This is a genomic window from Trichococcus sp. (genome assembly GCF_049684335.1).
Classification (GTDB): Bacteria; Bacillota; Bacilli; order Lactobacillales; family Aerococcaceae; genus Trichococcus.
On the sequence record NZ_JBAVFV010000015.1, the window covers coordinates 1 to 56337 of the forward strand.

At 47.5% G+C, this 56337-nt stretch carries 51 protein-coding genes, 1 riboswitch and 1 other annotated feature; of the genes, 37 read left to right on the forward strand and 14 right to left on the reverse strand.

Features of this window, described 5'->3' with window-relative positions:
* The first annotated feature begins 302 nt into the window (after positions 1-302).
* Positions 303-755, forward strand: coding sequence for a MarR family winged helix-turn-helix transcriptional regulator (locus WBM30_RS03855; RefSeq protein ID WP_424899467.1), 453 nt, complete (start codon positions 303-305; stop codon positions 753-755).
* Positions 756-780: 25 nt separating this feature from the next.
* Positions 781-1299 carry a GNAT family N-acetyltransferase gene (locus WBM30_RS03860; RefSeq protein WP_424899468.1) on the forward strand — a complete coding sequence of 173 codons (519 nt, stop codon included), beginning with the start codon at positions 781-783 and terminating at the stop codon, positions 1297-1299.
* Positions 1300-1494: 195 nt separating this feature from the next.
* Here the strand turns inward: WBM30_RS03860 and WBM30_RS03865 are convergent, their stop codons facing one another.
* Positions 1495-2391: a MurR/RpiR family transcriptional regulator gene (locus WBM30_RS03865; protein WP_424899469.1), complete on the reverse strand. Its 897-nt coding sequence runs from the start codon at positions 2389-2391 to the stop codon at positions 1495-1497.
* Between the two features lie 229 nt (positions 2392-2620).
* Between WBM30_RS03865 and WBM30_RS03870 the strand changes: the two genes are divergently transcribed.
* From WBM30_RS03870 to mgsA, 3 genes are all read left to right on the forward strand, one after another.
* Positions 2621-2860, forward strand: a complete 240-nt coding sequence (locus WBM30_RS03870) for a SemiSWEET transporter (RefSeq protein ID WP_086986978.1) — start codon at positions 2621-2623, stop codon at positions 2858-2860.
* Between the two features lie 14 nt (positions 2861-2874).
* On the forward strand, positions 2875-4311 hold the full coding sequence (locus tag WBM30_RS03875) for a 6-phospho-beta-glucosidase (RefSeq protein ID WP_424899470.1): 1437 nt from the start codon (positions 2875-2877) through the stop codon (positions 4309-4311).
* Positions 4312-4666: 355 nt separating this feature from the next.
* On the forward strand, positions 4667-5086 hold the full coding sequence (gene mgsA / locus WBM30_RS03880; RefSeq protein ID WP_086628999.1) for a methylglyoxal synthase: 420 nt from the start codon (positions 4667-4669) through the stop codon (positions 5084-5086).
* 80 nt (positions 5087-5166) lie between these two features.
* Here mgsA and WBM30_RS03885 read toward each other — a convergent pair whose 3' ends face one another.
* The 6 genes from WBM30_RS03885 to WBM30_RS03910 all read right to left on the reverse strand — a co-directional run bounded on the left by WBM30_RS03885 (position 5167) and on the right by WBM30_RS03910 (position 11004).
* Positions 5167-6354, reverse strand: coding sequence for an amidohydrolase (locus WBM30_RS03885; protein WP_424899471.1), 1188 nt, complete (start codon positions 6352-6354; stop codon positions 5167-5169).
* A gap of 83 nt (positions 6355-6437) precedes the next feature.
* Complete coding sequence (locus WBM30_RS03890; RefSeq protein WP_424899472.1) at positions 6438-7298, reverse strand: MetQ/NlpA family ABC transporter substrate-binding protein; 861 nt, start codon at positions 7296-7298, stop codon at positions 6438-6440.
* 124 nt (positions 7299-7422) lie between these two features.
* Positions 7423-8286 carry a MetQ/NlpA family ABC transporter substrate-binding protein gene (locus WBM30_RS03895; protein WP_424899473.1) on the reverse strand — a complete coding sequence of 288 codons (864 nt, stop codon included), beginning with the start codon at positions 8284-8286 and terminating at the stop codon, positions 7423-7425.
* Between the two features lie 80 nt (positions 8287-8366).
* Positions 8367-9221: a MetQ/NlpA family ABC transporter substrate-binding protein gene (locus WBM30_RS03900; protein ID WP_086986988.1), complete on the reverse strand. Its 855-nt coding sequence runs from the start codon at positions 9219-9221 to the stop codon at positions 8367-8369.
* Positions 9222-9250: 29 nt separating this feature from the next.
* Entirely contained in the window at positions 9251-9931 is a 681-nt protein-coding gene (locus WBM30_RS03905) for a methionine ABC transporter permease (RefSeq protein WP_424899474.1), read from the reverse strand.
* Positions 9928-11004, reverse strand: a complete 1077-nt coding sequence (locus WBM30_RS03910; protein ID WP_424899475.1) for a methionine ABC transporter ATP-binding protein — start codon at positions 11002-11004, stop codon at positions 9928-9930. Before WBM30_RS03910 ends, WBM30_RS03905 begins: the two co-directional genes overlap by 4 nt.
* 363 nt (positions 11005-11367) lie before the next feature.
* Positions 11368-11635 (reverse strand) — a binding site (T-box leader).
* A gap of 261 nt (positions 11636-11896) precedes the next feature.
* Between WBM30_RS03910 and WBM30_RS03915 the strand changes: the two genes are divergently transcribed.
* The gene (locus WBM30_RS03915; RefSeq protein ID WP_424899476.1) at positions 11897-13054 is read left to right on the forward strand and encodes an aminotransferase class I/II-fold pyridoxal phosphate-dependent enzyme; all 1158 of its coding nucleotides are present in this window, start codon (positions 11897-11899) and stop codon (positions 13052-13054) included.
* A gap of 67 nt (positions 13055-13121) precedes the next feature.
* Positions 13122-13316, forward strand: a complete 195-nt coding sequence (locus tag WBM30_RS03920; RefSeq protein WP_424899477.1) for a 2-hydroxymuconate tautomerase — start codon at positions 13122-13124, stop codon at positions 13314-13316.
* Between the two features lie 179 nt (positions 13317-13495).
* On the opposite strand, the gene WBM30_RS03925 is transcribed toward WBM30_RS03920, so the two are convergent.
* The 5 genes from WBM30_RS03925 to WBM30_RS03945 form a co-directional block, all read right to left on the reverse strand.
* Entirely contained in the window at positions 13496-13810 is a 315-nt protein-coding gene (locus WBM30_RS03925; RefSeq protein ID WP_424899478.1) for a hypothetical protein, read from the reverse strand.
* A gap of 131 nt (positions 13811-13941) precedes the next feature.
* The gene (locus WBM30_RS03930; RefSeq protein WP_424899479.1) at positions 13942-14820 is read right to left on the reverse strand and encodes a helix-turn-helix domain-containing protein; all 879 of its coding nucleotides are present in this window, start codon (positions 14818-14820) and stop codon (positions 13942-13944) included.
* A gap of 194 nt (positions 14821-15014) precedes the next feature.
* Positions 15015-15827, reverse strand: coding sequence for a sugar-phosphatase (yidA, locus tag WBM30_RS03935; RefSeq protein ID WP_424899480.1), 813 nt, complete (start codon positions 15825-15827; stop codon positions 15015-15017).
* A complete protein-coding gene (locus WBM30_RS03940) occupies positions 15824-17209 on the reverse strand; it encodes an HD domain-containing protein (protein ID WP_424899481.1) in 1386 nt (461 codons plus the stop codon). Before WBM30_RS03940 ends, yidA begins: the two co-directional genes overlap by 4 nt.
* Positions 17210-17237: 28 nt before the next feature.
* Positions 17238-18080, reverse strand: a complete 843-nt coding sequence (locus WBM30_RS03945; RefSeq protein ID WP_424899482.1) for a lipoate--protein ligase family protein — start codon at positions 18078-18080, stop codon at positions 17238-17240.
* Between the two features lie 214 nt (positions 18081-18294).
* On the opposite strand from WBM30_RS03945, the gene WBM30_RS03950 reads away from it, so the two are divergent.
* The 9 genes from WBM30_RS03950 (at position 18295) to WBM30_RS03990 (ending at position 27557) form a co-directional block, all read left to right on the forward strand.
* Positions 18295-18720 carry a DUF1934 domain-containing protein gene (locus WBM30_RS03950; RefSeq protein ID WP_424899483.1) on the forward strand — a complete coding sequence of 142 codons (426 nt, stop codon included), beginning with the start codon at positions 18295-18297 and terminating at the stop codon, positions 18718-18720.
* Positions 18721-18764: 44 nt separating this feature from the next.
* Complete coding sequence (rpoE, locus tag WBM30_RS03955; protein WP_086986998.1) at positions 18765-19373, forward strand: DNA-directed RNA polymerase subunit delta; 609 nt, start codon at positions 18765-18767, stop codon at positions 19371-19373.
* A 217-nt stretch (positions 19374-19590) separates the two neighbouring features.
* Positions 19591-21201 (forward strand): CTP synthase, encoded by a 1611-nt coding sequence (locus WBM30_RS03960; protein WP_424899484.1) that lies wholly within the window; start codon positions 19591-19593, stop codon positions 21199-21201.
* A gap of 143 nt (positions 21202-21344) precedes the next feature.
* The gene (gene fba, locus WBM30_RS03965; RefSeq protein ID WP_424899485.1) at positions 21345-22202 is read left to right on the forward strand and encodes a class II fructose-1,6-bisphosphate aldolase; all 858 of its coding nucleotides are present in this window, start codon (positions 21345-21347) and stop codon (positions 22200-22202) included.
* Positions 22203-22679: 477 nt separating this feature from the next.
* Entirely contained in the window at positions 22680-23951 is a 1272-nt protein-coding gene (locus WBM30_RS03970) for a UDP-N-acetylglucosamine 1-carboxyvinyltransferase (protein WP_424899486.1), read from the forward strand.
* A gap of 135 nt (positions 23952-24086) precedes the next feature.
* Positions 24087-25346 (forward strand): transcription termination factor Rho, encoded by a 1260-nt coding sequence (gene rho, locus WBM30_RS03975; protein ID WP_424899487.1) that lies wholly within the window; start codon positions 24087-24089, stop codon positions 25344-25346.
* Between the two features lie 95 nt (positions 25347-25441).
* Complete coding sequence (gene traF / locus WBM30_RS03980; protein ID WP_424899488.1) at positions 25442-25807, forward strand: conjugal transfer protein TraF; 366 nt, start codon at positions 25442-25444, stop codon at positions 25805-25807.
* Between the two features lie 189 nt (positions 25808-25996).
* Positions 25997-26260: a type B 50S ribosomal protein L31 gene (locus tag WBM30_RS03985; protein ID WP_086987004.1), complete on the forward strand. Its 264-nt coding sequence runs from the start codon at positions 25997-25999 to the stop codon at positions 26258-26260.
* Positions 26261-26432: 172 nt separating this feature from the next.
* Positions 26433-27557, forward strand: a complete 1125-nt coding sequence (locus WBM30_RS03990) for a DUF1801 domain-containing protein (protein WP_424899489.1) — start codon at positions 26433-26435, stop codon at positions 27555-27557.
* Positions 27558-27777: 220 nt separating this feature from the next.
* Here the strand turns inward: WBM30_RS03990 and WBM30_RS03995 are convergent, their stop codons facing one another.
* The gene (locus WBM30_RS03995) at positions 27778-28557 is read right to left on the reverse strand and encodes an SMI1/KNR4 family protein (RefSeq protein WP_424899490.1); all 780 of its coding nucleotides are present in this window, start codon (positions 28555-28557) and stop codon (positions 27778-27780) included.
* Positions 28558-28739: 182 nt separating this feature from the next.
* Between WBM30_RS03995 and WBM30_RS04000 the strand changes: the two genes are divergently transcribed.
* From WBM30_RS04000 to WBM30_RS04045, 10 genes are all read left to right on the forward strand, one after another.
* Entirely contained in the window at positions 28740-29297 is a 558-nt protein-coding gene (locus WBM30_RS04000) for a LemA family protein (protein ID WP_424899491.1), read from the forward strand.
* A gap of 36 nt (positions 29298-29333) precedes the next feature.
* Positions 29334-30242, forward strand: coding sequence for a zinc metalloprotease HtpX (gene htpX / locus WBM30_RS04005; RefSeq protein ID WP_424899492.1), 909 nt, complete (start codon positions 29334-29336; stop codon positions 30240-30242).
* A 228-nt stretch (positions 30243-30470) separates the two neighbouring features.
* Positions 30471-31220 (forward strand): hypothetical protein, encoded by a 750-nt coding sequence (locus WBM30_RS04010; protein WP_424899493.1) that lies wholly within the window; start codon positions 30471-30473, stop codon positions 31218-31220.
* Between the two features lie 175 nt (positions 31221-31395).
* Positions 31396-32481 carry a D-alanine--D-alanine ligase gene (locus WBM30_RS04015; RefSeq protein ID WP_424899494.1) on the forward strand — a complete coding sequence of 362 codons (1086 nt, stop codon included), beginning with the start codon at positions 31396-31398 and terminating at the stop codon, positions 32479-32481.
* A gap of 140 nt (positions 32482-32621) precedes the next feature.
* Positions 32622-33998, forward strand: coding sequence for a UDP-N-acetylmuramoyl-tripeptide--D-alanyl-D-alanine ligase (locus WBM30_RS04020; RefSeq protein WP_424899495.1), 1377 nt, complete (start codon positions 32622-32624; stop codon positions 33996-33998).
* Positions 33999-34403: 405 nt separating this feature from the next.
* Entirely contained in the window at positions 34404-35978 is a 1575-nt protein-coding gene (locus WBM30_RS04025; protein ID WP_106449936.1) for a DEAD/DEAH box helicase, read from the forward strand.
* 121 nt (positions 35979-36099) lie between these two features.
* Complete coding sequence (acpS, locus tag WBM30_RS04030; RefSeq protein WP_424899496.1) at positions 36100-36450, forward strand: holo-ACP synthase; 351 nt, start codon at positions 36100-36102, stop codon at positions 36448-36450.
* Between the two features lie 15 nt (positions 36451-36465).
* The gene (alr, locus tag WBM30_RS04035; protein ID WP_424899497.1) at positions 36466-37587 is read left to right on the forward strand and encodes an alanine racemase; all 1122 of its coding nucleotides are present in this window, start codon (positions 36466-36468) and stop codon (positions 37585-37587) included.
* A 297-nt stretch (positions 37588-37884) separates the two neighbouring features.
* A riboswitch (PreQ1 riboswitch) is annotated at positions 37885-37930 on the forward strand.
* Positions 37931-37936: 6 nt separating this feature from the next.
* Positions 37937-38425 carry a QueT transporter family protein gene (locus WBM30_RS04040; protein WP_234402536.1) on the forward strand — a complete coding sequence of 163 codons (489 nt, stop codon included), beginning with the start codon at positions 37937-37939 and terminating at the stop codon, positions 38423-38425.
* Between the two features lie 142 nt (positions 38426-38567).
* On the forward strand, positions 38568-39215 hold the full coding sequence (locus WBM30_RS04045) for an MBL fold metallo-hydrolase (protein ID WP_424899498.1): 648 nt from the start codon (positions 38568-38570) through the stop codon (positions 39213-39215).
* Between the two features lie 154 nt (positions 39216-39369).
* On the opposite strand, the gene cbpA is transcribed toward WBM30_RS04045, so the two are convergent.
* Positions 39370-40011, reverse strand: coding sequence for a cyclic di-AMP binding protein CbpA (gene cbpA, locus WBM30_RS04050; protein WP_086987015.1), 642 nt, complete (start codon positions 40009-40011; stop codon positions 39370-39372).
* A gap of 385 nt (positions 40012-40396) precedes the next feature.
* On the opposite strand from cbpA, the gene WBM30_RS04055 reads away from it, so the two are divergent.
* The 11 genes from WBM30_RS04055 (at position 40397) to WBM30_RS04105 (ending at position 55425) form a co-directional block, all read left to right on the forward strand.
* Positions 40397-41731, forward strand: coding sequence for a hemolysin family protein (locus WBM30_RS04055; RefSeq protein ID WP_424899499.1), 1335 nt, complete (start codon positions 40397-40399; stop codon positions 41729-41731).
* Positions 41732-41801: 70 nt separating this feature from the next.
* Positions 41802-42530, forward strand: a complete 729-nt coding sequence (locus WBM30_RS04060) for an O-methyltransferase (protein ID WP_424899500.1) — start codon at positions 41802-41804, stop codon at positions 42528-42530.
* A 253-nt stretch (positions 42531-42783) separates the two neighbouring features.
* A complete protein-coding gene (locus tag WBM30_RS04065; protein ID WP_424899501.1) occupies positions 42784-44160 on the forward strand; it encodes a L,D-transpeptidase family protein in 1377 nt (458 codons plus the stop codon).
* A 210-nt stretch (positions 44161-44370) separates the two neighbouring features.
* Positions 44371-45078, forward strand: coding sequence for a response regulator YycF (gene yycF, locus WBM30_RS04070; RefSeq protein ID WP_086987019.1), 708 nt, complete (start codon positions 44371-44373; stop codon positions 45076-45078).
* 6 nt (positions 45079-45084) lie between these two features.
* Positions 45085-46932, forward strand: coding sequence for a cell wall metabolism sensor histidine kinase WalK (walK, locus tag WBM30_RS04075; protein WP_424899502.1), 1848 nt, complete (start codon positions 45085-45087; stop codon positions 46930-46932).
* Entirely contained in the window at positions 46929-48245 is a 1317-nt protein-coding gene (locus WBM30_RS04080; RefSeq protein WP_424899503.1) for a YycH family regulatory protein, read from the forward strand. Before walK ends, WBM30_RS04080 begins: the two co-directional genes overlap by 4 nt.
* The gene (locus tag WBM30_RS04085) at positions 48235-49146 is read left to right on the forward strand and encodes a two-component system regulatory protein YycI (RefSeq protein WP_424899504.1); all 912 of its coding nucleotides are present in this window, start codon (positions 48235-48237) and stop codon (positions 49144-49146) included. Before WBM30_RS04080 ends, WBM30_RS04085 begins: the two co-directional genes overlap by 11 nt.
* Positions 49147-49291: 145 nt before the next feature.
* Entirely contained in the window at positions 49292-51157 is a 1866-nt protein-coding gene (locus tag WBM30_RS04090) for a DUF2207 domain-containing protein (protein WP_424899505.1), read from the forward strand.
* Positions 51158-51289: 132 nt separating this feature from the next.
* Positions 51290-52810, forward strand: a complete 1521-nt coding sequence (locus tag WBM30_RS04095; protein WP_424899506.1) for a pyruvate kinase — start codon at positions 51290-51292, stop codon at positions 52808-52810.
* A gap of 148 nt (positions 52811-52958) precedes the next feature.
* Positions 52959-53747, forward strand: coding sequence for an MBL fold metallo-hydrolase (locus WBM30_RS04100; RefSeq protein WP_424899508.1), 789 nt, complete (start codon positions 52959-52961; stop codon positions 53745-53747).
* A 187-nt stretch (positions 53748-53934) separates the two neighbouring features.
* On the forward strand, positions 53935-55425 hold the full coding sequence (locus WBM30_RS04105; protein WP_424899507.1) for a S1C family serine protease: 1491 nt from the start codon (positions 53935-53937) through the stop codon (positions 55423-55425).
* The last annotated feature ends 912 nt before the right edge of the window (positions 55426-56337 follow it).

Here is a 56337-nt window from a genome sequence, read left to right on the forward strand (position 1 = left end):
TTTTTTGTACGGGTTCGGCAAAACACCGTTAAGAGCTTGAATTTGTGTTACCTTCAACTAAATTATAAGGGGCAACTTATTTTCTGTCATGGATTTGTTCGCGCAGCGAACTTGGAGTTTTTTGTGTGCCAGTTTCATCCGAGGCACCTTGTTATCCGCTGGAACAGTGAGAGTTGTCGGATAAACTGGGAATATCCGACATTTGGAGCGCCACCTCTCTATTTATTTGAATGTTTTGTTGCAAATGCAATAAAAATCCGTTATGCTTTATCTAAATTTCCTGAAGAAGGTAGGTGATTGGTATGGCGGAAATTCTCCGCGAAATCGGCATGATCGGCAGGGCTTTGGACTCAATCGCGAACATCGAGTTCAAGGAGTTCGACCTGACGAGGGGGCAATACTTGTACCTCATCCGCATCTGCGAAAATCCTGGCATCATCCAGGAAAAACTGGCGGACATGATCAAAGTGGACCGCACGACGGCTTCGCGCGCCATCAAAAAACTGGAAGCGAACGGCTTCATCGAAAAGAAAGCCGACTCCGCAAACAGAAAAATCAAACACATCTTCCCGACGGAAAAAGGGAACGAAATCTTCCCGAACATCCGCAGAGAAAACGAGCATTCGGAACGGGTAGCGCTGCAGGGATTTTCGGAAGAGGAAGCGACGGTTCTCAGCGGACTGCTCCAAAGGGTCAGGAAGAATGTCGAAGGCGACTGGGAATACGTGAAAAAAGGCAACAAAAGAAACTATTGAAGTAAGGATAAGGAGTGCATCATACATGGCAATCAGACTGAAAAAATGTGGCAGCGAAGATTTAGCGGATCTTCAAGCAATCGGCATCGAAACGTTCACGGACACGTTCGCTGCCCACAACACGCCGGAAGACCTGCAGGCTTACCTGGACAAGGCCTACGATCCGGAAAAGCTGAGGGAGGAACTTTCGACTGCCGGTTCGACCTTCTACTTTCTGTATGACGGGGCGAAACTTGCGGGCTACATGAAGATCAATGTCGAGGAAGCCCTGACGGAAGATATGGCTGCCGATTCGTTGGAAGTGGAGCGGATCTACATCCACCCTGATTTCAAGCGCAGAGGTCTAGGGAAATATTTGATCGACAAAGCGATCGAAAGCGCGCGCGCTCAAGCCAAGGAACTGATCTGGCTGGGGGTTTGGGAACACAATGTGAACGCCATCGCATTTTATGAAAAGATGGGCTTCATTCATACCGGTTCGCATTCGTTTTTCATGGGCGACGATGAACAGACCGACTTCATCATGACTAAGAAGCTGGGCTGACCAGCATAAAAAAACCATCGCCGGGTTGAGGGCGATGGTTTTTTGTATGCTCGTTACATTGGAGGAGTAAAGAAGAGAAAAAGAGTAAAAAGATTGTTTAATTGGCTTGAACTTATAATAGTCCTCACCTGTGAAAAAAACATGAAGAAATTCTATCTTATATTTGCTGTTTTCATGGACATGACGGATATTTTATCATCTCGGACCTTGATCCTCTTCCTTGATGATATCCACCGTAGAGAACCTGCCAGAGGATTCGATCATCTTGGAAGTGCTGATCCGCAGCTGCAGGTTGGCATCGTAGTCGAGCGCGAAGATGCAGGAATAAAGCACGTCCAGCAAGTAAACAATGGCGCTGTCGGTGGAGAAGGTAGCGATTTTTGAATAGAGTTTCTCCCTTGTGCAGATCTTGAGTACGCAATCAGCAAGCCGGGCGGTCGTGTTGTCTCCGATGTTGGTGATGGCGATGACAGGGATATTGTTCGCTTTTAAATATTGGATTGTTTCGTTCAATATCGCAGTTTCTCCGGAATAGGAGACGATGATTGCGCAAGAGGAAGGATCGGCCAGGTGCGCCTTGAAGATCGTTTCGCCCTGCAGCAAGCAGATGTCCACCCGCTTTTTGATCCGCGACATATTGTGTTGGAATTCCTGCGTAATCAACAGGTTGTTGCTGACGGCAAAAAGACTAGTATAGGAAGACTTCCGGATAATCTGGATAGCCTTCTGCAGGTCGTCATGGGTAATCAGCGACAAGGTATCGTCGATGGATTCCTTCTCCAAGGCAGCAATTTTACTTGCAATTGACATGATGGTATCATTACCTTGAAAAGGCAGATTAGCGTTTATTTCACTGAAGTGTTTTTGCAAATATTCTTCTTCTTTCAAGAAGGCTTCCTTCAAATCGCTCCAACCGCTGAAGTTCATCTTATGGGCAATCCTTACCAATGTGGAAGGAGATGTATAAGTTGCTTCGGCAATCTCTTTGGTGGTCATTTCCTGGATGGCCGCTTTTTTTTTCAATATATAGGCTACTATCTTTTGTTCGCTGTTTGAGAAATCGAAATTCTCCAGCCGTTCTCTGATAAGCATCTGCACCCTCCGCTCGTGTTTCATCTGAACCTCAAGACTATCCTATCATATTTGCGAATGTTATTTGATAATCCAGAGCAAAAAAATAGGGAATTTGTAAACGTTGTTACGGAGTGTTTGTAAGTTGTTGTTTCTGTTCTGTTATCCATTATAATCGAGTTGTATAAGAATGTAGCCACCTCACTAATCATTTGAGACGCACATCCATATCGGTAGGGGGAGAATATTAATGATAGGGTTCATCGCAGCTGTTTTAACAACGTTATCCTTCGTTCCGCAGGCGTGGCAGATCATCAAAACAAAGGATACTTCTGGCATCTCGTTGGGTATGTATGCCATGTTTGTGGTCGGCGTATTTTTGTGGTTGATCCACGGATGGAACATCCAGGATTATGCCGTCATTTCAGCGAACGGCATCACCTTGGTACTGGCTTCAATTATCTTGGTTTATAAAATCAAATATAAATAAGAGGAGAGATCATTATGGCATTGGATAAAGAGTTTTTGTGGGGTGGCGCATTAGCGGCGCATCAGTTTGAAGGAGGGGTTCTGAACACTTCCAAAGGCTTGAGCGTGGCGGACGTCATGACAGCCGGAGCGCACGGCGTTCCCCGCGTCATCACGGATGGTGTGGTCGAAGGCAATTATTACCCGAATCACGTCGGCATCGACTTCTACGGACGCTACAAAGAGGATATCGCCTTGTTCGCCGAGATGGGCTTCAAGTGTTTCCGCACATCGATTGCTTGGACGCGCATTTTTCCGAATGGCGATGAAGCGGAACCGAATGAGGAAGGGCTGCAGTTCTACGATGATGTTTTCGACGAATTATTGAAATATGGCATCGAACCTGTCATCACGCTTTCCCACTTCGAGATGCCATACCACTTGGCCAAGGAATACGGTGGTTTCATGAACCGCAAGACAATCGATTTCTTCGTAAAATTTGCGGAAGTCTGCTTCAAGCGCTACAAAGACAAAGTGAAATATTGGATGACCTTCAATGAAATCAACAACCAAATGAACTACAAGAACGATATCTTTGGCTGGACAAACTCCGGCGCGCATTTCGGCGACTACCCGAATCCGGAAGAAGCGATGTACCAATGTGGGCACTATGAATTGCTTGCCAGCGCATTGGCTGTAAAAATCGGTAAAGAGATCAACCCGGACTTCCAGATCGGAAATATGATCGCAATGGTTCCGATTTATCCGTATTCGTCTCGACCTGCTGATATGGTATTGTCCAACCAAATGATGCATGACCGCTGGTTCTTCTGCGACGTGCAATGCCGCGGCCACTATCCTGCTTACGCTTCGAAGATGTTCGAAAGAAAAGGCTTCAACCTGGACATCACCGAAGCAGACAAAAAAGCCTTGGCGGAAGGCACTGTCGACTATATCGGCTTCTCTTACTACATGAGTAATTGTGTCGATTCGACCGTAAATAAAGATGTATCGAAAGCTCTCGACGGTTCCAGCGCACATTCCGTGAAGAACCCGTTCATCGAAGAGTCCGACTGGGGCTGGGCGATTGATCCGGAAGGCTTGCGTTACACATTGAACCTGTTCTATGAGCGCTATGAAAAACCGTTGTTCATCGTTGAAAACGGCTTCGGCGCAATCGACGTCATGGAAGAGGACGGCAGCTGCCACGATCCTTACCGCATCGACTACCTCAAGACTCATATTGAAGAAATGAAAAAAGCTGTCGAAGAAGACGGTGTCGATCTGATGGGCTACACACCATGGGGTTGCATCGACTGCGTATCCTTCACGACAGGCGAAATGAAGAAACGCTACGGCTTCATCTATGTCGACCGGGACAACGAAGGCAACGGCACACTGGAAAGAAGCAAAAAAGATTCCTTCGATTGGTACAAGAAGGTTATTGCTTCCAATGGAGAAGAATTGGCTTAAATTGCATGCATGAAAAAGCTCAGCGGGGATTGATATCCCGCTGAGCTTTTTTGAGTTCGGTAATTTGTGCGTCCTGAGCGCCCTGGACAGCCCCTTCATTTCCACAAAAAAACCACCGATCATAAGAACGGTGGCTTAAAGGAGTTGTTCTTTACTTTGGAGGAGTAAAGAAGAGTAAAAAGATTGTTTGTGATTGGCCTATCTGTATAATAGTCCTGAATTGTGAAGATAATATGAAGAAATCCGTATATATTTTGGCTATTTTAGTACAGAAAAGAAAAATATTGCGACCGTTTCAACCATAAAACACTTGAAATGATATACTATTCTTATAAAATGGTAAGGAGGAAATCGAATGAAAGTAGCATTAATTGCGCATGACCGAAAAAAGGATTTGATGATTCAATTATGTACCGCCTATAAAGCGATTCTGGAAGAACATGAATTGTTTGCGACCGGAACGACCGGCACCCGCATCATGGAAGCGACTGGATTGAGTGTGCACCGTTTCAAATCAGGTCCGCTTGGAGGGGATCAACAGATCGGCGCCATGATTTCGGAAAACAAGATGGATATGGTTATCTTCCTCAGAGATCCTTTGGCCGCTATGCCGCATGAACCGGATGTAACCGCTTTGATCCGATTGAGTGATGTTTATGAAATCCCTTTGGCCACCAATATTGGCACAGCCGAAGTGCTGCTCCGCGGACTGGATGCCGGCTTTGTTGATTGGCGCGAATTCTACAATGCAGAAGGCAGCATCGATTTCGGATAAACGTGCAAAATGCTTTCTGAAAAAATTTAAAACGCGTTGCTCAGATGGAATGACCCATCTGAGCGATGCGTTTTTGTGCATTAAAAAGGCTCTTTCAAGTAGGACAACGCGTATGAAATATGCAATTCCGTCGCGATGGCCAAGCCTTTTTCATCGATGTCGAATTTCTCGTGATGATGTCCGTAGGCGGTCTCTTCGCTGCTTTGGGTGCCAATGAAGCAATAGACACCAGGCGCGACCGCCAAGTAATCCGCAAAATCGTCAGCGCCCATGCTTTTTGGGCTATCGGTGATGACATTTTCTGGACCCACGATGTTCGATGCGACCCGGATAGCATGGTTGGCTGCTTGGATGTCATTGATCAATGGGGCTGCGGCATCGTAGTTGGAGAATTCGATGGTTGTGCGGTGCGCATCGGAAACATTCCGGGCGATCCTTTCAACAGCCTCCAGCACTTGCGCGCGGACTTCATGGCTGAAAGTGCGAACGGTACCTTCGATTTCGGCCTCGTTGGCGATGATGTTGTAGTTCGTTCCGGCACGCAGCACGCCGATGCCGACGACGACTTCATCTGTCGGCTTCACTTCCCGAGAGACAATCGTCTGCAGTTCCGTTACGATGGCGGCTGCGCTGACCAAGGCATCACGCCCCAGATCCGGACGCGAGACATGTCCGCTCTTTCCGAAAACTTTGATCTTGAAGATATCGCAGGATGCATTGGAAGGGCCCGGTGTCGCGACGATTTTGCCCACGTGCGTGCCGGATTGGAGATGGATGCCGAAGACATGATCGATGCCGTCGATATAGCCGGCGCGCACGAATTGGCGGGCACCGGCGCCGATTTCTTCTGCCGGCTGGAAGGCGAACTGGATCGTTCCGGAGAATTCATCCTGATGTTCCTTCAGGACTTTCAGCGCGCCCAATAGGGAAGCCGTATGGCCATCGTGCCCGCAGGCATGGTTGAAGCCGGGATTGACGGATGCGTAGGGTTTGCCGGTCTCATCCGGCAAAGGCAACGCATCGATATCGGCCCTCAAAAGAATCGTTTTTCCCGTGCCTTTTCCGCCGATCAAGGTGGCCAAGATGCCTGTATCTCCGACATTTATGTAAGGCACGCCGATTTCTTCGACTTCTTCCTTGATGCGTTGGATCGTTTCGAATTCCTTCAGGCTCGGCTCCGGATGACGGTGAAAATGGCGGCGTAGGGCGATGATGTAGTCGTAGATATCGTTAACTTCTTCGTGGATCTGTTGTTGGGTGATTGTCATGGATGATTCCTCCTTGGATTTGTATAGGAAAGGGGCTTTGGCCAAATGGCCCAAGCCCCTCGAAAAAATTCAGCTGTTCTATATTATTTTGCTTCGTCCCAAACCGGGAATTGCGAGCCTTTTGAAGATTCCTCGATGACTTTCGCCGTGCCTTCGGATTGGTAGTATTTTACGATCGTTTGGAAGACTTCGTTGTCGACATCTTTGGAAAGTGCCGCGATGACGTTGTAATAAGGTTTTGAGTCTTCGGTTACCGGCTCAAGGAAGACGGCATCTTCGCTCGGGATGAAGCCGGCGTCCACGGCCATGCCACTGTTGATGACGGAAGCTGTCACGTCCTGCAAAGCGCGGGCGGTCTGGTTGGATTCAAGCGTCTGGAACTGCAGGTTCAATCTGTTTTCGACGACATCTTCGGTTGTCGGAACCAAACCGGCTTCAGGATCAAGGGTGATCAATCCGGCTGTCTGCAACAGAATCAAAGCACGCCCCTCGTTGGAGACGTCGTTCGGGATGGCGATGGTGTCGCCGTCCTTCAGTTCGCTGATGTCCGTGATTTTTTCGGAATAAAGTCCTAAAGGAGCCATTACAGTATAGCCGATGGTCGTCAATTCCGTTCCATGATCTTTGTTGTAGTTGTCCATGAAGATCTCTGTCTGGAAAGAACTCAGATCGATTTCACCTTCGGCCAAAGCATTGTTAGGAGTCGTGTAGTCGGTGAATTTGACCATTTCGACTTCGATATTCTCTTTTTCTTTCAGCTCTTCGATGACGTAATCCCAAGGCTCGTTAACTTCGCCGACGACACCCAATGTGACTTTGACGGGCTCAGTCGCTTCGGCAGAGGTCACGTCGCTGGATGAGGAATCGGAGGCTGCGCTGCCGCAAGCGGCAAGGAAAAGGCTGGCTGAAAGGGTCAAGGTTGCTAGAAATGTCTTATTTTTCATTAGTAATGGGCTCCTTTGTATATAAAGATAGCATCAAGAGCGGCGCGAAAGAAACGCACAGGCTTGATGCTACTCGTAAATTTAGTATGTTTTCAGGCTGTTGAAGATGAAGAAAGGCGATCGCTTAGTCCCAAGCAGGGATATCTGTGTTAGCAGTTGTTTCTGCGATCAAAGCTTTTGTTTCTTCTGTTTGGTATGCAGCTACAACTTTTTTGTAGACTTCATTGTCGACGTCCTCTGCACGGGCAGCCACAACGTTTTTGTAGATGTCCAAGACATTTTGGATGTTGTCTGTATCCAGGTAAAGGGCATCTTCAGTCGGTACAAGTCCCGCATCGACGGCAAAGTTGGTGTTGATGACTGCAGCGCCTGCATCTTCAAGCGAACGCGGCAATTGTGCAGCATCCAATTCTTCGATGTTCAGGTTCTTAGGATTTTCGATGATATCACTTACGGTTGGTGTTGTGCCTGTTGCGTTGTCCAAAGTGATCAAGTCGATGGCTTGCAATAGCAACAAAGCGCGCCCGCCGTTGGTTACGTCATTAGGGATAGCAATCGTGTCGCCGTCTTTAATTTCGCTGTAATCTGTATAATTGTTAGAGTAGATTCCCAATGGAGACACAAAAGTGAATCCGATTGGCGTCAAGTCTGCGTCGTTGTTTGCGTTGTAGTTTTCCAGGAAGGCTACGTGCTGGAAGGCATTCAAATCGAGTTCACCGTTATCCAACGCGATGTTCGGTTGGTTGTAGTCAGTGAATTTGACGATTTCAAGATTGATGTTCTCGTCTTCCAGACGATTTGCGACGGCTTCCCAGATTTCGACTGCGGATTCGCTGACCAGACCGATTTTGACTGTAGTTGGTTCTGTTGCAACTGTGCTGCTTGACTCCGCAGCAGATGAATCTGCTGTTGTTCCGCCGTTTCCGCATGCTGCCAGGAATAATGAAGCTGTAAGGACTAGGCCACCAAATAATTTACTCTTTTTCATAATGTATTTCCTCCGATTGTTGTTTTTTTATTTTTACATCACGTCTGCAAACGTGATTTTTGTAAACAAGTTAATGGGTCTTACTGTTCCCAAGCGGGTACGTCGTTGCCTTCTGTGACATCATCCAGGATTGCTGCTGTTTCGGATGTTTGGTATTCCGCAACAACTTGTTTGTAGGTTTCGTTGTCTACATCTGCGGAACGTGCCGCTACAACGTTTTTGTAGACGTCCGCAACGCTTGCAATGTTGTCAGTATCAAGGAATAAGGCGTCTTCTTTAGGATTCAGGTCTGCATCAGTAGCATAGTTCGTGTTGATGATCGCTGCGTCCACATCAGGAAGGGAGCGTGCGACTTGTGCAGCATCCAATTCTTCAAAGCTGATGTTCTTCGGGTTTTCTGTGATGTCGCTGACTGTCGGTGTTGTTCCTTTTGCTTCGTCGACTTTGATCAGGCCGATTGCTTGCAACAATAAGAGTGCGCGTCCGCCGTTTGTCACATCGTTAGGGATGGCGATTTTAGCTCCATCGGCGATGTCCGCATAGTCCGTAACTTTTTCGGAATACAAACCAAGTGGAGAAACATAAGTGAAGCCGATAGGAGTCAAATCAGACTTGTTATTGGCGTTGAAATCTTCAAGATAAGCAACGTGCTGGAATGCGTTCAGGTCGATGTCTCCATTCTCCAACGCGACGTTAGGTTGTACATAGTCGGTGAATTGGACGATTTCCAATTCGATCCCTTTTGCGTCCAAACGGCTGGCTACATCTTCCCAGACTTCAACTTCGACTTCGCTGACTACGCCGATTTTCACTGTTTCGTTATCTGAAGAAGCCGTGTCCGCTGCTGAGTCCGTGTTCGAATCGCTGCTTCCGCAAGCTGCTAAAAATAAGGTAAGTGCTGCAACACCTGAGAATAATACGTTTTTCTTTTTCATGATTTGTTTCCTCCGATTTTTGTTTTATTTTAGTGACTTACTTTTTTGACCAAGGCATTTCCGATGGCTTGGCTGATGAATACGATGATCAGGATGATGATGGTTGCGACCAAAGTCACGTCGTTCTGGAATCGGTTGTAGCCGCGGGTGATGGCCAGGTTACCCAAGCCGCCTCCGCCGATGGCTCCAGCCATTGCTGTCAACCCGATCAGGTTGATGATCGTTACGGATGACACGCGGATGATGCCGGCCAAGCCTTCCTTCAGGTAGACCCGGAAGATGATTTCACCAGGGCTGGCACCCATTGATTGGGCCGCCTCGATGACGCCGGGATCGACTTCAACTAATGCGTTTTGGATCTGACGGGCATAGAAGGGAACCGTCGCTACCACAAGTGGTACGATCGATGCGGTCGTTCCGATCGAAGTGCCGACCACAAAACGCGTGAACGGTACGATCAGTGCCATCAGGATGATGAAAGGCAGCGACCGGAAGATGTTGACCAGCTTATCCAGAACGTTGTACAGGTGTTTGTTCTCCAGGATGCCGCCATCTTCTGTGACCAGTAAGATGACGCCTAGGATGACGCCAAGCCCACCTGCAATCAGTCCGGCAATGAGTGTCATGTATAAGGTCTCCCATGTGCTCAGGAGAACTTCATCCCAAATCTCAGAGACGTTAGGGAGAAAGGTTGTTATGAATGTGTTCATTCTTCGTCTCCTCCTCTATTTTTCTTTTCGGCGATGATTTCAGCGGTGATGATTTCTACCGTAACACCAGTATCCTGCAGATAGCGGACGGATTTCGCGATTGCTTCAGGTGTTCCGCTCAGGACGAGGAGCAGGGTGCCGACTGGCGTGTCCTGCAGAATCTCAACGTTTCCGAAGAGGATGTTGCCTTGGACATTGAATGTATTGGCCAGTTTGGCGATGAGCGGCTCGCCTGTGGAACCGCCGACGAATGAAAGCTTCGTCAGCACATCATGCTCGTTCAGGTTCAGGATGGTCGGGTGGGTGATGACCGTCTCGATGCCATGTTCGACATGTGTTGCAGTATCGATGAAGTCCTTCGTCAATTGGTTCTGCGGCTTCGTGAAGATATCCAGGATCGAACCATATTCGATCACACCGCCGTCTTCCATTACAGCCACCTTGTTGCAGATTTCCTTCACGACTTGCATCTCATGGGTGATGATGACGATCGTCAAGTTCAATCTTTTGTTCAGCTCTTTCAATAGTGCAAGTATCGAAGAAGTCGTCTTCGGATCCAAAGCGCTGGTCGCTTCGTCGCAAAGCAGCACTTCCGGGTCATTCGCCAAAGCGCGGGCGATTGCCACACGTTGTTTTTGCCCGCCTGATAATTGGGAAGGGTAAGCTTTGGCTTTTTCGGACAACCCGACCAAGGAAAGAAGTTCCGTTACCTTGTCGTGGATTTCCTGTTTATTTAAGGAAGAATTCTTTAAGGGGAATGCGACGTTTTCGTGAATGGTGCGGGAGTGCATCAGATTGAAATGCTGGAAAATCATCCCGATTTTTTTGCGCGAGTCACGCAAGTCCCTGTCATTCAATGCCATCATGTCTTTTCCGCTCACGATGACTTTTCCTTCGGTCGGACGCTGCAGAAGATTGATGGTCCTTACTAATGTACTTTTGCCTGCGCCGCTGTAGCCGACGATACCATAGACGTCGCCTTTATCGACTTCCAGCGAAACATGCTGTACGGCATGGATGGCTTTGTTTTTGTCAGTTTTAAAAGTCACTGAGATATCCTGTAGACTGATCATGTATCTTTCCTCCTCTAATAAAAAAAGCATCCATCCTACATCAAAAAAATATGACGTTAAGGACGAATGCGGACGCTTCGTGTTACCACCTTTGTTCGAATCCTCCTCGCGGCAGGATTCCTCCAGGAGTGAAGACCTGCTTCACTCGTGCACGATAAAGGGTGCTCCCTTGAGGAATTTGCTGACATGTCAGCTCACTCCTCCCGCTCCGAGGCCATCTTCAAAACCGATCCGTATACCTGTTCTCATCCTGCCAGGCTCGCTGTGATACGTTCCGATTCTTACTTTCCTCTTCGTTGCGTTTAAATTATATCATAGAAACAAAAAAACTCCCGCCTTATCTGCTGCATATTCTATGCGCAAGATAAGGACGAGAGGTCAAAGTTCGATCTCGTGTTACCACCTTAGTTCACGAAAGCATCGCTGCATCCGCCTTAGCCAGTGCGCCTGCAAAATGCTGCAAGTCATACTGTGACACTGTAACGGGCGCTCCCGTCCTGTCTTAAGAAGTTACTCTTCGGACAAGCCACTCTGAGACCATCTTCAACCAACACTTCCTTGCTTGTTTTCACCTGACCAAGCTCTCTAATAAAGGAGTGGAATGATTTACTCTTCTCTTCGCTGTGTTTTTGATGTGATTAATATACCGAATCCCGCTTTCTTTGTCAACAGATAAGATTAAAAAGAAACGGAAAAATTTTGTTTTTTCTCATTTTGAAAAAGGGAAAACGCTCTCTTGAAACGGATGAGGCTATGGCACGCTTGACTTATGGACAGAATAGTCGTATTCTGATTAATATTAAAATTATGTGAGAAAAAGAATATAGTCTATATAAAAGCATGCGCCGAGGGTTTCTGGCGGTGATGCACACTTGGATGGAGGATGTACTACATGGCTTTGACAACGAATGAACTATTTTCCCGCATCAAACCTTCGCAGATCCGCGAATTTGATGAATTATTCCGCAGTGTGGAAGACTGCATCCCGATGACGATCGGGGAACCGGATTTTGACATGCCCGAAAACGTCAAGCAAGCTGCCATCAAGGCGATAGAAGAGAATGCTTCCCATTATGCGCATACTTCCGGCGAAATCGGCGTCCGTGAAGCAGTCAGCGCATTCCTGGAAAAGCAATATGATCTGCACTACGATCCCGAAACGGAGATCGTGATGACGGTGGGTGCCACTGAAGGGCTATTTGCCGCGGCTTTCGGCTTGTTGAACCCTGGCGATCAGGTCATTATCCCGTCGCCGTTCTTTCCATTGTACAGCTATGCGGTGGAACTTAATCGCGGTGAATGCATCCTCGTCGATACTTCCGATACCGGCTTTTTGATGACGCCGGAGCTGCTGCACAAGACGATGGCCGAAAATGAAAATGTAAAAGCGATTTTTTTGAACTATCCAAGCAATCCGACAGGCGCTACCTATACAAAAGCAGAACTGACAGCTTTGGCCGACGCAATCAAGCAGTACGACATTTTTGTGCTGAGTGATGAAATCTACAGCGAAATCACCTACGGGGAAAAGCATACATCGATCGCGACTTTGCTGCGCGACCGCACGATCTTGTTCCAAGGCGCTTCGAAAGCATTTGCGATGACAGGCTGGCGTGTCGGTGTGCTCGCAGCGGATGCGAAATGGATGAAGACTTTGTTCTTGGCCCATCAGCAATTGGTGACGACCGGCGTAACGGTTTCCAACCGTGCAGCTGAAGAGGCGTTCCGCAACAGCGCGCCGGATGTCGAAAAGATGCGTTCCGAATATGAAAAAAGAAGAAACATCCTCGTTCCTGCCTTACAAGAAGCCGGCTTTGAGGTTCCCGCACTGAAAGGTGCCTTCTATGCTTTTGCGAAGATTCCAGCGAAGTTCGGTACGGACGATAAGGCTTTCTGCCGTGAAATCGGCATGAACGCCAAAGTTGGCATGCTGCCTGGATCGATCTTCGGACCCGGCGGAGAAGGCTATGTCCGCATGAGCTATGCGTTGAGCACGGACATGGTCGCTGAGGCGGCCGAACGCCTGAAGACTTACATCGCCTCCAAATAGAGGTGCAATCCGCAGGGATACTTGTTAAAATGAAACTGAGTTGAAACCATAAAGCGAAAAGAGGGAAATGAAGATGCCATATGTTCACATCGAATTGCTGGAAGGCAGAACCGACGAGCAGAAACAAGGGCTGATGCGCGATGTCGTGGACGCCGTCGTAAAAAATGCCAACGTATCGAAGGAAAGCGTACACGTGATCCTGAATGAGATTTCGAAACAACATTTGACCAAAAACGGCGAATTCATAGGCGAAAAAGCTTAAGGATTTAATTAAATAAGCCAAGACCGGGATGGAAAGTCCGGCCTTGGCTTATTTTTTTCGTAATCGATTTGCTACAGAAACCATATGTCGCCGATGATCAGACGGATCCAACTCATGGGTGTGGCCCCCTTTCACAGAACAGGCAAGCTTGCGACCGGATACAATGACTACAAAAACAGCTATTTTTCGTAAAAGGTACTTTTGATATAGAGAAGCAGGAAGATGGCCAAGAGGACAACGATATTCAGTACCATCCCCAAACTTGGTGGAAGTACTTGGATAAGCAAGGCCAGCACGATCAGATTCAAGGCATCGATGCCAAGGAAAGTCCAATGTTGCGTGGATTCCATGCAGTTGCTGGAAATAAACAAGCTACCGCTGCATATGCCGATTGTAAGCCACCAGTTTGTAGGTACTTCCGGATACCGGACCATTCCGATTAGGCAAACGGAACCCAATATATAAGCACATAAGTTGCATCTTTTTGGATTCATGAACTTTCCCCCCTTCCTAGAAAAAAATAATCATTTCGGGAATTGTCAGGACAGTCTTCCCATGGTTGCTTTCATTTTAATACAGATGGTTCGCCCTTCTGCAAAATATTCCTATACGCATAAAAGAGCAATCAGCTGTTTGATTGCTCTTTCAGGAGGTTATATTCATTTTCGAGGTTGACTTTGAAATCCGGGTCATCCGCTACTTCAATTAAACGGAATGCTTGGTCAATCAGCAGTTGGCCTTCGGGATTTCCCGTCTTCGCTAAGGAAAGGCCTTTTCTGAGGTAACAGACGGACAAATGCCGGTAAGAGCCTGCTTCCTTTGCAGCCGGGATCAGTTCATCGATGCGCATGATCGTCTCTGTGTAACGTCCGTTCTTCAAAAGCAACAGACACAAGTTGTGGCGCAACGAGACAGCGATTTTGCCTGCGAAGGGATGATTGACGTATTTTTGAACCTGGGCCAATGCGGTCCCGGAAATCAGGATGGCTTCGTCGATAGGGAACAGGAACAGCATTGCATTGATCATCCTTAATTCCACCAGATACCAGCCATCAAGCTTCTCGAGCCTTTCCCAAACAGGGCGAACATGTTTACGGGCGTCTACAATATCTCCGGTTATTGCCAGAATGATCAGCGCATCCGTCAGATGAACGATGTCGGTGATGATGTAATCAGTGTGCATGTCCAGATACTTCAGGGCTTTCTCCCGAATTTCTTGCAAGAGAGGGACATCGTTGAAGGATAGGTTCATGAAAGCCGTCAGCAGTTGTTCCTTTTCGGAATGATTGTAATCGTTCATGATGTACTGGAGCTCTTCATCGGACATGTCCAGCCTGCTCAAAAGATGCCGATAGTTGCCCAGCGTCGGCTCGATCAGATCCCTTTCGATCTTGGAATAGGTAGATTGATGGATCTTATTTTCGGCCATATATTGTTGGGAATACTGTTTGTTTTTTCTTATCCTTAGGAGGGTTTTGCCGAACCCTGCCGAATGATTGTCCATATCATGCACCTGCTTCACGCGTGATTAAAATAATTGGGCTGTCTCAATGAGACAGCCCAGGTTGTGGTTGGGTGGTATTATTTTCTGGCCTGTGAGGTTCGAATTCGCTGCGGAATTCCCCGCCAAACTGGTTTTGACGGGTTATTTCAGCATAAATTCAATCCCAAAAAGCCCCGTGCATATCTTTTTCCGGGTTATTTATTCAGGTAGGTCCGGATTGCGTGCGCTACGCCGCTTTCAGCGTTGGATGTGGTGACGAAATCTGCAGCTTCCTTCACTTTATCGACGGCATTGCCCATTGCGACGCCGACGCCTGCATATTCGATCATGCTCAGGTCGTTCTCATTGTCGCCGATGGCCATGATATTTTCTGCATCAATGTTCAACAATGCGGCCAATTCGACCAAAGCGCTGGCTTTACCGGCATCTTTGTTCAGCACTTCCAGGAAATGCGGTTCGCTGCGGACAATAACATAGTCTTCATGGAACTGCGCTGGGATAGCTGGGATCATTTTTTCCAACAGCTCAGGCTGGTCGATGAACATGATTTTCGTGAACAGTTTATCTTCCGGCAATTCAGCCAATGAGCGATAGCGGATCGGCATCGTCGTAATGAAAGACTCGCGTGTTGTGAAAATGCTGATGTCTTTGTTTGCGGTGTAGATGGCTTCATTGTCGATCCCGTGCGTATGCACGTTGAACTTGTCGGCCAATTCGTTGATTCTGACGAAGTCGCTGTAATCCAATGTGTGCGAAACGAGCACTTCATTTGTTGCGGTGGACAGCACCAACGAGCCGTTGTAGGTGATGACGTAATCTTCGTCCTGATCCAATTCCAATTCTTTGATGTAGCGTTTCACGCCCGGGAACGGTCTGCCGGTGCAGAGTACGATTTTGACGCCTTTTTCACGCGCTTCCGTAATGGCTGCCTTTACATCCGGGGTGATTTTGAACTCCGGGTCTACCAATGTGCCGTCGATGTCGATGGCGATTAATTTGATGTTCATAGTGTGCCTCCTGTTTGTTGGGTTGGTAAAATTTCATCGTTCTCGAAAAAGGTTGAAAATTCCTGCGACAGGGACTCGAACAGATTGATGCCCGCCTCCTCGTCGCTGTGGGTAATTTCGCGCGGGAAGTAGAAACGTTCATCCCCGCGGACCTTGCCCGTCAAAGCCGATACGATCGAGCTTGCTTGCGATAGCTCCAGGAAACTGCCGTTTTTCTGGACAAGTTCAATCTGGGTCCGGGTTGTGGCCTGGTACGGCCGGTACAGATCATAAGGTAGGTCATAACTGTTGTTTACAGCGGTGTAGTAGTCCCTGTTGAAGCCCATGCGCTCAATGAGTGCACTCATGCGTTCCAGTGTAGCATCATCGCGTCCTTTTGTGTAGCGGACCGATTTGAAAGGGTGACGGTTGACGAAACGATGGGCCAAGTCGTTCAGAATAGGATCCTTTTCGTCGAGCCAATGGTTGAAGTAGGTCGTCAGGACGCCATCATCCAAACGCAGGTAATCTTTCAGCGTCCAAGTCTGCTTGAAGAACGGCGTCAGGAATGTAGCTGTATGCCGGAATTCGGTTTTTTCATCCAAATAGACATCCTTTGCGCGCTTCAACAGATGGCTGAGAACGACCTCCATGCCGCGGGAAACCGGATGGAAATAGATCTGCATATACATCTGATAGCGGCTGACGATATAATCCTCCACCGCATGCATGCCGGAAATGTCAAAGGCGATGCCGTTCTCGTAAGGCCTGATCACACGCAAAATCCTGGTCAGATCGAAATTGCCGTAAGTGACGCCGGAATAATAGGCGTCGCGCAGCAGGTAATCCATCCTGTCCGCATCGATTTGGCTGGAAATCAGTTGCACCACCTGCGGATTATCGTAGGTTTTGGCGATGACGGCGGCCACTTGATTCGGGAAATCAGGTCCGATCTGCTGCAGGATTCGATTGATTTCGGTATCCGGTGAGGTGATGATCTCGATTGTGATGGCTTCATGGTCCGTATCGAATATTTTTTCGAAGGTATGCGAGAACGGACCGTGGCCGATGTCGTGCAATAAAGCAGCGCAAAGCGTCACGAGCCTTTCCCCATCATCCCAAAGGCCGTCCCCAGGCTCTTTGCTGGGGTAATTCCGGACGAATTTATCGCAGATCCGGCGGGCGATTTCGTAAACCCCCAGAGAATGATTGAAGCGGGAGTGTTCGGCGCCGTGGAAAGTATAGGAAGCAGTCCCTAATTGCTTGATCCGGCGCAAACGCTGGAATTCGGGTGTATTGATCAGGTCCATGATGATCCGGTACTGGATATGGATGTAGTCATGGACAGGGTCACGAAATACTTTTTCTTTCGGCAATAATTCCGCGGTATAGTGTGTACTCAAATCGCATCGCCTCTTTCTGTCATTCCGTTTAGGACTGCTGTTCCTGATTGACTTGTTCATTGCGTTTCTTCATTTTCGCATAAGCTGTTTCATACTCTGACATCAGACGCTCCGTGTATTCTCCTGGCAAGAGCGTATTGCCGTTGTTGGTGAAGACGGATAGGATCCGTTCCTTCACATCGGCTACCGTCAACGGTTTATCCAGTAACTCCGCCAAGTTCGCCATGGAAGCGGGATTGACGGCCGGGAAATGCCAACGGGTCTCTTCGCCTTGCAGGCTTTCTGCGTAGAAGCGGCGGATCATTTCCCCGCGTTGCTGCTGATTGCCGGTCACGCTCATGTAGATCATGATGGCCACACCGTTTTTGAAACGGCGCTGCGCGATGCCTGCGAATTTTTTTCCGTTGATGCTCAGGTCGAAATCGCCCGGGCAATAGGAGTCGCTGATTTCGAAGGCTTCGATCGTTTGTTCGGAATCGGAAAAAGTCTGCTCAACCAGTTCCTTCATGAGGACATACCCGTCATTGATCGTGAGTTTGGCATTCTCGGTTTCCGGAAGCACCAAGGAGAAATTCAGAATCCCCTCATCGGCAACGACGGCCAATCCGCCGGCGTTGCGGACGACGATACCGGTCGGGACGCTCCGCAAGTAACGTAAGCCGTCCTCCAGATGGGGCAGGCGCGTGTCCATCATGCCGAGGATGACCAGTTTTTCCATCGGCCAAAAATGCAGAGCTGCCGGAGCTTCAGCGTTCCCGACCAACCGTATCAAAGCATCGCCCATCGCGAAGTGCGAAAGGGCATCGGTACCGAATGTTCCATGTGAAGTATCGTAGATATGATAAATGTTGTTTTTTAAATGGTTTGTCATAATCGTTTCCTATCTTTGTGGCTGTTTCTGCTCCCATTATAGCAAAGTTCAGGAAAGATTTGAGGGTGAATTGCAGTGAAAGGCAGGATTTCTTCGCATTTTGGAAAATCAGCCCGCAAATGATTGACCAGCACTCATTTTTACCGATATACTGTATTTGAAAAACTCGTGCGGCCGCAAGGCTTCAGCACGATGGTCAATGAGGTGGAAAAGCTTGTCTTTAAAAGAAGGAATGCCCATCGAGTTCCAATTGGAAACGCTGGTGAAGCAAGAAGGGGAGCAGGAAAGCTTCCTATATGAAGGAATGGGTCAAATTGTGGAAATGGGCAACTGGCTCTATCTGCGCTATATCGAAGCCGAAACAGCTGTCCCGGTCACGTTCAAACTGTCCCGTGAAGGCAAGATGACGATCATCCGCAGAATGGAACAGACGAGCCGCATGACCTTCGATGCAGAAGGAAAAGGCATGGCCATGCTCCCGACGCCGGCCGGACTGATGGAAATCGAAACAATCACCCATGAAATGTTGTTGGAGTTCAAGGAAAAGCCGTTTGCCGGAAAAGTCACCTTGCATTACGAACTCCAAATGAACGAACAAAAATTGGGAGATTATCGAATTGAATTGCAATTTACCACCTGAGTATTGTATGATTAAGAGTAAACTTTTGAAAGGACGTGACACCATTGAAATTGAAGCAATTAGATGGTACTAGCAAAAACGAATTGTCAATGATAGAAGTTGCACACGCAATTTTCGAAGAAAACGGTGACGTACTGGACTTTAACCAATTATTGGTTCAGATACAGGACTATCTTGAAATGTCGGAAGAAGAATTGGAAGGCAAGATGACACGTTTCTACACTGACTTGAACATTGATGGCAGCTTTATTTCTTTAGGAGAAAATCGTTGGGGATTGCGTTCATGGTATCCAATTGATTCAATCGATGAAGAGATTCTTTCCAGTATCGATGAGGATGAAGTCAAAGTCCGCCGCAAGAAACGCAAGAAGCTGAATGCATTCGCTACATCAGAAGATGATGATGATGTAATCGATTATAATGATGACGATCCGGAAGATATCGATGTTGCTGACGAAGATGAAGATATCGATGTGGATGAGGACGAAGTTGATGATGTTGATGCTGTGGATATCACGGATGACGATGATGACATCACGAGTGGTATCGAAGAAGATTTGACCTTGATCATTGAAGAGGAAGATCTTGAAGAGGAAGAAGAGTTCGAAGAGGAAGAAGAGTTCGTTGCGGAAGAAAAGGACGAAGAGAAATAATCATTTCCTCCGGTGCCCAATTCTTTCTTGACACCTTATGCAATTGGAGGTATTATCTTCATTGGGCTCCCAAAAAAGCAATTCTTTTTTGGAAAGCATACGTTGAATTTTTACGGCTCCCTGTTCTTAAGAACAGGGAGCTTTATTTTGTTTATTGCAGCGTTGGAGAATCCTTCGGACATAATTTTGCACATTTTAAAACAGGGGGAAGAAAAAAATGACTAAGTATATTTTTGTAACAGGCGGGGTAGTATCTTCAATCGGTAAAGGTATCGTTGCGGCGTCTTTAGGACGTTTGCTGAAAAACCGTGGATTGAAGATCACAATCCAAAAATTCGACCCTTACATCAATGTGGATCCAGGCACGATGAGTCCTTACCAACACGGGGAAGTATTCGTCACTGACGACGGCACCGAAACCGATTTGGACTTAGGCCACTATGAACGTTTCATAGACATCAACCTGAATCAATATTCAAATGTGACGACCGGAAAGGTTTATTCCGAAGTCATCCGCAAAGAACGCAAAGGGGACTATCTAGGGGCCACTGTCCAAGTCATCCCGCACATCACGAATGAAATCAAGGAAAAGATCATGCGAGCCGGTGAAACGACCGATTCGGACATCGTCATCACTGAAGTAGGTGGAACCGTTGGGGATATCGAATCCTTGCCATTCCTGGAAGCCTTGCGTCAAATGCGTATGGAAGTAGGCGCTGAAAATGTGCTGTACATCCACACGACCTTGATTCCTTATTTGCGCGCAGCCGGCGAATTGAAGACAAAACCAACGCAACATAGCGTTAAAGAATTACGCAGTTTGGGTATCCAACCGAATATCTTGGTTGTTCGTACAGAAATGCCATTGCCGCAACATATCAAAAACAAATTGGCATCCTTCTGTGATGTGAAACCCGAAGCGGTCATCGAATCCCGCGACGTAGAGACATTGTACGAAATTCCTTTGATGCTCCAAGAACAGAACATGGACCAAATCGTCTGCGATTATCTTGGCCTGTCCGATTTGCCGCCAGCCGATATGACGGATTGGAAAGCTTTGGTAGAAAAAGTTCAAAGTCTCGAAAAAACAACTAAAATCGCTCTTGTCGGAAAATATGTGGAACTGCAGGATGCGTATTTATCTGTAGCGGAAGCATTGAAACACGCCGGTTATGCGCACAATACCGAAATCGATATCCAATGGATCAACGCGGAAGAAGTGACTACTGCGAACGCGCAAGAGCAGTTGGCTTCTGCGGATGGTATCCTTGTTCCGGGTGGATTCGGAGACCGCGGTATCGAAGGCAAGATTGTTGCCATCCAATACGCACGCGAAAATAATGTGCCGTTTTTCGGTATCTGTCTCGGCATGCAATTGGCTTGTGTGGAGTTTGCCCGCAATGTTGTTGGTTTGGAAGACGCGGATTCAGCGGAAACCAATCCGGAATGCAAAAATAACATCATCGATCTGATGCCGGACCAAGAAAACATCGATGAGATGGGCGGCACGTTGCGTTTAGGTCTGTATCCTTGCGAGTTGAAGGAAGGCACATTGGCTAAGAAACTCTACCACAACGCCGATATGGTCCAAGAGCGTCATCGCCATCGTTATGAATTCAACAATGCTTACCGTGATATCTTGGCTGAAAAAGGCATGATCTTCTCAGGCGTATCCCCTGATCAACGCTTGGTGGAAATTGTGGAATTGAAAAACCATCCATTCTATATTGCTGCCCAGTTCCATCCTGAGTTCATTTCACGCCCGAACAGACCGCAGCCGATCTTTGACGGCTTCATCGCGGCATCTTTGGAAAATGCAGGCAAATAAGCGGGACATTCCGCTCCCGATTTGACTGATATTGTATTTTAATGAGCAGGTTTGACTGAAAAGGTAGTAAATATTTTCATTTTCTGCTAAAATAGGTGTGTTGTAAGAAATATAGACCAATGGATTCCAAGGAGGCAACAAGAATGAGTCGTTTAGTAAGTATGACAGATATGTTAAACAAAGCGTTAGAAGGAAAGTATGCCGTAGGACAATTCAACATCAACAACCTTGAGTGGACGCAAGCTGTATTACAAGCTGCACAAGAAGAAAAATCTCCAGTTATTTTAGGTGTTTCTGAAGGCGCAGCAAAATACATGGGTGGACATTTAGTTGTTGCAGCTATGACTAATGCTTTATTAGAAACTATGGACATCACTGTTCCTGTAGCATTGCATCTAGACCACGGTACAAGCTTTGAAAGCTGCAAATCCGCTATCGATGCTGGTTACTCATCTGTAATGATCGACAAATCACATTTCCCTATTGATGAAAACATTGCGCAAACTAAATTAGTAGTTGAGTACGCTCACGCTAAAGGCGCTTCTGTAGAAGCTGAAATCGGAACTGTTGGCGGAACTGAAGACGGAATCACTGGCGGAATCCAATACGCTGATCCAGCTGAATGCCTACGTTTGACTACTGAAACAGCTATCGATGCATTGGCTGCTGCGTTAGGTTCTGTACACGGACCTTACTCCGGCGAACCAGTACTTGGTTTCGACGAAATGAAAGAAATCTCTGAATTGACTCACAAACCATTAGTATTGCACGGCGGTTCAGGAATTCCGGAACACCAAGTCAAAAAAGCTATCGAGTTCGGACATTCAAAAATCAATGTGAACACTGAATGCCAACAAGTCTTTACAGCTGCTGTAAGAGAAAAATTAGCTACAGACGCTAACGTTTACGATCCTCGTAAAGTTATCGGACCTGGTAAAGAAGCAATCGTTGCTGTCGTTAAAGAAAGAATGCAAGTTTTCGGTTCAAGCAACAAAGCTTAATGTAATCAAACGATCTTCGAGGAGGTCTGGGACCTATGTTCCGGATCTCCTTTTTTGTTCTTATTTTTTCCTCAATGCTCTTGTTTTATCCGAACGAAACAAATCATTCTTTTCACTTGCAGTTACAACTGGTTTTCCATATATTCCTGAGTTTGTGTTAACATAAGACCATAAGGTACGGACAGCTTTCTTCAGTTGAATCGTGATTGAGGCCTACTAGCCATCTTTTTGCGTTGTTCGGCCGTATCAAATTGAGGAATATAGCGGAAAGCAGACGTTTGCATAAAAAAACTAGTAATAGACCCTGTATTTTTGTTAGAATTGTAAATGATCAACCAACAATCGAATAAAACTAAAAATAATGGCATTTCGGTATCGTTGCGCCGTTTTTCCTGATACAGACAATCAGTGCGAACGATTCCATTTATTTCCGGACGATTTGTCGTTCGGCAACTACACATGAAGCGAGGCTTTTTTATGAAAAAATTAGTTATAGAGGGGAATAAACCGTTGAACGGTGAAATTACCATCAGCGGAGCGAAAAACAGTACAGTTGCGCTGATCCCGGCTGCCATTTTGGCGGACTCCCCAGTCATCTTGGAAGGCATCCCCAACATTCAGGATGTGCACTCTCTGATTGATATCCTTAAGGACTTCAACGTAGAAGTGTCTTTTGATGAGGATGAGGGTATCATCATAATCGATCCAACCAACATGATTTCCATTCCGATGCCTACTGGAAAAATCAAAAGCTTACGTGCTTCGTATTATTTCATGGGAGCCATCCTTTCAAAATTTGGTGAAGGCGTTATCGGTATGCCTGGAGGCTGTTTCCTGGGCCCGAGACCGATCGATCAGCACATCAAAGGTTTTGAGGCGTTGGGCGCGACAGTGCGCAATGAAATGGGCGCCATCTATCTGACTACACCGGAAGAGGGTCTGAAGGGCGAGCGCATCTATCTTGACGTAGTTTCGATCGGAGCGACGATTAACATCATCTTGGCGGCGGTCAAAGCTAAAGGAAAAACTATCATTGAGAATGTGGCAAAAGAGCCGGAAATCATAGATGTTTGTATCCTATTGAACAACATGGGAGCGAAAATCCGCGGAGCCGGGACGGACATCATCCGGATCGAAGGTGTTGAAACTTTACATGGCTGCAGACACACTGTGATACCTGATCGCATCGAAGCAGGGACCTATCTGGCCGCTGCCGCTGCAATGGGTGAGCGTGTGCTGGTGAAAAATGTCATCGTCGAGCATATTGAAAGCCTGATTGCAAAAATGGAAGAGATGGGCGTACAGATGGAAATCGGTGAGGACAGCATTCTGGTCAAAAAATCCGAGAACCTGAAGATGGTCCATATCAAGACATTGCCTTACCCTGGGTTTGCGACGGACTTGCAACAACCACTGACTCCTCTGTTGTTGAAAGCGAGCGGTGACGGCACCATCGTCGACACCATTTATCCGAAGCGCGTCAATCATATTCCGGAACTCCGCAGGATGGGGGCGAAGGCCAAGGTGGAAAGTGACATGATCTTCATGCAAGGGCCAAATAAATTGACCGGTGCGGAAGTTACAGCCAGTGATTTGCGTGCTGGAGCCTGTCTAGTCATTGCGGGATTGATGGCGGAAGGCACAACCACAATTTCCGGTATTGAAAATATCCTGCGCGGGTATGATCATATCGTCGAAAAATTGACTGCTTTGGGCGCAGATATCAAAATGATCGAAGACGAAGAATAAACTTCTTCGCGCAACACGATAATAAGGAGCACCTTCAAAGCAGTAACCAACTTTGAAGGTGTTTTGAATATCTTATATATTACATTTGCTGAAAATAAGCATCATCAGAATCATAAGAGAGGAAGGTGGAACTGTTTGGAAGATATGCTTACCTTGCATGAGTTGGAAAGTAAGACTCTGAAAGAAATATACACCTATGCCAGAGAACTGAAGATCCCCTACTACAGCCAAATGAACAAAAAAGAGTTGTCATTGGCGGTCATCCGTGCCCAAGAGGAAAAACAAGGGTTCTTTATGACTGAGGGCATTTTGGATATCGTTGCTCAGGAAGGATTCGGGTTTTTGAGGCCGATCAACTATTCGCCGAGTCAAGAAGACATTTACATATCGACGTCGCAAATCAGACGCTTCGATCTGCGTAATGGGGACAAAGTGGCCGGAAAAGCCAGACCTCCGAAAGCATCCGAACGTTATTACGGTCTGATGCAAGTCAGCACGGTGAACGGAAAACGTCCTGATCAAGCCAAAGAGCGCTCGCACTTCCCTGGGCTGACGCCCATTTATCCGAACCATCAGATGAAATTGGAAAATACCCGGACAAACGTAACCGCTCGAATGGTCGATCTGTTCTCGCCAATCGGCTTCGGTCAACGTGGGATGATCGTTGCGCCTCCGAAAGCAGGGAAAACGACTTTGCTGAAAGAAATCGCGAACGGCATCACCACTAATCATCCCGATGTCGAACTGATCATGCTGCTCATCGATGAGCGTCCGGAAGAAGTGACGGATATCGAGCGCAGTGTGAAGGGTGATGTGGTTTCCTCAACTTTTGACCAACAACCGGCAAACCATGTTCGGGTGGCGGAACTCGTCCTGGAAAGAGCCATGCGCCTTGTCGAAGACAAATGCGATGTGGTCATCTTGATGGATAGCCTGACGCGTTTGGCCCGCGCCTATAACTTGGTCATACCGCCAAGCGGCAGGACCTTGAGTGGAGGGATTGATCCGGCAGCCTTTTATCGCCCGAAACGTTTCTTTGGTGCAGCCCGGAATATCGAGGATGGCGGCAGTCTGACGATCATCGCAACCGCGCTTGTCGATACCGGCAGCCGGATGGATGAAGTCATCTATGAAGAATTCAAGGGAACAGGGAACATGGAGCTTGTGCTTTCCCGTGAATTGGCGGAGCGACGCATCTTTCCTGCTATTGATATCAAAAAATCGGGCACCCGCAGAGAAGACCTCCTCTTGGATGCGAAAACGATGGAGAGTATTTACAAAGTCCGACGCGGCATGCGCGGGGATGCTTTGGAATATACCGAGAGCTTCCTGAAACAGATGAACACAACCGAAAATAATGAAGCTTTGCTGACCCGGATTGCATTGATGAAATAAAAGCTTGCCGGACGGCTTGTAAGCAAATCATGAGCATTTTTTACAGCTTCCCGGTATAGTGGAACTATCAAAACGCAAACACTGGAGGTTTTCAAATGCTTTTCAATAAAGGAAATTACGAAGAAGACACAAACGAATTCATAGAAATCACGGCTGAAGAGTTTGAAGAAAAACTGGCTGCCGGCGAAAAAGCGGTCGTTTATCTCGGGAAAGCCGTTTGCCCGTATTGCCGGAAATTTGTCCCTAAATTAGACAAAGTCCGCAAAGAAAAGAACCTGATGATCCATTATCTGGACAGTCTGAACACACCGACAGATCCTGCAATCCAAAATCTGCGCGACAGAATGGGCGTTCGCACGGTGCCTGCTCTTGTGAGGATCGATGGTCCGGGCCAATTCACGAATCTGAATGCCGACAGCAGCCTTTCGGAAGAAGAGATTGCAGTGATTCTGGATAAATAATTGAAAGATACGTTTTTGTCTGCACTGACTGCAAGGGGAAAACGTGTTTTTTAAATTTGTCGTTGCATTCTTGCTGTTTGCGTGGTATCCTTTTAACGTTAAAAAGGATTACCCTGCGGTAGGCCTTTTATTACAAAAAGACAACTCTGGCTTAGTAAATAATCCAGGGCAAAAAGGAGCGAAAGAGACATGAAACAAGAAATCCATCCAAATTACCAAACAGTTGTATTCATGGATACAACTACAGGATTCAAATTTTTATCAGGTTCAACAAAAGGTTCAAGCGAAAAAGTTGAATGGGAAGATGGCAACACTTACCCAATGATCCGTGTAGAAATTTCTTCAGATTCACACCCATTCTATACAGGACGTCAAAAATTCACGCAAGCCGATGGCCGTGTGGACCGCTTCAACAAAAAATATGGTTTCAAAAACAACGAAGAAGAAGCATAATCTTCTTGAGGAGGGCTTTCCCGGTTTCGGGAAGGCTTTTTTTTGTTTCTACCGGTTTTTTCTGGGTCAAACGATGTATTTCCTGTGTATGGGCCGCCGGAGTCTTGGATTTTGCGGGTGGTCGATGGGTTTGCTATGATAGCTTTAACCAGGAACGAGAGGGGAAGCGAAGATGGCTAAAACCAAGCCCACGGAGGTATCCGTGCAGGAGTTTATCGAGGAGATCCAGCAACCGCAAAAGAAAGAGGATGCTTATGCGCTGTTGTCGTTGTTTGCGGAAGTGACCGGAGAGGAAGCCAAAATGTGGGGGCCGAGCATCATCGGTTACGGGAAATACCATTACGTTTACGCGAGCGGCCATGAAGGAGATGCCCCGCTGGCTGCTTTTTCGCCGCGCAAGACTGCGCTGACGTTTTATTTTATGCTGCCGGATGTAAAACGGGAGGAGTTACTTGTGAAGCTCGGCAAACACAAAACCGGAAAGGGCTGCGTGTACGTCAACAAGCTTTCCGATATCGATACAGCTGTGCTGAAGGAAATGATCCAGGAAGACATCGCCCATGCGAAGCAACTTTATGGGGAGACGGCCACTGCCAAAGCACTCCCGGATTTGGATTCCCTCACAAAGCGGTTGGGATTCGAAAAATTCCAAAAGCGTGCCGTTCTTGGGAAAGAGCGCGCCGTGGCTGATGATTTTGCGGATTTAGATTCCTATGATACGAATTTGGATGCCGGAAAATACGATCTGATTATTTCCTATGTCCTGACGTTGGAGGAACTGAATGAACGCGTCTGGGATACGATTAACCACAATCGCTTGAATCCGGAAGGCTACCTTTACATCGCCTATCCGAAAATCGGGAACAAGACCTATGACACATCCGTGCATCGCGATGCCATCTTTCCAAGTCTGGGTGTGGATGACGGCAACGGCTATGTCGGCGACAGCACCTTGAAATTTGCGCGGATGGTCAAGCTGGATGATACATTCACGCTTGTCGGGATGAAAAATGATGTCAAAGGAAAAGGCAAGCCGTCTAAATCGAGCAGCGGCAATGTGGCCGACTATGAGCAATTTATCCCGAGTGTGAAGAAATATCTGGAGGCAGAGCATCCGGAGGCTGCGAAGCTTTATGCGGAACTGACGCCGGGCTATCAGCGGGATTGGGCCCGCTACATCTACAGCGCCAAGCAAGCCGCTACGCAAGCAAAGCGCAAAACGGAGATGCTCGACATCCTCGGCAAAGGCCACAAGACGAAGAACCTGTACCAACAATGGCTGAAGGAACAAGGGTAAACCAAATCAAAAGGAGGAGACGACCGCGTTGCGGCCGTCCCCTCCTTTTGTTGTTATGAGGTTCTCCTGTCTCCGGTGAACAGAGGCTTCGCCGGAGTTCCGATTGATTTTTCGGGTCCGCCTCCGACGAGCGATTCCTCATCGGAGCTGGCACCGATTCTGCGAGCCTATCTTTGGCGAGCGGAACGAGTGCGCACTGTCCGCGCGCACGCGCACGTATTCACTCATCCACAAGTTCTTTTTCCAACGTTTTGGCCAATTCTTGGATCGCAGGGTCCGGATCAGCCAGAAAGTTCGCCAGCACAGCGTGGACCGAATCCGGCAATTCGTTCCGGAAGTAGAGGATCTGCGTTTCCAGCGCTTCGCAGGCGATACTTCGGAAGGCTGCATCGGAATGATCGGAAAAATGCGCTAGCCATTGGAGATACCAGTGCTTGTCCGGGTCATCCTCGAAGTGCAGGAGCAGCTCAGGCAAGCCTTTACAGTCGGCCAACAAAAAGGCGTGCTCTCCTTCTGTGTGCGTGAGCCGAATTTCCTCTGGAACGGTCAGCGGTCCCGATGTCAGACTACGCAGGAATTGGTCAAAGTCGGCAGCGACAGTCTGCCAATTGTCCGTTTCGATATCGATGTACCGGATGCTAGGCTCGCCGGACGGGGACAATTTTGAATAGTCGAAGGCAAAGATTTGGCTGTCGTTGATGCTGAAAAGCAAAAAATAATCCGGCAGCCCCGCTGAACGGGCAACTTCTTGCTGGGCATACAGGCTGTTCTGGGGATCGTCGTGAAGTCCCAGGATCGCATGGACGGCTGCGTAATCGATGCCATCGGATGTGGGCTCTTTGGTCGCGATGCGTGAGCATAACAGATAGCCGCCGTTCTGTTCCGCCAGCAGGTCAAGATAGGCCTGAGGCAGATCGGCTGCAGTAACATCTTTGTATAAAAGAGCAGTTTTGAAGAGGATGGGCAGATTTTTAAAAGTGTGTTGCGGGATGAAATACATAAGTACACCTCATCTGATTTTCTTTCCTTCATGATATCACAGATGCCAGCACTTTTCGGCAAAGAGATAGTTAGTCTATTTTTTTACAAAACGAATAGACTCTTCTATAATGAAAGGTGTAGACGGAAAAATGTCTAGGTCAGCCGTTAGGTCGGCAAGAGAGAAAAGGAGCTGTGAGCAAAATGAATTGGATAATAGGAATCATTGTAGTGGCAGCGATCATCGGGGCAGTCTGGATTTCGTTGTATAACAGTCTTGTGAAGAATAAACTGTGGGTAACGGAAGCTTGGAGCCAAATCGATGTCCAGTTGAAACGTAGGAACGATCTGATCCCGAACATCGTTGAGACGGTCAAAGGCTATGCGAAGCATGAGCAGGAAACGTTGACCAAGGTCATCAATTTGCGCAATATGATTTCCGATATGGGAACCGAAGATCCGGCTAAAAAGATGGAACTATCCAATCAACTGTCGAGCCAATTGCGGACCGTTTTTGCTTTGGCGGAAGCGTATCCCGATTTGAAGGCGAACCAGAATTTCTTGGCATTACAGGAAGAATTGTCCGCAACGGAAAATAAGATTGCCTATGCGCGCCAATTGTACAATTCCAGTGTTACGCAATACAACATCAAATTAGGGACATTCCCGAGCAATGTTGTGGCAAATGTCCATGGTTTCCGCCCCGAAGTCGTTTTGGCAACTCCTGAAGAAGAAAAAAATGTACCGAAAGTATCGTTCTGAGTAAATATGATTTTGATGGAAAGTTGGTGAGTACCTTTGCTCCATCAACAAATTGAGCAGAATAAACGGCGCACCGTGCTGATTGTATTCTTATTCTTTCTCTTGTTTGCGGCATTGGGGGCAGCTATTGGCTATCTGAATTGGGATAATGCCCTGTCCGGTGTCGCGCTTGCGTTGATCATCGGAGTGGCCTACGTCGGCATCATGGTGGCGCAATCCACACAAGTGGTCATGAGTCTGAACAATGCCAGGGAAATAACGGATAAGGCGCAATACCCGATGCTCTGGAATATCGTCGAGGAAATGACGATCGTAACGCGGTTGCCTTTTCCGAGAATCTTCATCATCGAGGATGAAAGTCCGAATGCGTTTGCGGCCGGAAATTCGCCGGAAAAGGCATCTGTCGCCGTGACGACAGGCTTGCTGAAGAAACTGAACCGTGAAGAGCTGACTGGGGTCTTGGCGCATGAGTTCGCGCATATCCGCAACTATGACATCCGCTTATCCACTGTCGCTTTGGCAATTGCGGGGCTGATCGCCTTTTTGGCCCAATTCAGCACTCGGATGATGTTCTGGGGTGGCGGCGGCCGGCGACGCAAAAGCGATAACAGCGGAGGGTTGGGCATCATTTTGCTGATCCTTTCCTTGCTGATCCTGGTTCTGTCGCCTTTTGTGGCCACCATCATCCGTCTGGCGCTGTCCCGCAACCGGGAATATCTGGCTGATGCGAGTGCGATTGAGTTCACACGCAATCCGGAAGGGCTGAAATCCGCTTTAATCAAAATAGCGACAAGCGACCCGATGGAGGCAGCGAATGCAGCCAGTGCCTCGCTCTATATTGTGAATCCTTTCAAACGGATGAAGGAGGGCGAAGCAGAAAATGATGGCTTGTTTTCGACCCACCCTTCAACGGCAAACCGAATCAAACGATTAGAAGCTATGTAAATAGCTTCTTTTTTTCGGACATTTTATGCAAATTGTACAAATAAAGTTCGGTTTCTGATGTGAAAACCCTTTCAATTTGTTGCTATGAAAAAAAATAGGGGAAAAAGGCAAATTATCTTTGTAAAAGATACGGATTTGTAATAATATTAACATGGTACTGATACCTTAATCGGTTTTGCACGTAGTAGAATGATAATAAGGGATATTTCGGAAAGGGGGGGATCATTCATGAGCGAAGATATGTTATATGTTCATTATGAAACAGTCAGCAATTATGTTTTGAGCAAAGGGATAGCGGTGAAGGATTATACAAAGTTAGCCCGGAAGCTTCCGGAAAACTTGTTGTTGGTGGACGGAAGAAAAAGTATTGGAACATATGATAATCATACCGGTTTTCAGGTGATTAAAGGCCAAGAAAACGTAAAAGCGTTCTTCCAAAAAGGGACGGACAATCAAACCGCTATGGGAAAATGGATTGATTTTGTGAATGTGGATATGTTGCATCTCCTCACCCCAATCGAAATATCCGAAATCCTGTATATCGCCCATGCGCATACGCACTTGCACTCACCGTTCTATTACAAATTACAAAACAACTACATCTACCTCACGTTGCCGAATGGCTTCATAAAAATGTATTACCGCTACTTGGAGCAATTCCATGAGTTGTTTGCCGAAGCCATCACCGTCAAGTTGAAGGAAAAAGTGAATGAGAAGAAGCGCTTTTATCAGAAAGACAAAGAAATTGCGTCATTCCCTATCGAACGCGTGAAGGAATTCATTCCGATCTTCAAAGAAGGAGCCGTAATCTCCTTCCGGCAGATGAGCATCGAAGAAAATACATATTGCATCCCATTGTTCATCGCGGAAGACCGTTACGCCAGCATCGGCGGCCGTTTCAATGAAAAGGATTCGGTGGGCACCATCTGTTATGACATGGAACGCAATGAGTGGGAAATAGACATAGACTTCGAATGAAAGCCTAAGCCGGAACTTAGGCTTTTTCTGTATCCATTGAGCCGAAATTAGCTGTTTTGGCCCCAGCATCAGGGATGCCAAGCCACTTTTCACAAAAATCGTTTTAGGTAAAAAATAAATATGGTACAATGTTTCTTGATTAAGGTAGTTATCAAAAAATTCGGAGGATTTCTCGATGAAAATTTATTTGATTTACGGCGGAAAGAGCGCTGAGCACGATATCTCGATCCTGACAGCACATTCAATCATAAAGGCGATCTATTTCAACTATTATGAAGTTGTGCCCGTCTATATCACCAAGGCAGGCGCATGGATTCAAGGGCAATCCCTTTCTGAACCCGTGGCATTCTCTGAGAACCTTTATTTAGAGCCGGGTTCCGAGAAGCGCTTTGCCGATTCGCAGGATGGGAAATCCTACGGCGAACTTATTTCACCGGCAGACATCCAGTCTGAGGATGCTGTCATTTTCCCCGTACTGCATGGACCCAACGGAGAAGACGGAACGGTACAAGGGCTATTTGAAGTTCTGAATATGCCTTATGTCGGCTGTGGTGTCCTTGCCAGCGCCAGCGGAATGGACAAAATCGTCAGCAAGCATCTTTTCCAACAAGCAGGGTTGCCGCAAGTGCCTTATGTGGCCGTAACCCGAAATGACTGGAAAAATGACCGCGAGAAGATCTTCATCCAATGCGAAGGCAGCCTGATTTATCCGATGTACATAAAGCCAGCCAATATGGGCTCAAGCGTCGGCATTTCAAAAGCTACGAATCTTGAGGAGTTGACCGCAGCGATCGAAACGGCTTTCCGCTATGACCGTCGCGTGGTTGTTGAACAAGGTATCGAAGCCCGTGAAATCGAAATCGCGGTATTGGGAAATGACGATGTTCATACCTCCGTACCCGGCGAAATCGTTAAAACCAAAGATTTCTATGACTACGAAGAGAAGTACGGCAATGAAGAAGTATTGTTGCAGATTCCGTCTGAATTACCGGAAGAAATCACTGCCAAATTGCAGAATTATGCAACAATTGCTTTTCGAGCGCTTGACGGAAGCGGTTTGAGCCGATGCGATTTCTTTGTTACCAAAAACAATGAAATCTACATCAATGAAGTCAATACTTTGCCTGGCTTCACTTCCCGCAGCATGTATCCGTTGCTATGGGAACACACAGGATTGAAATACAGTGATCTAGTGGAAGAATTGATCCAGTTGGCATTGAAGCGCCATGAAGAAAAACTATCCTATCAATTTGTAGAATAATGAATGGAAGGCCGTGATTTCCCTGATCGTCAGCAGCACTGAAAGCATGGAGTGCTTGCTGCGAACCCAGGGAAAGGACGGTTTTTTTTTAGATCAGGGGGAAGGTCTTCTGAGAACTAATCGGAAATGAGGAACCAACTATGAAACCACTACGCATCATCGATGTTGTGAAAGCAGTAGGGGCGATCGACTATACGTCGGCTAATCGCTTTGCTGAAATAAATGCTGTCGTCTTCGACTCCCGTAAAGCAACGCCTGGCAGTTTGTTTGTGCCTTTGCAGGGGGAAACGGATGGTCATGATTATGTCCAGTCTGCAATCAAGAATGGAGCGGCAGCAACTTTATGGAGCCGCGCGGCAGGAGAAGCTCCTGAAAATGTTGCCGTCATTCTGGTGGACAACACGCTGGAAGCTTTGCAAAAGCTGGCGGAAGCATATCTGAATATGATCCAACCGAAAGTAGTCGCAATCACCGGCAGTAACGGAAAGACCACCACCAAGGACATGACGGCTGCCGTTCTGTCCGCTCGGTTCCGTGTCCATAAGACTGAGGGCAATTACAATAATGAAATCGGCATGCCCATGACCATTCTGGAGATGCCGGAAGACACAGAGGTGTTGGTGCTTGAAATGGGCATGAGTAACTTCGGCGAAATCAGCTTGTTGAGCCGATTGGCAAAACCGGATGTTGCCATCATCACGTTGATCGGGGACAGCCATCTGGAATTCCTCGGTAGCCGCCGCGGCATCGCCAAAGCCAAATTGGAAATTTTGGAGGGGCTGAAGCCTGAAGGGACGTTCATTTATCCTGGAGACGAGCCGTTGATTGCCGAGGAACTGCCTCAGCAAAGCGACTTCCGTCAGCTGACTTTCGGCACGGACGAAACGGATACGGTCTATGCCTATGACATCGTTCCCGGAAAAAACCGAACGACTTTCCATGTGAACCTGGATCCGAACGTCGATCTGGAGATCCCTGTATTGGGTGTGTACAATGTCCGGAATGCTTTGGCTGCATTAGCAGCTGCCCAGGTGTTGGGCATGCCGGTCGCTGAAGTGAAGGAAGCGTTGGCGACTTTTCAGCTGACCGCCAATCGCACGCAGTGGTTGGATGGCGTAAATGGCTCGCAATTGTTGAATGATGCGTACAATGCCAGCCCGACGTCCATGACGGCCGTGCTGCGTTCATTCGCACAGCTGCCGCGTGAGGGCAAGAAAATTGCGGTGCTCGGGGACATTCGTGAATTGGGCGAACGCTCTGCTGAAATGCACGCTGCCTTGGCGGCTGAAATTTCCCCTGCGTTGTTCGATCAGGTCTATCTATACGGCACGGAAATGGTCGCTCTTTATGAAAACTTAAAGACTGCCTTTCCGGAAGGGAAACTTTATCATTATGTTGGGGAGAAGGCGCCATTGATCGATAAGCTCAAGACAGAGCTTCAACAAGCTGATCAAGTACTGATCAAATCCAGTTTCGGCACCGATTTATTGGCGGTCGTGGCAGCTTTGCGTGTATAATAGGAAATGTAAGGGAATTTGGATGGGTCGTGTCGTCGCAGAAGCAAGGAGATCCCTTTTACAGCCAATGTAGAGCGCATATGTCAAATGTCGGTAAATTGTAGGTTTACTTGTCATTTTCATTAGAAATATCCTTACAACAAGGTTTTTTTGTAAGAAATTTCATTATTTTAAGAGAAAATGATTTGTAAAACTCTGCGGAACGTGTTATTATTGCTGATGGTAAGAATAGAGAAATAAGAGGGTTTTTTCTGCGAAGTGCAGAATGTTTGATTTATCAAGCTTTCTATTCAAGGGATTAAGTAAAAAAGGTTTATCTTTTATTTATAAGATTATGAACCGTATTTAGATACGGGTAAAAGAAAAGACTCTCTAAATTTTAGTTTCTCAAAATTAGGAGGAAACATGAAATTTTCAGAATTAGGTTTAGATGCAGTATTATTACAGTCAATTGAGACAATGGGCTTCGAGGAAGCAACACCCATCCAAACGGAAACTATTCCTTTGGCGCTCAAAGGATTAGACGTTATCGGACAAGCACAAACAGGTACTGGTAAAACAGCTGCTTTTGGATTGCCGATGTTGCAAAAAATCAACACAGAAAACAAAGCCATCCAAGGGATTGTTATCGCGCCAACGCGTGAATTAGCAATTCAAACACAAGAAGAACTTTATCGCTTAGGCAAAGACAAACATGTATCAGTACAAGTGGTTTATGGTGGAGCAGATATCAGCCGTCAAATTCGCGCTTTAAAAAACAAACCGCAAATTATTGTTGGGACACCAGGCCGTTTATTGGATCATATCAAACGCAAAACAATTCGTTTGGATCATATTGAAACGCTAGTTTTGGATGAAGCAGATGAAATGTTGAACATGGGCTTCTTGGAAGACATCGAAAGCATCCTTAGTGAAACACCATCTGAGCGTCAAACATTGTTGTTCTCAGCAACGATGCCTGACCAGATCAAAAAAATCGGTGTTAAATTCATGCATGCTCCAGAACACGTGAAAATTAAAGCATCTCACGCTTCAGCTAACTTAATCGATCAATATTTCGTCAAATGTAAAGATTTCGAAAAATTCGATACAATGACTCGTTTGTTCGATGTTCAAAATCCGGAATTGGCTATTGTATTCGGCCGTACAAAACGTCGTGTTGATGAATTGTCTAAAGGATTGGAACTACGCGGTTACCGTGCAGAAGGAATCCATGGCGATTTGACACAACAAAAACGTATGAGTGTTTTGAATGCATTCAAGACTGGCGATTTGGATTTCTTAGTAGCGACTGACGTTGCTGCGCGTGGATTGGATGTTACAGGTGTTACACATGTATACAACTATGATATCCCGCAAGATCCAGAAAGCTATGTTCACCGTATCGGCCGTACTGGTCGTGCCGGTAAGGAAGGTATGTCAGTGACTTTCGTTACACCAAACGAAATGGATTACTTGCGTACAATCGAAAACTTAACCAAAAAACCGATCACTCCATTACAACCACCAAGTGATGAAGAAGCTTTCCGTGGCCAAGTGAAATCAGCTATGGATGAAGTGGAATCATTGGTGAAAGAAACAGAAACAGACAAATATCAACGTGCAGCTGTTCGTTTGCTTGAAGAGCACACTGCTGAAGATTTGGTAGCAGCATTCTTGAAGAGTCTTTCTAAAGATGCTACTGATGTTCCTGTTAAGATCACACCAGAACGCCCATTGCCTTCAAGAAAAGGTAAAGGCGGCGGTGGTTACAAAGGTAAGAGCACAGGCGGCGGCTACAAAGGTAACCGTAGTTCATCAGAAAGACGCGGCAGCGGCAGTGGCGAACGCAGCGGAGAACGCAGTGGCAACAAAAATCGCTCAAGCGACAGCAAACCACGCTCCGGCGGCAAACGCTATGATGACAAACGTGGCGGCGGCAGTGCCGGCGCACCTAAAAAAAGCAGCCATAGCTTCACTATCCGCAGCAACAACGACTAAAACGTGATAAAACCTCTTCTCCGATTGGCCTATGCCAGGGGAAGAGGTTTTTCTTTTGCTGGAAATTTTTTTTGTTTTTGGTAAAATGGGAACAATGTATGCAGAAGAGGCGGTGATTGGAATGATTTATGGAATAGGATTGGACGTAACCGAGCTGGACCGCATCACGAAAGCCTATGATCGGCGTTCGGGTTTTGCGGAACGGGTTCTGACCGAATCGGAACTGAAGTTGTTCCTGGCTCTGAGCGGGTCGCGCCAAATGGAATTTCTGGCCGGGCGCTTTGCCGCAAAAGAAGCTTTCTCGAAGGCTTACGGTACAGGCATCGGCAAGCTGTCTTTCCAAGATGTCGAAATTTTACCCGGAGAGAACCGGAAGCCTGAAATAACCAAATCTCCGTTTGATGGGACAGGATTTGTTTCCATCACCCATTCGGGGAACATCATTGCCGCGCAAGTGGTATTAGAAAAGTAAAGGGGTCTTTTACAAATGGTAGTAGGAAAGCACCGTCCCACAATAGAAACTGTCGATTTGGAAGCTATTTCGTGGAACATCCAACAAATCAGGAAGGGTCTGTCTCCTGGAAAGAAATTTTTTGCGGTTGTCAAAGCCGATGCCTATGGATTGGGAGCTGTTCCGGTCGCGAAAAAGGCGAAGGAAGCGGGGGTGGACGGTTTCTGTGTCGCGCTGTTGGATGAAGCGATGGAACTGCGGGAGAATGGATTGTCCGATGATTTCATCATGATTGTGGGCCCAACGGAGGCAGAAGACGCTGCACTCATAGCGGATAACGGAATCAGCGTGGCCGTCACGACAGCGGAATGGCTGGATGCAGCCTTGCCGTATCTGCAGGGACGAAAAACGGATCTGCCAGTTCGCATACATTTGGCGATTGATACCGGGATGGGCCGCATCGGTCTGCGTACAGTCAAGGAGGTCAAAGCCTTCGAGGCGCGGATTGCCGAACTGAATGGCTTTGTTTTCGAAGGCATCTTTACGCACTTCGCAACGGCTGACGGTGAAGATCCTACATTGGTGGATCGCCAGCTGGCTTTGTTTGAAGAAATTTTGCAGGCAATGGAGCAACGACCGCCGATAGTGCATCTGGCGAATTCCGCTATTTCTCTTTGGCATGAAGCATTCCAGACGGATGCGGTCCGCGTCGGTATCGCAATGTACGGATACAATCCTTCTGACACCGTATTGGAGCTTCCGTATGAATTGAAGCCATCGGTACAGTTGGATACACATATCAGCTATGTCAAGCAAATGCATGAAGGCGACACAATCGCATATGGCGCCCGTTATCGTGCATTTGAGGGAGAGTGGATCGCTACGCTTCCGATCGGGTATGCAGACGGATGGCGGCGGGATCTTCGCCATCAGACAGTCATCGTCGATGGCCAGCGCTGTCCGATCCGAGGAGTCATCTGCATGGATCAATGCATGATCAGTCTACCGAAAGAATATCCGGTCGGGACGAAAGTGACGCTCTTGGGGGAAAACGGTGGACTCGTCAACAATCCGTCCGAAATGGCGGTAACGATCGATACGATCGGCTATGAAATTTTGACAGGAATCAACGCGCGCGTTCCGCGGATCTACAAATAGAAAAAAATCAGGAAAGCTGTCAGTTGCCTGTTGATGAGGGTAGGCAGCTTTTTTGCTGCGTGAAAGAAGGAGCGAAGTCACCGGGGAGCGCCATCTCCGGCCATAAGCAGGGTCCCGGAGGAGAGCTGCCATACGTAATCCCATCTCCGGCCAAAAAGCCCGTCACCGGAGATGGGCAGTCACACGGGGTTCGAATCGTCGGCTGACGCTATATCATGTAATGAAAATCAGATGAAAATGCGCCGTTAGTCGTTTTCAAAAGAGAACATGTATGGTAAACTGTTTGAGCTCTCGAAGGAGTGCGTGGTTCGTCTACCATCCCACGAAAAAAAACTAGGAGGTTTTTAGGTTGAGTACAAGAAAAATGGTTATCAATACAATTATCGCAGCGCTTTATGTTGCTTTGACAGGGATTTTTGCTTTTATGTCGTTCGGTGCCGTCCAATTCCGTGTTTCAGAAATGCTGAATCATTTGGTAGGTTACCACAAAGATTATAAGTACGGTGTTTTGGCGGGTGTTTTCATCGCCAATCTAATTTTTTCAACATTAGGAGCTTGGGACTTGGTGTTCGGATTTGGCCAGACATTAATCTCGTTCCTTATTCTGGAAAAATTGTTCAAACCCAACGATTCCGAAATGAAACGCATGATGATGACCGCAGTCGTTTTCACGGTGACGATGGTTCTTGTCGCGATTGAGCTTTATATCGTTCTTGATTTGCCATTCTGGTTCAGCTTTGTGACAGCAGCATTCGGTGAAGCAGTCGTGCTGGTTGTCTCAGCACCGCTCATGAAATACATGAACAAGATCATCGGTTTTGCCGAAAAAATGGCCTGATCCATTAAAAATTAATATGAGAAAAACTGGAGAACGGGGGCTTTTGCTGCATGAACAGCAAAAATCCCTGTTTTTTACTAGGATATTTCTCATCGTTCTCTTATAATAGAGAGGTAATTGAAAAAGAGGGAGGCAACAACATATGGAAATGTACGCAATCACAGTCGGTCCTATCCAGGAAAACTGTTATTTTTTGATCGGCGACCATGAGAATGATACGATCATCTTTGATCCAGGTGAGCAAGCGGAGGACATCATCGCAGCCATCGAAGAGAATGAGTTGCATCCGATAGCGATCGTGTTGACCCATGCGCACTATGATCACATCGGAGCCCTCGAAACAATCCGGGAAAAATACGACGTTCCCGTCTATCAAAATCCTATCGAACGGGAATGGTTGTTGGATCCGGAACTGAACGGATCGGCACGCAATCCGAACGTTCCAGATGTCCGATTGTCGAAAGAAGCGGATGTCTTCTTCGAGGAGATGGGGCCTTACGAAATCGGAGAATTCCGTTTTGAGATGCAACATATTCCCGGGCATTCGCCAGGAAGCACCGTCTTCATTTTCCGTGAGAACGGGTTCGCGATTGTAGGAGATGTCATCTTCAAAGGGAGCGTCGGCCGCAGTGATTTGCCGGGCGGCAGCCATACAACCCTGATCGAAGGAATCCAGAAATATATCGTACCTTTGCCAGGAGAAACTGTCCTGTTCCCGGGACATGGCGATCCTACGACAGTAAGGGAAGAAATCTATTCAAACCCCTATCTGAATGGCGCTACTCGCTGATCCGGGGACACGCTGAAAAAGTCGGACAAGCACAAGGCTTCGTCCGACTTTTTTATTATGAGGTCTTAGATTGAGCGGGCGGATGAAGCAAAATTCTCGATGAAAGCTCCCTCGCCGGGAAATCCGCCGGACACTCAACGGCGCGGGTTGTGCTTCAGAAATCAACTTGCAGATTTTCGATTTCCGTCACTCGGAAATCTTTGCGTTCCAATGCCTTTACGATGGAATCCAGCACCTGTTTGGGCGTTCCGGCGGGTAAAGTGACCAATACCCTGCGCAAAGCGTCTTCCCGGTTGATGTCCAAGGAAATACAGCTAGCGATGGAGGAGTAACGGTTGATGATTTTTGTGATGTGGTAGAGATCGCCTTTCTGACCGGGCGCGATGACCGTCAGCACATAACTACCGACATCGATGCTCCATGATTGGGCCAACATGTTCAACAAGGCGTTATGGGTCAGGATGCCGTAAAAGGTCATATCCTTATTCAAAACGGAAATGTAGGGCAATTCTTTGATGGTAAAAAATACCTTAAAGAATGAACTGTCTATCGAAATGAATTTTGTGGCATTCTTCAGCAAATGCGTGACAGGCAGGTTCATGTCCCCACCGTTCGCTTTGTGCCGATAGATATGCATTTTGTAGATATTTCCACGAAAAATGGTTTCTGTTTCGTCCAGAATCGGAACGCAACGGAAGCCGGAATCTTCGAGGATATCCAGTGCATCCCGAAGCGTGGCGGACTCCTTGACGATGGTCAGCTCTCGTTTAGGGATGGCAAGTGAGCGGATAAGCATATAGTTAAAATCCTCCTAAAAACACGGTTGTCTAATGTGATAATAACATTAAAATAAAAAAAAGCAACGGTTATAAACGCATAGTTGAAAATTCTTAAATATTTGATAAATCAAGCAGTAAAGCCCTTCCAAGATGACGGAAGCTTTGTTTAAACATTAGATTGGTATGAGAACACTTGTCGGTACTGGAAAGCCAAAGGAAGAAGCACAGGACTGTTCCAACATGTGCCGCATGAAAAATCTCTTGATTTTTCGAGCGGAGTTGACTATATTAAGTAGTATATAATTGAACAGAATCTATATTTTTTTATGCAACTGCACAGAGTCTTGTTTCAGGGCATGTGCCAGTTGCGTGAGTCATCATAAAAAAGGAGAAAAAAATCATATGAATCCAGACCCCGAAGGCCAGTCGTTATTATCAAAAATAGTATTGATCCTAACCCTGACTTTACTGAATGCTTATTTTGCCTCAGCCGAATTAGCATTTGTTTCCATCAACCGCACCAAAATCGAGAAGTTGGCCAAAGACGGCGATAAGAAATCACAGAAGGTTTTGCGTCTCTTGGAGAATCCGGATGATTTCTTGGCCACGATCCAAGTTGCCATCACTTTTGCCGGATTCTTCAGCAGTGCGTCAGCTTCATCCAATTTCGTCGGCTATATCGAACCGTTGTTGGGAAACATCGCCGGCGGCAAAACAATAGCGATGATCATCATCACCATTGTCCTTTCCTACATCACACTCGTGTTTGGTGAACTGTACCCTAAACAGATTGCTTTGCAGATGCCAGAAACCATTGCGCGCCACACTGCAGGCCCAATCGTGATCGTCAAGACCCTTTTCAAACCGTTCGTTTGGCTTTTGTCTTTCTCGACCGGTATCTTGAAGCAGTTGACACCGATCGAATTCACTAATGAGGAAGAGAAGCTCACCCGTGACGAAATGAAGGCTATCCTCGCACAGAGCCGAGGCGAAGGGGTCATCGACCCATCCGAGTTCACGATGATGCAGGGAGTGCTCTCGTTGGATACGAAGCTTGCCCGTGAATTGATGGTGCCGCGTACGGACACTTTGATGATGGATTTGGATGATGATCTGGAATACAACATTGCGCTGGTTTTGAACAGTCAATATTCTCGGATTCCGGTTTATGAGGAAGACAGGGACAATATCATCGGTGTTCTGCATATGAAAAATGTTTTGAAGGCATCAAAGGAAGTCGGTTTCGAGAGGATTTCTTTCCGTGAATTGGTCAATACGCCGTTGTTTGTCCCTTCCACTATTTATATCGATGATCTCTTAGTTGAGTTCCGCAAGACCCACACGCATATGGCCATCATCAAGGATGAATACGGTGGCGTGGAGGGGATCATCACCCTCGAGGACCTTTTGGAGGAAATCGTTGGGGACATTGAAGATGAGTATGATGAAATTTATCGCCTTTCGAAAAAAATCGATGATAATCATTACGTCGTGAATGGACGTATGCCACTGGACAAGTTCAATCAATTGTTCAAGACGGCTATCGCATCCGAAGAAGTGGATACGATAGCCGGATACATGATCGAAGAACTCGGCTATTTTCCGAAAGATGATGAACATGCGACGATTCAGACTGGTGAGTACCTGCTGACAACTACGCAGGTCGAAAGCGGCAGGATCCGGGGTATCCGTGTCACGAGAGAGCCCGTCCAAGCTGCAGTTGTTGAAGATGAATAAGCGCAAGGCTGGGATCCATTCCCAGCCTTGTTGCCATTGATAAAAGAGTATGCGATAAGGAGAAAAAAGTATGGCATTGAACGAAATGATGGACAGACCCGTTGTAAAGAAAGAACTGGTTGCTTTTATGCGCGACAGACTGAAGCGTTTCCCCGGAGAATTGGGGGAACTGGAAAAGACCGCGAATGAAAGAGGCGTGCCGATCATTCCACATGAAACAGCTGTTTTCCTGAATATGCTGCTGGGACAGATCAAACCCAAGCAGATATTGGAAATCGGAGCGGCAATCGGCTTCTCCGGCAGCCTGATGGCACAACACGTCGGAGCGGAAGGCCACGTCACGACCATCGATCGTTTTGAGGTCATGATCAACCACGCAAAAGCAAACTTTGAGAAATTGGGCATCGCGGACAAGGTGACGCTTTTGGAAGGCGATGCGGCGGAAGTCCTGCCTACCTTGGAAGGTCCGTATGATTTCATCTTTATGGACAGTGCAAAATCCAAATATTATGAATTTTTGCCCCATTGCATCCGCCTTCTGAAGAAAGATGGCATGCTGGTCATCGATGATGTTTTTCAAGGAGGAACCATCCTGGATGATGAAGCTGACGTTCCGAAGAGGGTCCGCAAGATTCACCGCCGCCTGAACAAGCTGATGGATACCGTGTTGGACCACCCGGCATTGGAAACTTCTCTTGTACCTCTTGGCGATGGCCTACTACTGATCGTCAAAAAAGAAGAGTTCGATTTCGGCTATATCCTCGATGAAATCAAAAAAGAGAACCAGAATCGCGCATAGCAATCAAGGCCTGCCTCATATTGAGTCAGGCTTTTTTGTCGGTCCACACAGATGAAAATGCAGGTGTGTCTGTTTGCATTTCTTCCGCATAGGTATTATGATTAGTATCTAAGAAGACGGCCTATTATAAAAAAATTAAGCTAAAATAGCTTGCTTTTTAAAGAAAACATGGTAAAGTATTGAAAAGTAAGTTACAATTATTTGTAACACAAACGTAACTTAATTGTAATAAAACGAGAAGGTGGTCTGGACAGTGAAAAAGAAACCCATCATCATTGGCGCTACAGCGGTCTTATTGGTCGCAGCCGGATACTTTGGTATAGGTAGCTATTATGAGGATAAATTCTTACCGAATACGATGCTGGATGGCATTGACATATCGAACGATACCGTAGCCCAAGCAAAAGAAGAGACAACCGCTGCAATCACACAAGCGCAGATCCGAATCATGGAGAATGGAGAGACTATTCATGCCTTCACACCTGCCGACCTGGGCATCTCCATCGACAACACCGAGAAATTGGAAACGATGAAGGCCGAACAAAGTGGCTGGGATTGGCCAATCCTGCTGTTCCAAGAGAAGCAGGAAGCAACCGACCTTAGCGGTGTGTCTGTTGATGAAATTGCTTTAGGGAACATTTTGTCGGCGATGCCGTTGGAGAACGAAAGTCGTACGGCCCCCGTGAACGCTACTGTCGTCAAAGGGACTGACGGCTACGATATTTCGCCTGAAACGGTAGGGAACATGGTAGATCTGGAATTGTTGAAGGCTACGATGTTGGAAGCAGTCATTGCCGGAAAAACGGAAATTGATCTGGCACTGGCCTATCAACAGCCAACGTTAACGGCGGATGATCCAATTCTGGCGGAAACGTTGCAAAAATTGGATGATTTGACGGATACGGTTATCCAATATACCATTTCCGGACAGACAGAGACTGTACCCCAAACAGCCATCATCGAATGGTTGGGCACAGACGAGAATGGCGAAGTGTCCGTCAATCGCGAAGGCGTTGCAGCCTATCTGCAAGGACTGAGCGACAAATACAGCACCTACTCCCGTACACGGGATTTCTTGGCAACGGACGGTGAAACGGTCCAAGTCCCATCCGGCACGTATGGATGGACATTGGCTGTCGCAGCCGAAACGGACAACCTGATCAGCTATGTTTTGGCAGGGGAAGATGTGACGGTAACGCCGAATTATAACGGCACCGGCTATCATGCGGATGGCGCGGACATCGGCACCACCTATGTCGAAGTGGATCTTTCAAGCCAACACATGTGGTATTACCAAGATGGCGTCGTTGTGCTTGAAACGGATATCGTTTCCGGTCATCCGATATCGCCGACTCCGACAGGGGTCTTCTACATTTGGAACAAAGAAGAGGATGCCGTTTTGAAAGGCTATAATCCGAGAACCGAAAAGGATTACGAATCGCCTGTCGAATACTGGATGCCTGTCGAGTGGACAGGCATCGGTATCCACGATTCATCTTGGCAGCCTGCTTACGGCGGTGAATATTGGCTTACTGCCGGCTCGAATGGTTGTGTCAATACGCCACCCGGGGTTATGGCCGAACTGTTTGGGATGATTGGTATCGGGGTTCCGGTCGTCATCCACAGCTGATGAATCAATAAATGAATGCCATAATGTCTAATAGGGGGATGAGCCATCAGTCAGGAAAACGATTGATGGCTTGTCCTTTTTTGTACAGTAGTGGGGGGGCTGCCAGTGGATAATTCAGGAACGCTTTGCACTTAATCGGCTGCAATTGTATAATAAAGAGTAGACGTTCCGAAAGGGACAGAGAGTTGCAAGAAATAAGGAGGTTTGAAGATGAAAAAGGTATTAGTGGTAGACGATGAAAAACCAATCTCAGATATAATCAAGTTTAATCTGACCAAAGAAGGTTATGAGGTCTTCACTGCATTTGATGGTGAAGAAGCTTTGGCGCAGTTTGCGGAAGTGGGCCCGGATATCATCCTGCTGGATCTGATGCTGCCCAAGATGGACGGATTGGAAGTCTGTCGGGAAATCCGTAAGACGAGCGATGTACCGATCATCATGCTGACAGCTAAAGACTCTGAAATCGACAAAGTGCTCGGGCTGGAATTGGGTGCGGATGACTATGTCACGAAACCATTCTCTAACCGGGAATTGGTCGCGCGCGTAAAAGCGAACTTGAGGAGACAAGCCTCACCAGTTGCGGCGCCGCCTGAAGAAAACGATACAAATGAAATCAAAATCGGAGCATTAATCATCCACGAAGATGCTTACATCGTGTCGAAGCGCGGGGTAGAGATCGAGTTGACCCACCGCGAATTCGAATTATTGCATTATTTGGCGAAACATATCGGCCAAGTAATGACGCGGGAGCATCTGCTGCAGACTGTCTGGGGATATGATTATTTCGGTGATGTCCGTACTGTCGATGTGACGGTCCGCAGACTGCGCGAAAAAATCGAAGATACACCGAGCCATCCGACTTGGTTGATCACGCGAAGAGGAGTAGGCTACTTCTTGAAGAATCCGGATCAGGAGTAACAGTATATGAACAAAAAGATACGTTTGGTTCACTCCATCCATTTCAAGATACCGATGCTGTTCATTCTCCTCCTTTTGGTATCCCTACAACTGATTGGTGCTTATTTTATCCGCGAACTGGAAACGAAAATGATCAGCAACTTCGACAGTCAAATGAGCCTGAATGCGGGCTTTCTTGAGAAAACGTTGCAGCCAATCCTGATGGCCGATGATACGGAAAAGCTGGAGGAGTCGGTACAGACCATCCTTAGCGATTTTACGGGCTCCAACATTCTGGAAACACAGGTCATGGATGAACAGGGGTATATTCTCGGAATCAATGACCAAACGCTGCAATCTTTGATCGGAACGAAGTCGACCGATCGGGATGTCCAACAGGTCATTCTTCTGGATGCACCCTCGTCCTATCAATATGTGAAGGAAGACACGAACAGCCGCGTGCTGAAGAACATCAGTCCGATCTATTCGACGGACAATACTGGTACCCTTGTCGGGGTGTTGGTGATGGAATCGAATATCGAGTCGGTCTATTCGCAGATGAGCCAGACAGTGGGCATCTTTTTGAACGCTTCGGTTGTGGCGATCATCATTACGGTCGTGTTGGCTGTGATCATCTCCCGCGGTATCACGCGGCCCATTTCCGAAATGCGCAGACAGACGGCCAACATTGCCGATGGAGATTATTCCGGCAAGGTGACGGTCTATGGGGCGGACGAATTGGGCGAATTGGCTGATACCATCAACGATCTGTCCTACAAAGTCAAGGATGCGCAGGAAACGACGGAATCGGAGCGCCAAAGGTTGGATAGCGTCTTGCGGCACATGACGGATGGGGTATTGGCCACCGATCGCCGCGGCAAAATCATTATCATCAACAGCCGAGCGATGGATCTGCTTTCGATTTCCCAAGACAAAGCGATCGGGCAATCAATTATGAAAGTGCTGAAGCTGGGCGAGAAATTCACTTTCCGCCAGTTGTTGGAGACGCAGGATGAATTAATTCTGAATATTCCGACTGAAGATCAGGATACGATCTTACGCGGAGAATTTTCCGTCATCCAGCGGGAATCCGGCTTCATCAGTGGATTAGTCTGCGTGCTTTCCGACATCACAGAGCAGGAAAAAGTCGAACAGGAACGCCGCAGCTTCGTTTCCAATGTGTCCCATGAACTGCGCACACCGTTGACGAGCGTGAAAAGTTATACGGAATCGCTGATCGACGGTGCTTGGGAAGACAAAGACATCGCTCCTGAATTCCTGAAGGTCATTTCCACCGAGACCGATCGGATGATCCGGATGATCACCGATTTGCTGAATCTTTCCCGGATGGACCAAGGAAAACAGGAACTGAACCTGGAGTTCGTCAGCATCAATGAGCTGGTCGCGCATATCATCGATCGCTTTGAAGTGGTGTTGAAATCGGAACAGTACCGTAATAAAAAATATAAGATCGAACGGGACTTCACGCAACGTACGTTGTGGGTCGAAATCGATCAGGATAAATTTATCCAAGTGATCGACAATATCATGAACAATGCCATCAAATATTCTCCGGACGGCGGGAAAATAACCTGCAGACTGATGGAGACGCATAACAGTGTCGTCATCAGCATCACCGATGAGGGCTTGGGCATTCCGCGCAAGGACATCGGCCACGTCTTTGACCGATTCTATCGGGTGGACAAGGCGCGTGCTCGTTCGATGGGCGGCACCGGGCTGGGATTGGCCATTTCCAAAGAGGTTGTCCAGTTGCACGGTGGGAAAATCTGGGTAACCAGTGTGGAAAATAAAGGGTCCACTTTCTTTATTTCCTTGCCTTACATTCCGATGGATGAGGAGGATGAGTGGGAATGAGACAAAAAGAATCACCGATACTGAGCGCTCTATTATACACGTTGGTCGCAATCAGCTTGTTTCTGACGGTCAGAATTCTTTCCACTCCCAGCACAATCGGGTTAAGCCAGAATTCGACGACATCCGTCTCTGCCAATTTGACCAACACGAAGAAGATAGAGGATGTCTTTGCGCCTATAAGGATGATCGTCCATACGGATAAGCGCATTTACTTGACGCAAACGCCGGAAATCATGAAGAGCGTGAATGAGGTGTTGGGTGAGAGTTTACTTGACGGGATCGAAGATGTCTCAACCTACACACAGGAGGAGTTTGATGCGCTTATTCTGGCGCCTACCCAACTAGAGATCCGCTTTGCCGAGGAAGTTCCACTGGAGTTGCTTTCGCGTTATTTCACGAATCTCCAGGAGGATTATTATGCTGACACGATCGATCGGATCCTCTTCAACTCAAATGAAGAGGATCCCATCTATCTGTTGAATGATGAGACGAAGCAAGTATTCACCTCAAAACGGCCGGATAATGCTCTGCAGCCGTTGGTGGACCTTTACGAAGGACAAAAGGATGCGTACATGGAAGTGGAATCGTATGAATCCGAATCAGCCATCTCTTACCTTCCGAAAGAGGCAATCACAATCCAAAAGTTGGTCTATCTAGTTGAAAAACCTTCGAACAGCTATTTCATCGATCTGCTTTTCAATGATACAACCGACCTGAAGGATAACGGAAATGATGAATTCGTGAGTTATAGTGATAATATTTCCGAATTGAGCATCCACAAGGAAACCGGGCAGTTGAGCTATTACCGTAACATCCTCGATGCCGAGGAGTTGCCTGATTATAGGTTGATCCGCGACAGTTTCCATGAAATCAAAATGTTGGACAATTGGACGAATCCTTTTTATTTCTATGGGTTCGATGAGGACACGGATAATGTCTATTACCGAAGATACGTAAACGGCTATCCGATTTTCGGGGAAATCGATTATGGTTTGACACGGATCCATATGTCCGGATCATCTATGACGGAACTGCAATTCCTGACGCAAGTCATCCAGACACCGCTGACGGATCGCAGAGAGGATGTCATCCTGTTGAGCGGGACAGAACTTTTGGCTGCGCTGGATGCCGGTGGCTACAGCAGCCAAGAGATTCAGATGATCACATTGGGGTATGATTGGACGTTCAGTGAAGAATCCAACCGTCTCGTCAATCTGACGCCAAAATGGTTCGTTCAGATCGACGGAGCATGGAAGTCGCTGGACCAATGGATCGGCGGAGCGGAAACGGAGGTGGAGGATAGTGGACTTTAGACGCATCAAAATCATTTTTATCCTCACCTTCGCAGCCCTGAACATCTATCTGCTCAGCGTACTGTTGGAAAAAAATGCCACGACATTGAGCTTCGGCAGCGAGAGCACAACTCTGAACATCGAAGAGGCAATGAAGGCGGATGACATCGCATTTCCGACTCTGTCGACCGACCAGGAGAAGATCCCTTTGCTGAAGACGGACAAAGGCGCCACGCTGGAAGCCGAACAGTCAAAGCTAGTAAATCAGACGACTGTCTTTGAAGAGGGTGTGTTGTCCAGCGTCCTGTCGAATCCGATTCCACTTGAGATCGATGCGGAAGATTTGACGATCGTCGACATAACGCCAATCGCAGATTTCATCTTGCAAGGCAACGTACTCTACGGATCCGAATACACCTTCCTTACGTATTTGCCGCTCAAGAGACAACTTGTGTACGCGCAAGTCGCAAACAATATTCCCATCGGCGACAGCACGGGCAGCATCACGTTCAACCTGGATCCCGATTATGAGGTCATTTCCTATGAACAGACCTTTGCGGGTGTGTCTGAAGCGCAAGGCAGCAGCAGGACCGTGATTTCGCAGAAGCGAGCAGTCGAAGCACTGTATCTCAATAACCAGATTCCCTCGAATTCCACCGTGCGGATGGTGCAGCTGACCTATTACCGCACGTTGAGCCTGTCGGATATGGATATCTATAGCCCAATGTGGTATATCGAGATCAAAATCGAAAACGCGCCTGTAGAAATCAGACGGGTGGACGCTTTGACCGGCAGTATCATCACGACATCTAGTGTTGCGCTTCCGTCAGCCGAAGCGCAAATACAGGCGAAGACAGCCAACAGCAGTGCCTTGTTGCTGGAAGAAGAGGATTCCTCCGAAACAGGCAATGCGCTGAAATGAAACGGCTATTGCTCTTTTAACGAACACAAACAAAAGGAAGGACCTCAAAATGAGGTTCTTCCTTTTTTAACGGAGATAAGTTTGTTAAAATGGGGGTATCAGAAGCTACAAGCTTGATGGAGGGTATCGGAAGGGGAAGGTAACAATGAAACGGATAGGCTCGATTATGCTGTTCATGTTCTTTTTTTTGATTGGATTTGGACAGAAGGAAGTACAAGCCCGTTCCTATGAGATTACGAATTATGATGTGTTGGTCGAAATACAGCGGGATGGTAGCGCTTTTTTCACTGAAAGCATCACTTACGATTTTGAAGGGGAATTCAATGGGGTGCTGTATGATTTGGATATTTCAGAGGTAGCGGATCCTACAGATGTAAAAGTGTCGATGCAAGGCTATCTATCGGAAAATCCGTTCCCTTTTGCTTTGAGCGACACGGAGGAACCGGGGACGTTCAAATTGGACAACACCGGTGATTTTCTGAATTTCACCGTGTACAACAAAATGACGGATGAGATCCAGACGGTCATCTATCAATACCGTATTCCCGAAATCGTCACGAATTATAATGATATCGCTGAGTTCAACCGCAAAGTCATCGGTTCCGCCTGGGAGGATCCATTGAATGATGTGGATGTTACCGTTCTTTTGCCGGAAGCGACCGGTGTGGAGGAATTGCGCGCCTGGGGCCACGGCGGCGACGCAAACAGCTCGGTGACGCTGGAAGACAATCAAAAGGTCTTGCTGTATGTGCCGCAGAATCCGGCCAATCAATTCGTGGAGGCGCATGTGATTTTTCCGACCAGCATCACCGCAGACAATCCGAATGTGGTGAGCGAGGATAAATTTGACGAAATATTGGCGCAGGAAGCCGCATTGGCAGAGGAAGAACAACGCAATGCGCTACTTTTCGGAATCCTGAGTGCGGTCTTGGCAGTGGGTGCACCGATTCTGCCGATCCTGGTGTTCCTGTGGGTAAGGAGAGCAAGGAGAAAAGAAATCCCGCAGGAAATCCATCTGCCGGATCATATCTACGAATTGCCTGAGGATATGACGCCGGCAGTCATGAACGGTGCCGTCTTTAGCGGGAATGTACAAGCTGCTGACATTTCGGCCACTATCCTTGATTTGGTGCGGAAAGGCTATCTGACGATTTCGCCGGTGCAGATTCCTCAAAAAGGGATTTTCGGACGGGAAAAAGCGCCAGAAGACTCCTTCCGTCTGACCCAGATCAAGGATACGAAAAATGCCCCGCTCCTGAGTCACGAAAAGCTGCTTTTGGATTGGTTCATCAGTGATGTCGGGGATGGGGAAAGCGTCACGCTCGATGATATCGAGAACATCGCCGACAATTCAACGGAAGCCAAACGCTTCAATGAGAATCGTGTCAAATGGCAAGAGCGCGTAATGGATGTCGCCACGCCAAAACGGCAGAACTATCGTTCGAAGGACAACAAAAAAGCTGTCGCCTTCGCGGTCCTGGCTTTGGTCGCAAATATCTTCCTGTTGTTCGCAATCGTGGTCTTCGGCATCATGAGCGGCACTTTCACTACGTGGGCAATCATCCTTGCGGCTCTGGGTGCGGCACTCAGTTTCATCCAGCTCATGGCAGTGGCTGCCAAGCCAATCATGACGGCCGATGGGGAACGCGCGAAGCAGGAATGGGCCGGTTTCCGCAATATGCTGAAGGACGTGGGTGATTTCCCGATGCGTGAAGTCGGATCCATCGCTTTATGGGATCATTTCTTGGTCTATGCCGTTTCGCTAGGTGTGGCCGACAAAGTCATGAAGCAGATGAAGGTCGAGTTCCCGGTGAATGAAATTCAGGCTTCCGCTTTCGGCAGCTATTACTACATGAACAACGCCATCTTCCTGTCTTCTTTGAACAACAGCATCAACACAGGTGTGACCAAATCTATGCCGACTTCCTCAAACAGCAGCGGTTTCGGCGGCGGTTTCGGTGGAGGGTCATCCGGCGGTTCCGGTGGCGGTTCCGGCGGCGGGGCTTTCTGACGAGTGTTGCAAATACTTTCAAAAACATCCTATTCTGAAGCAGAGCAGGGTGTTTTTGTTTCAGATACCGGACTATATTCCAGCAGACAATCCTTTATTTGATGAATGATGAAAGGTCGGGGTGTGAACAGAATGAAAGAAAAAGAATGGAATGAATTGCAGTCCCTTTATCAGGAAATGCAGGCGCTGCATCAAGCGGTCTATGAGGAAGGCAGTGCCCTCTATGCGCAATGGGAGCCGGGTATTTCCCGGACGTCCTTCCAGCTCAGCGCCAAAAATCTTGCCTACTATCTGGCGTTGCGCCGCAGGGATATCCGACCGTTACAGAGCCGTCTGTCCAAATGGGGCTTATCTTCACTGGGGAGAACGGAATCGAAAGTGCTCCAACAGTTGGATGCGATCGTCCGCAACTTGGCGTTGATGTCGGGGGAAATCAAACAGCTGGATGACTATCCTAAAACAAGCGAGAAATTCCCGGGCCGGAAAAAACTGGCAACCGAGGCGAATGCCTTATTAGGTGACCCGCCTAACCACCGGACGACACGCATCATGGTCACTCTCCCGGAACAGGCTGCAGAGGATAAAGGCTTTCTTGTCCGCCTGCTGGAGCGCGGCATGGACATCGCCCGCATCAACTGCGCCCATGACGACAGCACGGTCTGGTTGAAGATGGTCGAAAACCTGAAGGAAGCCCAAAAAACTGCCGGTAAAAGTTGCCGCATCTATTTTGACATCGCTGGCCCGAAAATCAGAGTTGATGCCGTCCTCAGCGAAAAGGAGAAACCGCGCCTTACGGTTGGCGACTTTTTCTTCCTGACGGCGGATGCTTCCTTCAAAGATCTGAAACACTATCCGATCATCGTGTTCAGCGAAAGCCTGAATCTTTTTGATGAGCTGAAGGTCGAGAGTCCGGTCATTTTGGATGACGGCGTCCTGGAAGGGCGTGTTGTGGAACAGAAACCGCAAGGCGTCGTCGTGCAGGTCGGGAAAGTGGCCAAGCCAAAGGGAATCAGAGTGAAGGCGCAGAAAGGACTCAATTTCCCTGAATCGACTTTTAGGATGCCGATCCTGACGGAAAAGGATCTCGAAGATTTGTTGGTGGCCGAAAAGGCGGCTGATATCCTGGGCTTCTCTTTTGTCCGCGGGAGCAAGGACATCGCTGCTATCCAGAAAACTTTATTGGAGCAAATCGGCAATGAAGCAGCTGCAGCCATCCCGCTTGTGATCAAAATCGAAACGGTGGAAGCCGTCAACCATCTGCCGGAACTGATTGTTGCCGCTGCCAGCAAAAACCCATTGGCGATCATGATCGCCCGCGGAGACTTGGCTGCCGAGGCCGGGTTCCTGAGGCTTTCGGAACTGCAGGAGGAAATACTTTGGATCTGCGAGGCTGCGCACATTCCCGTCATCTGGAGCACACAGGTACTCGAGAACATGGTGAAGAACGGTGTGCCGACGCGGGCGGAGATGTCGGATGCGACGATGGCCGGACAAGCGGAGTGCGTCATGCTGAACAAGGGCGATTTCGTGGAAGAGGGGATCACCTTGCTGGATGCGATCCTGGTGCAGAGCCAACAGAACCGATCGAAGAAGACAGCCCAGCTGCGTGCGCTCAAAATTGCCAAGAAAGCATGGCGCAAGCCCAAAAAATAAACGGCTTTCGGAGTGGCCTCCCATGAAGTGCCGGAAGATTAACTTTTCCTAACACGGAGAAAAATTACTGGCATTTTCCAAAAAATAAGTTACACTTATGGATGTATTGGAGGGGCTAAGTGTGATTGAGACAATAGAAAAAGAGGGCATGCGCGTCAGCTATTTGGCGAGCGGCAGTTCCGGTAACTGCACCTATATCGAGACACCCAAACGGAAAATATTGGTGGACTGCGGACTAAGCGGCAAGAAAATCGCCGGCTTGATGGAAAAGATCGATCGCAACCTTGCGGACGTGGACACAATCCTCGTCACGCACGAACACCGCGATCACGTGCACGCCTTGGGCGTTTTGGCGCGCAAGTACCACATGGATCTTTATGCGAACGAAGCGACCTGGAAGGCGATGGATCACATCATCGGCAACGTCAAGACCGAGCAGAAGCACATCTTCGAGATGGGCCAGGTGCTGACCTTAGGTGATGTCGACATCCAAAGTTACGGCGTCTCCCATGATGCCGCGGAGCCGCAGTTCTATTCTTTCCATCATGAAGGCAAGCAGATGGTCATGTTGACCGATACCGGTTATGTCAGCGATCGTTTGCGTGGCCTTTTGCGGGATGCGGATGCATACCTTATCGAAAGTAACCACGATCTGGAATTGTTACGCATGGGCGGGTATCCTTGGTCACTGAAGCAGCGTATTTTGGGGGATGAAGGTCATCTGTCCAATGAAGATGGAGCTGCCGCCGTCGCTGAAATGCTGGGCGATCGGACGAAGCGCATCTATCTCGGACATTTGAGCCGGGATAACAATATCAAGACGTTGGCGCACCATACAGCCGAAAGCATTCTGATGCAAAAGGGCATGGGCGTTAATGAAGATTTTTTTGTATATGATACCGATCCGGACGAGCCGACCGAACTTTTCAGAGTCTAGTCGCACGGCGGGATTATCCAAGTGAAGAAGGGAGCGGATCGAGTGATTCCGCTCCTTTTTGCATACGCGGATATGATACAATAAGTTCACTGAGGATCAATTTTCCGAAATATTCTCTTACTATCTTCATAATTTATTCAAAATAAGGAACTATACTGAACTTGTAGAACGATAAGGAGGAATCTTCATGGACAGGGACGAAGAAAACAAAAACAATCCGCTTAATCAAGAAGAATACAATGACACGGAGACTGAATCGACTGCCACTGACGCTCCATCTGCTGATCACATGCAGGAAGACTTATCCGAAGAAAAAGAAATAGATGCAGAATACACGGAAGTAGAAGAGCCAGCCAAAAAAGAGCCGATTGTGGAACCAGCCGCAAGCGCAAGGCCAACGATGAACAAAGAGGAACGTGCGCGCGTATACAGCACTGTCAACGAAACCGAAGACGCATCCAGACGTCCAAAAGACCGCAAAAATTCACCGATCAGGAACGGAATCGTCGGCGGATTGATCGGAGGCGGGATGGTCGCCCTGATTGGCGCAGGCTTGCTGTTCGGTTCGGGCATCCTCGGCAACGGATCCGGTACAGATGGCAATGGAAACACATCCGTCAACGAAACCGTGACGGATGTCGCCGTCAATGTGACGACCGATACGACTGCAGCTGTGGAGAAGGTACAGGATGCAGTCGTCTCCATCATCAATATGCAGTCAGGCAACACGAACATGTTTGGCTTCGATCTGCCGCAGAACTCATCTGACACCACAAACGGGACTTTGGAGACGTCGAGTGAAGGCAGCGGCGTGATCTACAAAATCGAGGGCGACCTTGCCTATATCGTAACGAATAATCATGTCATCGATGGAGCGGATGAACTGGAAATCCTGATGAAGGACGGCACGAAAAAAGTGGCGACCGTCGTAGGCAGCGATATTTGGACCGATTTAGCCGTCTTGACGATTCCGGCAGCAAATGTCACCGCTGTTGCTTCCTTTGGAGATTCGGACACTGTGAATGTCGGTGAACCGGCCATCGCAATCGGATCGCCACTCGGAACAGAGTTTGCGACTTCTGTTACCCAAGGGATCATTTCAGCCAAGAACCGTTCCGTGTCAACAGATGTGGACAGCGATGGAATCATCGACTGGGATGTTACGGCATTGCAGACGGATGCGGCGATCAACCCGGGTAATTCCGGCGGCGCTCTGATCAATATTGCCGGCCAGGTCATCGGCATCAACTCGATGAAAATATCCGATTCGAACGTTGAAGGGATGGGCTTCGCAATCCCGAGCAATGACGTCTTGACGATCATCAACGAACTGGAACAAAACGGCGAAATCGTCCGTCCAATCTTGGGAGTATCCATGCTTGATCTTTCCCAAATTTCGGCAGCACAACAAAGTTCCGTACTGGCTCTGCCTGAGGATGTGACGGCCGGCGTCGTCATCGCCGAAGTCCAAGCCTTATCCGCAGCCGAATTGGGCGGATTGGAACAATACGACGTCATTACGGAAATGAACGGCGAACCCGTTACGAGCATCGTCGACCTGCGCAAAATCCTTTATGCACTGGAAGTAGGAACCGATGTGGAAATCTCCTACTACCGCGCAGGCACGCTGCAGTCAACGACTGTGACTCTGACTGAAGGGCAGACTTCAGCCGAATAAGCTGAAAAAATAATTGAATGTTGAACACCCCGCATGGCGTCTCTTGAGAGCAGCTATGCGGGGTGTTTTGCATTTTGGGTTTGTGGATGATAGTGGCGGGGTGCTTGGAAAAGAATTGGATCCGGAAAGATGAATAAGTCGGAAGATTCCATGTTCTTGGTCCGAAATTTGGTTGTAAAGATGAATAAGTCGGAGGAATCCATGTTCTTGGGCCGAAATATGGTCGTAAAGATGGATAAGTCCAAGTTATCCATCTTCCAACCAGAAAATAAATCCCAAAAGGGCAGAAATCCACATAAGTGTGGATAATTTCTGTGGAAAAAAAGTTTATGTGTGCAAAACGCGTAAATGATGAAGGGAGCAGTGCTTTCTGAAAATAGAAGTTGTCCACAGAAATTGGAGAAGTCTGTGCATAAGAATGTGACGGCTTGTGAAAAAAACTAATTAATCGTTGGTAAATAAGATTTATATCGAGTTTCGATTGCTCAATGGGGCATGTGTATAACTGTGCGGATAGGAGGATAATTCATTTTAAGGATAATCAATATGATGTGGCCAAAAATAATGCTACCACTAGATAACGGGGGAACATGTGTACATGTGCATAACTTTTGTGGATAAGGTGTGAGTTGGGTGTGTGAAGTGGGTATAACCGAAGGTGTAATCCAAAACCTTTGCAGCAATAATCTGATTTTAATCATCAAACAAAAAAACAGCATCCCGAAAATGGGCAATGTCATTAACTTAAGCAACTTGACAACTATAAAAAAAGCGAGAATGCATTCAATGATAAGCTCCCAATAAAGTAGACAGTAGAAATAACAAAAATTTCTATTCTACTTTATTGGGGGTTTTTTTATGCGAATAAATAGGCGTTGGACTGTGGAAGAAAAAGTAAACATCGTTAAAAAA

Bases quoted from the DNA above. Each gene is read 5' to 3' on its own strand.
- WBM30_RS03895 (WP_424899473.1), bottom strand. From the start codon at position 8,286: ATGAAAAAGAGTAAATTATTTGGTGGCCTAGTCCTTACAGCTTCATTA.
- WBM30_RS04080 (WP_424899503.1), top strand. From the start codon at position 46,929: ATGAGACAAAAAGAATCACCGATACTGAGCGCTCTATTATACACGTTG.
- acpS (WP_424899496.1), top strand. From the start codon at position 36,100: ATGATTTATGGAATAGGATTGGACGTAACCGAGCTGGACCGCATCACG.
- yidA (WP_424899480.1), bottom strand. From the start codon at position 15,827: ATGAACATCAAATTAATCGCCATCGACATCGACGGCACATTGGTAGAC.
- cbpA (WP_086987015.1), bottom strand. From the start codon at position 40,011: ATGCTTATCCGCTCACTTGCCATCCCTAAACGAGAGCTGACCATCGTC.
- WBM30_RS03875 (WP_424899470.1), top strand. From the start codon at position 2,875: ATGGCATTGGATAAAGAGTTTTTGTGGGGTGGCGCATTAGCGGCGCAT.
- alr (WP_424899497.1), top strand. From the start codon at position 36,466: ATGGTAGTAGGAAAGCACCGTCCCACAATAGAAACTGTCGATTTGGAA.
- WBM30_RS03920 (WP_424899477.1), top strand. From the start codon at position 13,122: ATGAAGATGCCATATGTTCACATCGAATTGCTGGAAGGCAGAACCGAC.
- WBM30_RS03990 (WP_424899489.1), top strand. From the start codon at position 26,433: ATGGCTAAAACCAAGCCCACGGAGGTATCCGTGCAGGAGTTTATCGAG.
- WBM30_RS03985 (WP_086987004.1), top strand. From the start codon at position 25,997: ATGAAACAAGAAATCCATCCAAATTACCAAACAGTTGTATTCATGGAT.
- WBM30_RS03885 (WP_424899471.1), bottom strand. From the start codon at position 6,354: ATGACAATCACCCAACAACAGATCCACGAAGAAGTTAACGATATCTAC.
- WBM30_RS03995 (WP_424899490.1), bottom strand. From the start codon at position 28,557: ATGTATTTCATCCCGCAACACACTTTTAAAAATCTGCCCATCCTCTTC.
- fba (WP_424899485.1), top strand. From the start codon at position 21,345: ATGAGTCGTTTAGTAAGTATGACAGATATGTTAAACAAAGCGTTAGAA.
- WBM30_RS03890 (WP_424899472.1), bottom strand. From the start codon at position 7,298: ATGAAAAATAAGACATTTCTAGCAACCTTGACCCTTTCAGCCAGCCTT.
- WBM30_RS04090 (WP_424899505.1), top strand. From the start codon at position 49,292: ATGAAACGGATAGGCTCGATTATGCTGTTCATGTTCTTTTTTTTGATT.
- WBM30_RS03855 (WP_424899467.1), top strand. From the start codon at position 303: ATGGCGGAAATTCTCCGCGAAATCGGCATGATCGGCAGGGCTTTGGAC.
- WBM30_RS04055 (WP_424899499.1), top strand. From the start codon at position 40,397: ATGAATCCAGACCCCGAAGGCCAGTCGTTATTATCAAAAATAGTATTG.
- yycF (WP_086987019.1), top strand. From the start codon at position 44,371: ATGAAAAAGGTATTAGTGGTAGACGATGAAAAACCAATCTCAGATATA.
- WBM30_RS04095 (WP_424899506.1), top strand. From the start codon at position 51,290: ATGAAAGAAAAAGAATGGAATGAATTGCAGTCCCTTTATCAGGAAATG.
- WBM30_RS04045 (WP_424899498.1), top strand. From the start codon at position 38,568: ATGGAAATGTACGCAATCACAGTCGGTCCTATCCAGGAAAACTGTTAT.
- mgsA (WP_086628999.1), top strand. From the start codon at position 4,667: ATGAAAGTAGCATTAATTGCGCATGACCGAAAAAAGGATTTGATGATT.
- WBM30_RS04100 (WP_424899508.1), top strand. From the start codon at position 52,959: ATGCGCGTCAGCTATTTGGCGAGCGGCAGTTCCGGTAACTGCACCTAT.
- WBM30_RS03930 (WP_424899479.1), bottom strand. From the start codon at position 14,820: ATGGACAATCATTCGGCAGGGTTCGGCAAAACCCTCCTAAGGATAAGA.
- walK (WP_424899502.1), top strand. From the start codon at position 45,085: ATGAACAAAAAGATACGTTTGGTTCACTCCATCCATTTCAAGATACCG.
- WBM30_RS04105 (WP_424899507.1), top strand. From the start codon at position 53,935: ATGGACAGGGACGAAGAAAACAAAAACAATCCGCTTAATCAAGAAGAA.
- WBM30_RS03905 (WP_424899474.1), bottom strand. From the start codon at position 9,931: ATGAACACATTCATAACAACCTTTCTCCCTAACGTCTCTGAGATTTGG.
- WBM30_RS03910 (WP_424899475.1), bottom strand. From the start codon at position 11,004: ATGATCAGTCTACAGGATATCTCAGTGACTTTTAAAACTGACAAAAAC.
- traF (WP_424899488.1), top strand. From the start codon at position 25,442: ATGCTTTTCAATAAAGGAAATTACGAAGAAGACACAAACGAATTCATA.
- WBM30_RS03915 (WP_424899476.1), top strand. From the start codon at position 11,897: ATGGCTTTGACAACGAATGAACTATTTTCCCGCATCAAACCTTCGCAG.
- WBM30_RS03970 (WP_424899486.1), top strand. From the start codon at position 22,680: ATGAAAAAATTAGTTATAGAGGGGAATAAACCGTTGAACGGTGAAATT.
- WBM30_RS04010 (WP_424899493.1), top strand. From the start codon at position 30,471: ATGAGCGAAGATATGTTATATGTTCATTATGAAACAGTCAGCAATTAT.
- WBM30_RS03860 (WP_424899468.1), top strand. From the start codon at position 781: ATGGCAATCAGACTGAAAAAATGTGGCAGCGAAGATTTAGCGGATCTT.
- WBM30_RS03900 (WP_086986988.1), bottom strand. From the start codon at position 9,221: ATGAAAAAGAAAAACGTATTATTCTCAGGTGTTGCAGCACTTACCTTA.
- WBM30_RS03945 (WP_424899482.1), bottom strand. From the start codon at position 18,080: ATGACAAACCATTTAAAAAACAACATTTATCATATCTACGATACTTCA.
- WBM30_RS04020 (WP_424899495.1), top strand. From the start codon at position 32,622: ATGAAACCACTACGCATCATCGATGTTGTGAAAGCAGTAGGGGCGATC.
- WBM30_RS04000 (WP_424899491.1), top strand. From the start codon at position 28,740: ATGAATTGGATAATAGGAATCATTGTAGTGGCAGCGATCATCGGGGCA.
- WBM30_RS03925 (WP_424899478.1), bottom strand. From the start codon at position 13,810: ATGAATCCAAAAAGATGCAACTTATGTGCTTATATATTGGGTTCCGTT.
- WBM30_RS04025 (WP_106449936.1), top strand. From the start codon at position 34,404: ATGAAATTTTCAGAATTAGGTTTAGATGCAGTATTATTACAGTCAATT.
- WBM30_RS03960 (WP_424899484.1), top strand. From the start codon at position 19,591: ATGACTAAGTATATTTTTGTAACAGGCGGGGTAGTATCTTCAATCGGT.
- WBM30_RS04060 (WP_424899500.1), top strand. From the start codon at position 41,802: ATGGCATTGAACGAAATGATGGACAGACCCGTTGTAAAGAAAGAACTG.
- WBM30_RS03870 (WP_086986978.1), top strand. From the start codon at position 2,621: ATGATAGGGTTCATCGCAGCTGTTTTAACAACGTTATCCTTCGTTCCG.
- WBM30_RS04015 (WP_424899494.1), top strand. From the start codon at position 31,396: ATGAAAATTTATTTGATTTACGGCGGAAAGAGCGCTGAGCACGATATC.
- WBM30_RS03865 (WP_424899469.1), bottom strand. From the start codon at position 2,391: ATGCTTATCAGAGAACGGCTGGAGAATTTCGATTTCTCAAACAGCGAA.